Origin of the sequence: Chitinophaga terrae (ex Kim and Jung 2007) (assembly GCF_900107795.1) — a bacterium.
Taxonomy (GTDB): domain Bacteria; phylum Bacteroidota; class Bacteroidia; order Chitinophagales; family Chitinophagaceae; genus Chitinophaga; species Chitinophaga terrae.
On record NZ_FNRL01000028.1, the window covers coordinates 1 to 57,024 of the forward strand.

Below are 57,024 nucleotides of genomic sequence, written 5' to 3' on the forward strand. Positions count from 1 at the left end.
ATCTGGAAGCAATGGAAAACCATCCGTAACCGGTACCGTAATCTTATAAAACTTGGCTTATCAAAGTATTACGCAAGGATGTGGAGCAAAACGAGTATAGGTTACAGCCGTGCGGCTCGTAGTCCGATACTATGCAGAACCCTCACCAACGCATACTTTAGGAAAGAAGGCTATGTCGGATTTTACGAACGCTATTATCTGAAAACAGAAAGTCAGATTAAATTATTCTAACAAACCGCCGTATACCAGACCGGTACGTACGGTGGTGTGAGAGGACAGTGAGGGAAATAATCCCTCACTTCCTACTCGATTTGTAGTAAATAATCTATTGTTTGATTCCCATCTTCTTTGCAATATCTGCCGGAATCGCTTTTTTATTCACCATAATGCTGGTGGTTTTATAAGCGAAGTAAGGGAGGGAAACATAGAAGTAACCCTGTCCGAAGTTCGAGGTACCCCATGAGTTTTTAACCCGGAAATATTTGTTGCCGTTCTGATCTTTTACCAGGCCAACGATGTGCATACCGTGGTCGTCGCCGGTGGTGAAGTTATCGAAACCTTCCTGGCGGAGTTCAGGAGTGATGGTTTTTTCTTTAACCGGCTCCAGGAAAATGTTCTTTCTTTCTTCAGCGCTCATATCTTCCCAGTTTTTATCCGGAACAACGGCCAGGCCTTCTTTAAAGTTGAAGGTTTTTTCGCTTACATCGGCTGCCCAGGCAACGGTATAGCCGTTCAGGATGGCATTTTCAGCGATATTATTGAAATCGTTCAACGGCACATTGTATACTTTTTCCCAGTTCCAGTTGTCTGGTACTTCCAGCACGAACTGAGAATAGTAAGGATGGTGAGTGAAAGAAGAGATCAGTACGTAGTCGTCGGCGTTCAGGCCAAGTTCTTTGGCAAAAGATTGCGGAGTATAGGTTTTGCCATTGTACTGGAAGCTCTGAGGGGCGTCGCCCATATAAGCGTTCAGGATACCATCGAACGCTTTGGTCCAGTTAGGATTGATATGATCAGGCGAGTTGGCGATCTTGTTTACAAAGGTTTCCAGCAGGCCTTCCATTTCAGCATGGTTATATACTTTGTCTTTATTGCCATCGTATACGCTTTGTGGAACGAGGCCGTATTCGCGCAGGCAGAGCAGGTCGTCGGGGAATCCGCCGCCTTCGCCGAAGTTGGCTTTACCGTGCATGCGAACAAAGTTGGCCGCTTTCAGCGGGTACATTTTGCGAACAACGTACATTTCGCTGAGGTTCAGGCCTTTATACTTGTTGTTACGAAGTAATTCCGATTCAAAAAATGACAAGCCGGAAAAAGACCAGCAGGTACCTGTACGTCCCTGGTTTTGTACATCGCCGGCATCCAGGTTTTTCAGTACGGTGAATTGATATTTGCTGCCCTCCTGGTTGGTATTGGTTTGTGCATAAGCGGCAACACTGCAAAACATGGCCGCACACATTATCCATTTCTTCATACGTCTGTAACTGATTGGTTTTTTTAACAAAGTGCCAAATTTAAGGAATGGACTATTACCAGCAGTAGAAAAGATGGATGAGTGGATTGGCTGCGTAATCAGGCGCCGGAGAACTGATCCCGGGTGATCTCCCATTTCCAGAGATCTTCGCCGTCTTTATTTTTGACGGCTCCTACAAACTTCATCCCTACCTTTTGCAGGATCTTTATAGAAGCATTGTATTCTTCCTCTGTATGGGCGATAACGCTTTTTACATAAGAGTGTCCAAAGGCAAAACGGATCAACCCTTCGGCCATTTCTGTGCCCAGGCCCTGCTCCCGGTAGTCGTGGGAAATTTCATATCCCATTTCCACAACGCCATCGGCAGAAGGCCGGCCTTTAAATCCCCCTGCGCCAATTAAAGTTTTATCGTTCCTGTGAACAACCAAATAAAAGAACCAACCCAATAATGTTGGGTCGTTCCTGAGTTTATCGTATGCTACTAACACCATTTCAGGGTACTCGGTCCAGGTGTCCGGAATAGTAATTCCAAGCAAGTCGGCCAGGTGATCGTTGCTTTGTAGCAGCAATTCAAAATACTCTAATGAGCACGGCAACAATTGTAGTCGAGGTGTTTGGATCATTGTTGAAAACTAGTAAACAGTTTTTTTAATTGCAACAGTAAAATTGAAATAATGATAGGCATATGATATTCGTGACATCATACACCTATCAACGTGTCAATATTCTTTCTTAGTGAGCTTCCAGCCAGTTGTTGCCTATGCCTATTTCGGCTTCTACAGGCACCGCCAGCGGCAATGCTTTACGCATCAGATCGAGGATAAGGGGTTTGATAATTTCGACTTCAGAACGGTGTGCATCAAACACCAATTCGTCATGTACCTGCAACAGCATACGTGATTTGAACCGGTGTTGTTTGAATGCTTTGTGAATGTCGATCATCGCCAGTTTGATCATATCGGCGGCAGTGCCCTGGATAGGCATGTTGATCGCATTTCGTTCTGCAAATCCGCGAACTACAGCATTGGAAGAATTGATGTCTCTCAGCCATCTTTTTCTTCCTAATAAGGTTTGTACATACCCGTTTTCCTGGGCAAATTTTTTCTGGTTATCCATGTATTGCTGGATAGCAGGGTATTGGTTAAAATAGTTGTCTATCAGTGTTTTTGCTTCTCCCCTTGCAATACCCAGGTTTTCAGATAACCCAAAGGCGCTTACGCCGTAGATAATACCGAAGTTCACGCTCTTGGCATTACGGCGCATTTCGGGCGTAACGTCAGCTAATGCGACGTTATAAACCTTGGCAGCCGTTGCCGCGTGGATATCTATTCCCTGCCTGAATGCATCGATCATCTCTTTATCTTCACTGATCGCCGCAATGATCCTTAATTCGATCTGTGAATAGTCGGCAGACAGTAAAACGTATTCGTCGTTCCTTGGTATAAACGCTTTCCGGATCTCCCTGCCTCTTTCTGTTCTGATAGGAATGTTCTGGAGATTAGGATTATTGGAGCTCAAACGGCCGGTTACGGCTACTGCCTGGTTATAGCTGGTATGCACCCTGCCGGTACGTTTGTTGATCAGTAACGGTAACGTATCTACGTAGGTAGATTTGAGCTTGCTAAGTTCCCTGAAGATGAGAATGTCTTCTACGATCTTATGTTTGGAAGAAAGTTTTTGCAACACATCTTCACCCGTAGCATATTGCCCTGTACGGGTTTTCTTTGCTTTAGGGTCTAATTGCAGTTTTTCGAACAGGACTTCACCCAATTGTTTTGGAGACGCCAGTTTGAAGCGGACCCCTGCCTGCTCGTAAACGCTTTCTTCTGCCCTTTTTATTTCTGATTCCAGCTCGCGTGAATAGTCGGCAAGGGCGAGGGTATCGATGGCGATACCTTCATACTCCATGTCTGTAAGCACTTTCACGAGAGGGTTCTCTATATCATAGAAAACTTTTTCCACTTTTTTTTCAGGCAGCTGGGAAATGAATTTTTCTTTCAGCTGTAAAGTTATGTCGGCATCTTCTGCCGCGTATTCTGCTATTTTTTCTATCTCCACATCCCTCATATTTCCCTGTCCCTTTCCTTTCTTTCCTATAAGGTTTTCGATGGGAATAGGTTCATATTGCAGGTACTGGGCGCTTAATACATCCATGCTTCTGCGGCCTTCCGGCTCTATCAGGTAATGAGCCAGCATGGTATCGAATAAAGGAGCGGTTACCTCTACACCGTACCATTTCAGGATCAGCATATCGTATTTGAGATTTTGTCCTACGAGTACAATGCTGTTATGCTGGAAAAGCGGGATGAACTCTTCAAGGATCGCTTTCGCGGCATCGAAGTTGTCTGGCATCGGGATATAATAAGCTTCTCCTTTTTTGAAAGAAAAGCTCATGCCTACGATATTGGCTTCGTTAGCATCTGTGCCGGTAGTTTCTGTATCAAAGGCTACTTCCTTTTGAGAGAGCATGTCCTGCAACAATGCCGCTCTTTTTTCGGCCGTATCTATTACCAGGTAGTTATGCGGAGTGTTGTAGATGTTCTTATCTGCCAGGAGTACGTTGGTGGCGGTAACTTCTGTAATGGTTACACTGTCTTCGGTTACCTCAACGGCGCCAAAAAGGTCGGTTTGTACGACCTGAGCCCGTGGGGCGGCCGGCGTGTTGCTTCCTCCGCCAAAATCATCTCCCAAAATCCTTTTGCCAAGGGTTTTAAACTCCAGTTCTGTGAAGATCTCGCTAAGCTTAGACTTGTCGTATTCTTTTACGCAGAAGTCTTCTTCATGGAAGGTTACAGGAACGTTAGTGATGATAGTGGCCAGTTCTTTTGACAGCAGTGCGTTTTCGCGGCCGGCTTTGATCTTTTCACCCATTTTACCGCCGATGGTGTCGGCGTTGTCCAATACATTTTCGAGTGAATGGTACTGCGACAACAGTTTCATGGCGGTTTTTTCCCCGATCCCGGCAATGCCCGGGATGTTATCTACGGCATCGCCCATCAGGCCGAGGATATCTATCACCTGGTGAACATCCTTTATCTGCCATTTTTCACATACTTCTTTAGGGCCGAGGATCTCTTCCTTGTTGCCCATGTATGGAGGTTTGTAAATGAAAACATTTTCTTTTACAAGCTGGCCATAGTCTTTGTCGGGAGTTACCATGTAAACGGTGTACCCGGCGCTGGCGGCCTGCCAGGCGAGAGTGCCTATCACGTCGTCGGCCTCGTAACCATCCAGTTCAACAACCGGGATATTAAAACCTTCGATGATCCGTTTGATATCGGGGAGCGCGTCCAGGAGGTCTTCCGGGGCGTCGTCCCTGTTGGCTTTATAATCAGTATACGTGGTATGACGTTCTGTTGGCGCGTGCGTGTCGAAAGCGACGGCCATGTGAGTGGGCTTTTCTTTATTGAGGAGATCCAGTAAAGTTGTGGTAAACCCGAACTGGGCATTGGTGTTTTTTCCGCCGCTGGTGAGGCGTGGATTTCTGATCAGCGCATAGTATGCGCGATAGATCAGCGCCATTGCATCCAGTAAAAATAATTTCTTTTCCATCGCTAAACCTACAAGAATTAATTTGAATGTGCAAAATTAAGATAGTACTTCGAGGATGTACCTTTGAATAAGAAAAAATAAGAAAATAATGAATAAAATCTATCATTTATCTACCTGTGGCACCTGTAAAAAGATCCTGGAGGAAATAAAGGCCAAAGACAGGGGTTTTGAGCTGCAGGACATAAAGAAAGAGAAAATAACGCCTGAGCAGCTGGATGAGATGAAAGCCCTGGCGGGTAGTTATGAAGCCTTATTTAGCCGGCGCTCGCAGCAATACAGACCGATGGGATTGCATGAAAAGGAACTGACAGAAAATGATTACCGGTCGCTGATCCTGCAGGAGTACTCCTTCCTGAAACGACCTGTTGCCATCGTCGGCGACCGGATCTACATAGGAGCGGAAGTAAGACAGGCGTAGTTTCACGCAAAGACGCCAAGAGAGCAAAAGAGGCAAAGGAATTTACTAAGAAACATAAGAAAGCAAAGGGATTGAAGATTATGCTTAATAAGATATTCTTCAATCCCTTTGCTTTCTTAAAAATCCGCTTTGGTTAAAAGATCTTTGCCTCTTTTGCTCTCTTGGCGTCTTTGCGTGAAAGCTCATCGATGAAGGAGCGGACTACTTTCTTGTATTGGTCCATATCGTTTTCCCTGAAGGAATGGAAGTTGAATTTACCCGCTTTTTCCAGTGTTGTTTTCAGATCAAATCCTTCCTGGGGAAGTGAATAGAAATATCCTTTTTCCATCAGGTAGTTGCCGAGGTATTCCTGTTCTGTTTGCCCCGGCGTAGGAACCAGGATGCCTTTTTTGTTCAGCCGTGCAAGATCCATGAGGGTAGTATAGCCTGAGCGACTCAGCACAATATCGGAAGCCAGAATGGCCTCGTTTAAAGCGGCTGCATTCAGGTGGTTCACCTGTTCTACTCCCGGTGCAATGGTTTTGGTTTCAGGGCTGCCGGGCAATCCCCGTACGATCAGGGCTTTGATCTGCAGTGATTTTATCTGGGTTGTAATGATATTTTCCAGGTTGGTGCGCTGTGGCTCGGGTCCGGAGATCAATACCAGGAGATCATATTTTTTAGGGACGTCAGGTTTATTGATGAATCGGCTTAAACAACCAATGTAGGAAGTGTTATTCGGCAGTTTGGAAGGATGGGCCAATTCACCTGATAAGTTATCCTCTCCTTTAAAATCGGGGATCCAGCAGGCGCTGTATTTGTTAATGAAATGGTAATTTATTTTTTGAAGGGTCCTTTCAGACCAGCCGCCGAAAGGCGTTTTGATCAGGAGTTGGTGTGTGATGAAAACGCAGGGAATATCTTTGTGATATAACCCGAAACGATTATCTGAAATGACTGCATCGATCTGATAATCAGCTACTATCTTCTTCAGCCATTGCTGTTCGTTGGTTACAGCTTTAATGATCTTAGGGATCTGCTGAATGATTTTGAGACCGAAGAATTTGCCTTTTTGAGCATACTGGATGCGGTATCCGGGCAGCGGGAAGATGGTTATTTCCGGGAATTCCTGTTGTAACAATGCGGCGTGTTTGCCTTCTGCTGCAATAAATACCTGGCAACCTGCGTTTTGCATTTCATGAATCAACGGAATGTCCCTGGTGGCATGTCCGAGTCCCCAGTCTAGAGGAACAAAAAGAATTTTTTTTTCGGCGAGAATTGTGGACAAATAATTTGATATTTTTTACGAATTTAGCTTAAATTACAAAAGAGCATTGTTAAGAAAAGGTGAACTCTTAGAAAGGAAATTACAAACAGCAAGTATGAAAAGAATAAAGTGGATCGCTATCATTCTGATTTGTGGAAGTCTGATGACGGAGGGGTGTAAAGTATTCAAAAAAAATGATTGCGGCTGCCCTACTTTGAACAAAAAAAGAATGCACTAGAACCATTTGTTTGATTAGTAGCAACGACTAAAACTTAGCAGCGAACTGGAACAATTTTGCCTTATCTTGTTGAACTATCCTTAGATACCTGGCCAAACAATATTTCGGGGAACAGTCAAATTTTTTTTCATGAAACCTGTAGATAGAGATTTACTAATCCTGCTACATGAAGATAGGTACACGGAGCAGCAGATACAATCTGCAGTTCGACAGATCAGCGAAATGCTTTCGTTGATTGAAACGATGGATTATCTCTGTGCAGTTATGGAAGTTATGGATTGTAACAAAAGCAGAATTACCAGCAAAAGATCAGTGCTGGAGAAAGCAATTTCACGTAAGTCGCATAAGCCATTCGAATTTATTATTCACAAGAACTAGTACTGTTAAATACTAGAATTCCCGTTATAGTAGCTTTGACCCGCTCTGCGTCACTCAGTTTTTGCTTTTTTATAAATTCTCGTTGTAAGTTTGCCATCAAACAAACCCATTAAAGTGATGGCCGAATTTTCACACCTGCAGGACTTTTTGCATCCTGTTTCAAAAGCTGTGTTAAACGACGACCAGGAATATGATCCATTCCAGGTTGGTAGTATTATTGATGTTTACGAAATAGATCACCTGCCTGATCTGGATGCCGCAAATATTATTTTGCTGGGTGTGGGAGAAGAGAGAGGAGGACATTCAGGTAAAACCAACACCAATGGCCCGGATGCCGTTCGCCGGGAACTCTACAAACTATATAACTGGCATAAAGACATAAAGCTGGCCGACCTGGGCAACCTTCTGCCCGGAGCCCAGTTATCCGATGCCTATGCAGCCATGAAATCCATATTGGCTGAGCTGATAGGCGCTAATAAAACCGTTATCATACTCGGAGGGTCGCACGACCTCACCTACGCGCAATATAAAGCGTATGCCTCCCTGGAATTGATCGTAGAAGCAACCGTTGCCGACGCGCTCATAGATCTGAAGGAAAACGCCCGTGTGAGAAGCGACCGGTTCTTAATGGATATTCTTACCGAACAGCCAAATTACCTGCGGCACTATAATCACCTTGGCTTCCAAAGTTATTTCGTACATCCGAAGATGTTGGAAACCCTGGATAAACTGCGTTTCGACTGTTTCAGGCTGGGAAGAATAAGAGAGAATATTGAAGAAGCAGAGCCGGTGCTCCGGCATTCGGACCTCTTCAGCCTCGATATCAATATTATTAAACATACCGACGCCCCGGCCAATCTCCTCTCCCCTAACGGTTTTTCGGGAGAGGAAGCATGCGCCCTCGCCCGGTACGCAGGCATGAGCAGCCGCCTGTCTACCTTCGGCATTTATGGCTACCAGCCGGAAAACGATGTTGCCAACCTCACCGCCAGGCAGATCTCACAAATGATCTGGTATTTTATGGATGGAAGAGCTGTAAAAGGAAAAGAAGCGGACCTGGAAGACAGAGATGCATTCTGGGAATTCCATATAGCCTTTTCCGATATAGAAACCGTGTTCCTGAAAAGCAAGAAAACAGGCAGATGGTGGATGCAACTGCCGGACCAGGAGTTTGTGCCCTGCGCGTACAACGACTACCTGATGGCAAGCAACAACGAAATGCCCGAACGATGGCTGCGCCACCAGGAACGGATGTAGTTTCACGCAAAGGCGCTAAGAGGGCAAAGAGGCAAAGTAGTTTGGATTGAAGCGAATTTTAAGAAGCAAAGGGAGTGAAGAATATGTTATAAATAACACGATCTTCACTCCCTTTGCTTTCTTATTCCCTTAAAAATATCTTATGTTTCTTTGCCTTCTTAGCGCCTCTGCGTGATATTAAATGCTGAGCAGGGTGGTTAGGCGTTGTTTTAAAAAGGCGGCTTTATTGTCGGTGGAGATCATCTCGTCGTCCAGTCCTTCCATTGTTCGTTTATGCATTTTTTCTACCCGCTCATCTATCTTCTTAAAATATTCCTCCTTTTTTTCTTCCCAGGCGGCTTGTTCCTGCTCCAGCTGCTGTTGTTGCGGTTTATCGAGATTCGTGTACAGTTGCTGGAGAGTGTTTGTTAGCAGGCTGTCGAGCTGTTTATAGTAGTTCAAAGCACAGTCGTACATGTTGGTACTGCTACCAAGACATTCCTGGTATTGCTGTTCCAGGGAGTCCAGCGAGGCCTGCGACGTTTGCGAATAGGCGGCGCCGGAACCCAATAATAGTAAGGTAAGTAAGAAGAGGTTTCGCATAGGTACGTTCAGTATCCTGCAAATATATGAAAAAATAAACATTTGAAAATTTAATAATTAGTTGTCCTGTTTAACACCGATAGATCCCTGGCAACTTTCAGGCTTTGGTGCGTTTAACCATGCCCGTAGAGCGTCGATCCGCTGCTCTGTTAATTCTTTAAGGTATATCGCTTCGCACATCGGGTATACGCTGCCATAGCTTTTGGCATCGTTAGGATACATTGCTTTTAACTGGGCGTCGCGGAATTGTACCCATATCCTTTGCGCTTCCTTCATTTTTTGTATGAAAGCCTTGTTACCCGCATAATCTTTTAAAATGAGCTGGTAAATCTCGTTCAGCTGCTTATCGGCCTCCCGGTATTCCTTCTTAGCGCGGGTATTCATTTCGCTTTGCGTCTGGGAAAAAGACATCAAACTACTACAGAGTAGTAACACTAAAAGAACAGGTTTCATTGTAAAAAAATAATTGGTGAATGTTCAAAGCTGAAAGCCAGGTTTCGATTTCCGGGCTAAAAGATAATGAGATTTTACAAAAACAGGGCAAAATATGTGATGAATAAAAGCCCGTCTCTATTACCAGAGGCGGGCTTTTAAATTCAGAGAGAAGATTGAACTAGATCACTACAAGTTCATAAAAATCTCCCGGTGTAAAATATTGTTTGGCCAGTTGCTGCAGCTCTTCAGAAGTGATAGACTTGATCACCTGCACGTTGTTATAGAAATAGTTTTCATCTAAATCGTTCAGGATCAGGTTTTTCCATCTCTGTATCACCTGGAACGCCCCATCCAGGTCGCCCAGCATAGAACCGATCATATAGTTCTTCACCAGGCTCAGTTCTTCCTGCGGAACTGCTTCGTTCTGCAACAGCGAGAGTTCTTTGTAGATCTCTTCTATTGTCGCTTCACAAACATCTCTTCCGGCTTCTGTCTGGATATTGATGGCGCTAGTTTGCCTGAAATTATATAACTGGGAATAGATGCCGTAGGTATATCCTTTTTCTTCCCTGATATTGCTCATCAGCCTGGAGCCGAAGTAGCCGCCCAGGATGGTGTTCAGCACCAGCATTTTAGGGAAATCAGGATGGTAGCGGTTAGGGAAATGTCTTGCAACCCTCACGGCGCCTTGTACCCCGTTTTCGTCGTTAAACACCCTGAATTTCTTCTCTTCCGCCGGTTGAATCGGCAGGTCGAGCTTCACCAGGTTAGACTCCCCATTCCATTGGGAGGAGCCAAAATACTGGTTCAGCAATGCGGCGAGGTTGTGCGGGATTTTACCGGCTACAAATATTTTGCAGTTATTATAAGTGTAATGTTTCTTGTAGAATGCTTTCAAACCTTCCGTTTGTAATGCATCATAAGCGCTCATAGAGCTTACGCGGCCATAAGGATGAAAATCTCCGAACAGGTATTTGTCGATAAAACGATTGGCTACAAAATCGCATTTCTGCAGGTTTACAGCCAGTTTTTGCTTCATATTCTGCTGGTAGATGCCCAACTCCTCTTCAGGGAATACCGGGTCCAGGATCACATCCTGCAACACCGGCAACAGGTGCTCGAACTGCTTGGTCAGGCAGTGCAGTGTATATGTGGCGTTTTCATGGTAGGCGTTCCTGTTCAGGTATGCGCCATAATAATCGATATGCTCGTTGATCTCTTTCGCGTTATACTTGCCGGTTCCCGATTTCATCAGGAAGTTGGTGGCCGCTGCTTCCAGCACTTCGCTTTCGTACCAGCTACCGGCAGGGAATATCAATTCGAGTTGTAAGGTATCCTGTTCGTCAGACTTTACCATGTAAACCGGGATACCGTTATCCAGCGTAAATTTTTCGTAAGGTCTTAATACTATCTCAAAATCCACCGCATCTTTAATCGGAGGAGGAATCGTTCTGTTCATAGTGCTCAATTTTAACCATCCTGGCTGCTATAGCCTTGCATTAATTGGCAGCGGCGTAATAGTAAATAGTGTTAGAATTCTTTTCGTCGAAAAGTATCTTGGCTTCGTTGTGAATATCTTCGACGGTTACCTTTTCGTAGTTGCCGAACTCCTTGTTCATAAGGGCAGCATCCCCCAGCAACTCGTAAAAGGCCAGGTTATTTGCACGGCTCAGCAAGCTCATATCTTCAAATGCCAGCATGCTTTCTACCCGGTTCTTAACTTTTTGCAGCTCACGTTCTGAAATGCCTTCGTTCTGAAGTTTGTTGATCTCCTCCTGTATGGCATTTTCAGCATCCTTCATCTTAACGCCCTTTACCAGCTTGCCTTCTATCGTAAGCAGGCCTGCGTCAAGGGAGCCGAAATGATAGCAGTCGATATTGCTGAAAAGCTTCTTCTCTTTTACCAGCGCCTGGTGCAGGCGGGACGATGCTCCCCCGCCCAGGATATCGGAGATCAGGTCTGCCGAATAATACCTGGAATCGGTACGTGCATACATATGGTAGCATTTGTACAATGCGTCCAGCGGAACATTCGCCTTTACTTCCAGCTTATGGGGAGCCGTTTGCGCCGGTTCCTGCGGCAGTTTGCGATTGTATTTCTCGCCAGACGGGATATCGCCAAACCACTTCTCAGCCAACGCTTTCACCTGGTCTACCGTTACATTGCCGGCTACCGAAAGAATAGCATTAACAGGGCGGTAATGCTTGAAGAAGAATGCTTTCACATCTTCCAGTTTCGCATTCTCGATATGCGATAACTCTTTACCAATGGTCATCCAGCGATACGGATGGCTTTTATAAGCCAGTTCCCGCATCTTATGCCAGACATCCCCGTAAGGTTTATTGATATAATGTTCCTTGAACTCTTCGGAAACCACTTTACGTTGTACGTCCAGGCTTTTTTCATCGAAGGCCAGCGATAACATCCTGTCGCTCTCCAGCCAGAAACCAGTTTCAATATTTTCTGCAGGGAGCTGAATATAATAGTTGGTAAGATCGCTGGTTGTGTAGGCGTTGTTCTCTCCTCCTGCCATTTGAAGCGGCTCATCGTAAACGGGGATGTTCACAGAACCGCCAAACATCAGGTGCTCAAACAAATGCGCAAAGCCGGTTTTCTCCGGATTTTCATCTCTCGCACCAACATCATACAACACGTTGATCACAGCCATTGGTGTGGTATGATCTTCATGAACGATCACTCTAAGTCCGTTCGCCAGGGTAAATTTATTGTAATGAATCATATCCGTTTATTACTCAATATACTATAAAATAGGGCGAAAATTACGAAGAAAGTATTATTCCAGATATAACTCCTGCTTGTTATAGTTGATAGTGAGGGTGAAGTGCTTCCAGACATCGTAGCCTATAGAGCCTGCAATTTCAGTGAACACGCCCAGGTCGTCGATGTCTTTACAGTAGCTGACAGGAACCTGTTTAATGCTGCGGCCGCCCAGTTCCAACTCCGGAACAGAACTGTTGATGTAATACAGGATCTTTACCAGGTCCTGTACCGGGTCTGTATTGATGGTAGGAAGAATGGTGTTCAATTTGTTCTTGTCGACATACGGCCAGTTAAATAAAATCCCATAGTCGCCACCGGTAGTGATGTGGTAATGGCCCGGTAGCCTGCGCCCGTCTGTTAACTGGATGGATGCGTCTATAACCGGGGTAGTATAGTTCAGCTGGAAGTGCAATAGCCGGCCGGTGTTGCCTATAGGCGTTTTGCCGGGTTTATACAATACCAGCTGCTGCCTGCGGTAATCGATCTTTACAATGTATGGCTTTAATAAAGCGATTCCGATAATGCCATCTACGTCGCCCAGGTTGCTCAGGTTTTCCAGGTATACTTTTACGTATGGCATTCTCAACTCCCTGATATATAAAGCGTTGATGGTAGTGCTGCCTGTCTTTACCATGGAATTGTTGGTACCGGTCATAAAAACCTCCCCGCTTTTCCTGAGTTTCAGTCTTTCGGCTGTGGGAGCATGCAGGATGGTCACTTCTGCCCCTGTATCGAAAATAAAGTGCAGGGTGTCTGTACTTCCGGAAACCAGCACAGGAATAATTAATTGTTTATCAATAAGTTGAAACGGGATCGTCGCTATTGGCTTTCCGTCATCCGGCTCTGTTTTGCGTTGTGCGTTTACAGTAGCAACCAAAGAGAAAAACGCGATAGCAACCCATAATAAGCGCCACATGACACAAATAACGTCAAAGTATACTTTTTATTGGTAATTTTTTGATCAGGAGGTCGTTATCCCTGCTGATGAGGCAAACGGCCTTCGTGCCTATATTTTTTAAAAGTTCCCTGAACAACTGGAGATTGTTGCCCAGGTTATTGTTAATGGCAACTATGATATCCCCTTTTTTGAATCCTGCTTTTTCGGCCGGCGATCCTTTGATCACGTCCGTCACTTCTACCCGGCCATCGATCAGGTAGATGATAAGCCCGGTGTAGGAATAATCGAACATGTCCCTGAAGTGGGTATTCGGCATCAGGTAAATTTCCTTCCTGGAATAGTTCAGGGTAATATTAAAACGCCTTAGCAAATCGTTGCCTATCATCCCTCCAAGAAAAGGATAGGCGGTCACGTTACTTTTATCATCGAAGATGTAGGTTGGTACATTCCTGAAGGTATAGTTGCCTATACGAAATTCGGGGATCGTGGTCAGCGACATGCTCATTTTGCCCCCGAGCCCCTGGGCTTCTGTCTGGATGATCTTTTTTGTTTTTCTTCTTCTGCGCTTTTCCTGTAACACGCTGCTATCGTTCACAAACTGGCTGGAAAGCAACAGGCACATACCGGCCCCGGTATCGAAATAATACCGGTTCGTGATCGTTCTGACTGCATTCCTCATAGGCGCCGATATCAGGGGGATCTGCGTCAGGGAAGGTCTTAACAGCAAGCCGCCTTTAGGATAGGGAAAGTTTCCTTTGGGGTACACGATGATCTCTTCTGTGTCATAGTCGACAGTTACAACATACCTCGCCAGGAAACTGAAGCCGATAATTCCATCTACCTGGATCCCATAAACCTGGCTGATCAGTTCATAATCATTTATATGAAAATCCAGGCTATCTACTCTCAACCCGGGTAAGACCAGTGAATGGTTATGTGCATAGAATACAGGTTTTGAACCTGCCAGCCCCCTGATGATCTTGTCGGATGGTTTGATGGCCAGCCCTAACCGCCGGCAGGTCGTGGTATCAAGCGAGATGCCTGCACTGCCGGTGTCCAGAATGAATTGCAGGGTATCTGGAAATTTATCCAACAGGGCCTGAACGATCACTACCCCGCCGTAGTATTGTTTAAAATGGAACCGGGTGATAGGCGTTAAAACGGAAGTATCGGCTGCAAACGTGGAAGCGGCTGCGCTCGCGCTGGCAGGTTGAGAGGCGAGCATTATCAGCAGCAGTGTATGAAAAAGCGCTCTATACATAGAATTGGGGGACACAGGTATGTGACATATATAAATTTAGTATAAAAAGTCATGGGTAATAAATATTTTTATTAGGTGTGGATATAAACTGAAATACTACCTTTGTTCAAGTTTTTCAGGAATTGAAATATAGCTAAATGGAACTGCAGGATTTATATAAAAAGGCTCAAAATTTCGAGTTTCTGACAGCAGAGGAAGGTGTATACCTGTTTGAAAATGCGCCGCTGGCAGAATTGATGGAGATAGCCAATGAGTTAAGGAAACAACAGGTGCCTCATGGCAAGGTTACCTGGCAGATAGACAGGAACGTTAACACAACCAATGTTTGTACTGCCAATTGTAAGTTTTGCAATTTCTACAGGGTTCCCGGCCATCCGGAGGCTTATATCACCCCGATTGAAGAGTACAAGCGCAAGATAGACGAGACGCTGAAATATGGCGGCGACCAGTTGCTCTTGCAGGGCGGGCACCATCCGGAGTTGGGATTAAGTTTTTATGTAGACCTGTTTAAACAGTTAAAACAACTTTACCCGAATTTACGTCTTCATACTTTAGGCCCCCCTGAAGTGGCGCATATCACCAAGCTGGAAAAAAGCACGCATATCGAGGTTTTAAAGGCCCTGAAGGAGGCCGGTATGGATAGCTTGCCGGGCGCCGGAGCTGAGATCCTGAACGACCGGGTGCGCAGGTTGATCTCCAAAGGAAAATGCGGAGCGAAAGAATGGCTGGATGTAATGAGGGCTGCCCATAAGCTGAATATAGCCTCTTCTGCTACCATGATGTTCGGGCATGTGGAAACAGTGCTGGAAAGGTTTGAACACCTTGTAGACATCAGGCAGGTGCAGAGCGAAAAGCCGGAAGGACATTATGGCTTTACAGCGTTCATCCCATGGACTTTCCAGGATGTGGACACGTTATTATTGAAGATCCGCGGGGTACATAATATGACTACCGCCGAAGAATATATCAGGATGATCGCCCTTAGCCGTATCATGTTGCCGAATATCAAGAATATCCAGGCGTCGTGGTTAACAGTAGGTAAGCAGGTTGCGCAGCTTTGTTTGCATGCAGGGGCTAACGACTTCGGATCTATCATGATCGAGGAAAACGTGGTAAGTGCGGCAGGCGCTCCACACAGGTTCACCTATCGCACCATGCAGGAAGCGATCCGCGAAGCAGGATTCGAACCGCAACTGCGTACGCAGCTGTATCAATTCCGTGAATTGCCTGAGTTTATTGAAGAACAGGTAATTAATTATTAAACATATTAACAATGATTAGAAGGTGCTGATATTCAAAATATCAGCACTTTTTTTATGCTCTTAATAAACTGTTAAAACTATCATGTGCCTGTTACAATTGGCCTTCTTTTACGTCTAACAGATACAAACAAAAAAACTAAAGGAGGGTGTATATGAAAAAGCTTGGTTTAATCATGGCAGGATTTGCGATCATGGCCATGGCTGCGTGTTCGAGCACCAAAGTAACGTCTTCTTGGCGTGCAAATGATGCCCAGCAGCTGCAGAAAGAGAATAAAATCATGGTAATGGCACTTGTACCTCAAAAAGACCGGACACTCAGAAGTCAAATGGAAAATAATATGGTAACAGAGCTGAGGAGAAAAGGCTATAATGCTGTTTCAGCGTTACAAACTTATGGACCACAGGACATGGGTAAAATGACGGAAAAACAGGTTGTAAAACAATTGCAGGGCAGTGACGTAAGCCAGGTGTTAACGATCGTACTCTTAGACAGGGGTAAAGAAAGGAACTTCGTTCCAAACTACGGACCTTATGGTTACGGCGGTTTCTGGCCTTATTACTCTATGTGGTATTCCAGGATGTACACTCCGGGATATTATACTGTTAACACCAAATATCAATGGGAAGGTAACCTGTATGACCTGAAAAGCGGTCAGCTGCTGTATTCTGTACAGTCGCAATCCTTTGATCCGCCAACCACAGAAAGAATGGCCATTTTGTATGGGCAGCAGGTGGTAAGGGATATGACCAAACAGCAATTGCTCACGCAACGATAGGAATTTCGAGGTAAACGGTAAAGTTGACGACGAAGCATAAGATTATTAACAATCTTATGCTTCTTTTTTTTACTTTGGCACCTTTGCCAGAAAAGACCCTTTACCATTCAGATATGCTTAATATAACTGTGAACGAAGATGTACAGCTAAAACAATTGGAAGATAAGGATGCCCCTTTATTGTACCAGCAGATAGACGTTTCCCGCAAACACCTGCGGAAATTCCTTCCCTGGGTAGACTACAATACGAACCCGGAACATTCGCTGCGGTTTATACAAATGATGGGCCGCAAGGCGGAAGACCAGGAGGCAATTGCTTTCGGGATCTGGTATAAGGGGGCGTTGTGTGGAGTGATAGACCTGCATGGCTGGGATCATACCCTACAGATGGCGGAGATTGGCTATTGGCTGGGAACTGCGTTCCAGGGGAAAGGTATTGCCACGGCGGCTGCAAAGGCGTTAGTTTCCTTTGCGTTTGATCACCTGAAGTTGAATAAAATTGAGATAAGGTTTGTACTGCAGAACCAGAGAAGCGGGCAAATCCCCATACGCCTGGGATTCGCCCGCGAAGGTATCTTGCGTCATAGCGCTAAACTGCATGGGCAGTATGCCGATATGGTGGTCATGGGCATACTGAAAAGCGACTGGAAGTATTAGGCCAGGTCGCAGATCTTTACTGCCTGTTGCAGCGAAGCAAGTTGACCTTTTTTATCTTTGGACGAAGGGACGAATTCCTGTGCCACGTAACCTTTGTAGCCGGTTTCGTAAATCGCTTTCATAATAGCAGGGTAATTCAGTTCCTGGCTATTATCGATTTCGTGGCGGCCAGGCACTCCCCCGGTATGGTAATGCGCGAAATACTGGTGATAATCACGGATGTGATGAATAATGTCGCCGTCCATGATCTGCATGTGATAGATGTCGTACAGGAGTTTAAAGTTATCTGATGCGATATGTTTGCAGAGCTCTACTCCCCAGGCGGTGTGATCGCATTGATAATCAGGGTGGTTTACCCGGCTGTTGAGCAATTCCATCACCAGGTTCACCTTTTTCTTCTCAGCATATCCGATCACCCTGTGAATACCCCTGGCGCAGTTTTTAAGGCCCTGCATATCGTCCATGCCGTTCCGGTTGCCGGAGAAGCAGATCAGGTTAGTAAATCCGGCTGCTGCGGTGGCGTCGATCAGTTCTTTAAAATAGTCTACCATTTTATCATGATTGGCCACATTGTTAAAGCCATTGGTGATACCGAAATCTTTGTTGTTGCTCGATACCATGGCGCAGTGCATGTTATATTTCTTCAGTATTTTAAAGTCGTGTGGCGATACCAGGTCGATAGATGGTATTCCTATCTGTTTGGCGGCTACGCAGAGCTCTTCCAAAGGCATATCGTAACACCAGGCGCAAACAGAGTGATTGATCTTTCCTTTCAATGCTTCTCCGGTTGCCAGATCATGGGCAGCAATTCTGTCTGAAAGAGAAGATAACGCGGTGGTGGCCAAAGCCGCAGAAGCTACTTTTTTTATCATATTCCTCCTGGAATTTTCCTGGTTCATAAAAAGATTTGTGTTTGTATTTATAGGAATTAACGAGGTTAAGATAAATGAAATAATTTTCTGGTACAAGCGTAGGCCTGCAAGCGGGCAAAAACGGGGTAAATATGGTTATAAAACCATCAGGAAGGCATTCCAGCGGGAAATCGGGAACTATTGGTAACTTTGGTAAGTAATTTGATTAAATAAGGAAAAAAGAGGCGATGGAAATGGATAAAAAGTATACCCCTGCGCTATGGGTCTGCATATTGATGGACCTCTTAGGATGCGCCAGTTACGCAATACCAGTTTTAGGAGAGATCGGCGACCTTGTTTGGGCTCCCATATCAGCGATTATTTTTTACAGGATGTTTGGAGGCACCATAGGTAAATTCGGAAGCTTCTTCAACTTTATAGAGGAATTGTTTCCCGGAACCGACTTTATTCCGACGTTTACCCTTTCGTGGATGCTGAAGCGGGTAACCGAGGGTAGGTTGGTTGCACGCAAAGCGGCATAAGGGAAGCAAAGGCGCAAAAGATTTTTTTAAGAAGCAAAGGGAGCGAAGATTATGTAACATAACATAGTCTTCGCTCCCTTTGCTTCTTAAAGTTCGCTTCAATTAAAAATCCTTTGCGCCTTTGCTTCCCTTATGCCGCTTTGCGTGCAACCCTAAAAACGCCTCATGCCGCCTCCCCTGCCGCCCGGACCGCCGGGGCCGAACATCATCCTGCCTTCGCGTCCGCCCCGGGGTGTAGGAGCCGCAAATTTGTTCAGGAAGTAGGTAAAGCTAACCATGAAATATTGTTGCAGAACATTGTTCTGTGTATCTATAATGTAGTTGTCTGCAACGGTTCTGCTCACGCTGATATACTGCCTTAAAATATCAAATGCCTGCACTTTTATCATCGCATCTTTCTTCTTCGTGATATACTTGGAAATATTCGCATTCCACATAGTAGAAGTAAGGTTATAACCAGGCGTTCTTCCCCTGTTCATTGTGCAGGTAATATCTGTACCTATCATGAAGCTGAGCGGAAGATTGAAATTGATATCAGCATTGATATTGTAGTCGAAATAATTGGTGAGCCCTATGTTGCCTGTAGATATCGTGTTGTTGCTTCTCGAGTAGTTTACGCTTCCTCCAACGCCTGCATCAAACAGTTCCTTATAGAAGTAGCTCAGGTTGGCGGATTGCGTGATGGTCAGGCGATTCGTGTAGTTAATCTTTCCGCTGGTTACGTTCACATCCCTGTTGTAAGAAGCATACGACATAGTGTTCAGGTTCTGGCCCGGCGTTTTGGACAGTGGCCATGAGTTACTAACCCTGGCGTCTACACTAAAATAGCCGTTAACGTTGATAGGCTTCACTGTCTGACGGCCGCTTTTCGGATCAAGAGTGATCGAATTAACGATCTTGTTTGTACCGAAACTGCCGCTTACCTGGGTCATAATACTGCGATAGTTGTCGGGGTTCACCACATGATAGTGAAGCGATATCCTGTTGTCGTAGGATGGCTTCAGGTCAGGGTTCCCGAGCTGTATATACAAGGGGTTGCTGTTATCCGGTACCGGTGCAAGCTGCTGTACGGTTGGCTGCGTCGTGTTGCCGTTATAGTTAATGCTTAAACGTTTATTTCTAGAGAAAGCATAGTTGAAATTCGCCTGTGGAGCGAAGTTCAGGGTATGCTGGGTAATAGTGGTATCCTTTTGTTTTAAATACGAATAATTGACATTATTGAGGTTGTTATAAATCAGGTTTACACCGAATGAGTAATCGTATTTCAGTTTAACAGTGCGGATATTGATGCCTCCCCTATGATTGAATGTAGTATTGGTAAACACGTTGCTCAATGAATCATTGAAAGCATCGTATTCTCCTTTCACATCGTTGAAATCGTAAGTATATTTATTGTTGTTGTTTTCGCTCCGGGTGATGCCATAGTTCAACTCCAGGTAATTATCGCGCCACAGTGGTTCTGTGTATGTAAGGTTGGCCCTTATGCTGCTGTTCGTGCTGTTGACGGTGTTGCGCTGGTTAAACATGCTTATGCTATCCGGGTTATAAAACGTATAGCTGGAGCGGTTAATATTCTCCTGGTCATTTTCCGACCTGTTGAAATTAATGCTAAGGCTCATGGAACGGCCTCTTTTATTGAATCTCTTCCTTAACAACAGGTTTCCGCCGTAGTTGATCGACTGGCCGGTTCCGTCGTTGATCGTTGTTCCTTTATTGAGTGTATCGCCCAGGTTGTTATAGCTGATATTATTGGTTTGGCTATGGCTATTTGCGTTGGTGATGCTCAGGTTGGGTTCAAAGATCAGGGAGTGCATAGAGTCGATATTATACTCTAACCGGCCCTGGAACCTGTTGTTGGCGTTGTCGCTCAATGAGCCGCCGTTGTTATTGTTCACGATGAAACTGTCGCCGACAAATGTTTGTTTGCGGCTGTTGCTTTCTGTGGATGTTTTGGTATCGTTGAAGAAATAGCTTCCTGTAAAAGTTGCCTTTTTACCGATCTGATCACTGAAATTCAATCCTGTATTCCAGTTCCTGGTAATACCTCCGCCTCCGCCACCTCCACCGAGGTTGGAGATCATGCCCCTGGCGCCTCTCATGCCTCCGCCGCCTCCGGCGCTGGCAAACGAGATCTGGTCTTGCATGGAGTATCCCAGGTTATTGACGTTATTGCCTCCTCCAAGTAAAGAGATCTGTTTCGTATCCCTGAACACGTTCAGGCTCAGGTTGGCGGCAAACCTGTCGTCTGTTCCATAACCGGCTGTTGCACGTCCGAATATTCCTTTTTTCTTATCTTTTTTGATGGTGATGTTGATGGTCTTTTCTGTCTGCCCGTCGTCGATGCCTGTAAACTGTGCCTGGTCCGACTTCCTGTCGATCACCTGTACTTTATCAATGATGTTTGCCGGCAGGTTCTTGGTTGCAAGTTTAGGGTCGCCGCCAAAAAAAGGTTTGCCATCAACCAATACTTTTGTAACGTTTTCGCCATGCGCGGTAATGGCGCCGTCCCTGTCTACCGTTACCCCGGGCAATTTCTTTAACAAGTCTTCAACTACAGCATTTTCGCGGGTTTTAAATGCATCTGCATTAAATTCAACGGTATCTTTTTTAACAACAACCGGGGGTTTTTCTTCGAGGATCTCGACAGTACTGAGCGTAACGCCTTTCGTTTCCATGGTTATGTTACCCAGTGCAAGTTCTTTATGGTCGGCATCTACCGTTAGTGGTCTGTTAACGGGTTTGAATCCAAGGAAGCTGATGTACAGCCGATAGGCGCCAAAAGGTACGGCAGCCAGTTCAAAATTTCCCTTGGTATCGGTTAAGGTTGTCAGTGCTACGGTGCTATCTTTCGCATTCAGCAAAACAATGGTTGCTGAAGGCATTGCTTCTTTGGTTGCTTTATCAGTTAACTGGCCTTTAATCTTTCCTTGTTGGCTCTGAGCCTGGGCGTGTAAAATGCCCAGACCCAGTACCAGCAAGACTTGTATAAGTTTCTTCATAAACGAGATTACGGGGAAATTGAAAGTTAGGGTGAAATTCGGCATTTATTGTTGCCGTTCACGTAATTTCTCCATTTGTTCCCTCCTGATCTCTCTCATCTTTTCCTGGCTGATCTTTTCCGCATCTGCAGGGATTCCCAGGTCTTCCGTTATCGGTTTCAGATCTACGCTTTTGGCGGTGAATGCTCTTCTTCCTCCTTCTGCAGCCAATACCACAGCATTGTTTTCAGGCAGCAGGCCGTTGATGGGCGAAAAGCTGAAAGGCAGATCTGTGGTATACCAAACAGTGTAGGTATCATCTTTTAACTGGATGGTAGCCTTTTTGCATTCGTAGCCCGCTATTTTCTTTGTCTTGTCAGACGACTTGCTATTGGAAGTATAGATGAAATCTTCTTCTGTGTAGTAAGTCTTCTTATCATCGCCGAAGGTGCTGAACACATGGTCGTATTTTTTATTGGCCAGGTCAACGTACTGGGCATTGCCGCCAGGGCCCATTCCCATTCTTCCGCCAGGTCCGCCCTGCCCTCCAGGTCCGCGGCCCCAGCGACGGGTTGTATCTCCGCCCGGGCGTTGTCTTCTCTGGCCGCCGAAATCCGGGCGTTCAGTTACCAACTTTCCTTTACCATCGTTGAAGGTGAAGGTTTGATTGAGGGTGATCACATCCGACATTGCGGGAGCATTGTCGTCGTTTCCGCCACGGTTAAAGCCTCTCATCCTGTCAGGATCCATTCTTGCAGTTACTTCATATGTGATGACTCCAGACTTTTGCGCAAAAACCGGGCTGGTAGCCGATATAAATAAGCTGGCAGCTAAGAATAAACGAAAATTTCTGTTCATGGTTTTCTTTGTTTAGGATACAAAAGTCACAGTTCCAGCCTTCTTTTTGGGTTAAAAACTTTTATTTACTGTTATTTACTGTTAAGTGAGTTAATCTTCCTTATCTACTGTTAATTACTGTTAAGGAGTTATCTTGTTTTAGCCGTGGAATAAATAGTTTTGCGGGAATAGAACTAACAACATGCGAAAAAGAATCAGAAATATACTCATTCTCATGTGCATCTGTATTCTGGGCATATTTCTGTTTCAGGGATATTGGTTGTATAACTCATATTTATTCAGGGAAGAGCAGTTTAAGAAAGAGATAAATGAAACCCTGAGATCAGCGATCGCCAGCAACCTGTCGTCGGATGTACGCAGGTATTTCCGTTTCCTGGGAAGCAGGGATAGCAGCGTAACCAAAAGGGTCGAAGAATATAAAAACCGTCGCCGGATCGAAGTGCACAGACGAGGAGAGGAACACTTTGGTCCGCCTCCCCCTCTGCCGCCCGATTTTAAGGACGGATCCGGCCGTTATTATGCAGATACCCTGGCCAGGCAGATTACAGAATATTTGATTACCAATCATTTGCATGCAGATAGCACCAACCTCGCCAAGCTGGATTCTACCTTTAAACTGGAGCTGGCCAACAGGCAGATCAACACGCCTTATGTTCTTGATACCTTTTACATGGATGTAAGAGGTTTCGACAGGGAAAGTTTCAGGGATAGCCTGCGCAAAAGAAGCCCCCGTCAGACCGCCAAATTCGCTTTCAATCCTGCCAGCAATCTTTTTGTACAGGCTACATTCGAGTCGCCCCTGCAGTTCATCCTGCAGAAGATGATATGGACCCTGCTCTCGTCTGTTGTCTTGCTGACACTTACTACCATCAGCTTCATTTACATGCTGAGAACCATCCTGAAACAAAAGAGATTGTCGGAGGTGAAGAACGACTTCATCAACAATATGACACATGAGCTGAAAACTCCCATAGCCACTGTTTCAGCGGCGGTGGAAGCATTACAGAATTTCAATGCACTGAGCGATCAGCGGAAAACGCAGACCTACCTGGATATTTCGAAGAACGAACTGCAACGGTTATCGGACCTGGTAGAAAAGGTGCTGCACATTGCGGCAGAGGAAAAAGAAGATGTTGAACTGTTCAGGGAAGAAGCAGACCTGAACGAGATCATCGACAACATACTATCCAACCACCAGTTAAAGGCCAGTAAACTGATCCAGGTGCGGTACGATAACAACCTGGCGGGCAAATTGGTGCTTATAGACAAAGTGCACCTGGGCAATGCGATCAACAACCTGGTGGATAACGCGATAAAATATTCCAAAGAACCGGTACAGCTTTATGTTCAAACCAGCCTGGAAAATGGTATATTGAAGATAAAAGTGAAAGACAATGGTATCGGGATTCCGAAGGTCTATCATCATAACATCTTCGACAAGTTTTTCAGGGTACCGACGGGCGACCTGCATAATGTGAAAGGGTTTGGACTGGGATTGAGTTATGTGCAGAAGATCGTTACCATGCACGGAGGAAGCATCCATGTGCATAGCGAACCTGATAAAGGCAGCGAGTTCACTATTATTATTCCATCAGCATAACAAGAAAACAAGATCATGGCAAAAGTATTACTGATAGAGGATGAAGTACAGTTAGGTCAGATTGTAAAAGACAGCCTTGAAATGAGGGGCTTTGAAATGTTATATGCTGCAGATGGCCGTGAAGGGTTGAAGTTATTCCAGCAGGAGCGCCCGGATGTAGTGGTGCTGGATATCATGATGCCGAACATGGATGGGTTTACCGTTACCTCCGAGATCCGGAAGCAGGACAAAATAACGCCGATCATCTTCCTTACAGCCAAATCGCAGACCACCGATGTGGTGAAAGGGTTTGAGCTGGGAGGCAACGACTACCTGAAAAAGCCTTTCAGCATGGATGAACTGATCGTGCGTATCACCGCGTTGCTGAAGCGGTTTAAAGACGCCCCGGCTTCGGCGGCAGAGCCGGAAGAAGGAGCGGTTTCAATTGGTCAGTATTCCTTCAATTATACCAAACAAACGCTTACCCGGAATAACGTTGTTGAGTTCCTCTCGCACCGGGAAGCCGCAATTCTCAAGCGGTTATACGATAACAAGAACGATATAATGGAAAGAAAGGCCATACTGATAGATCTCTGGGGAGACGATAACTTTTTCAATGCAAGAAGTATGGACGTTTTTATTACAAAGCTGCGTCGTTACCTGAAAGACGACAGCCGGGTGCAGATCGTTAATATCCGGGGAGTGGGTTATAAGCTGATCTTCTAGGACCTTCTCCCTCCCTTCTAAATAAGCGCTGTACGGGCGTTCCCGGGTTTAATGCCCTTCCCCCATACTTCCTTTCCTGATATAAGTTATTTCTGTAATAAAGCTGTTAGGGAGAGCACTAAGATTTTCCCTTAAAGGCTTATCTTTGTCGTTTATGGAACAGTTAGTACAGCAAATAGCAGCCTACAAAGACGAAATAGCGGCTTTTACACCCGCAGGTGCGGCGGACCTTGAACAGTACCGCATAAAATTCCTTGGAACAAAAGGTATTGTGAAGGCCCTTTTCGGGGAGATGAAACAGGTACCTAATGACCGTAAGAAAGAATTCGGACAGATATTAAACGAGTTTAAACAACTGGCAGAAGCGAAGTACGAGCAGTTCAGCGAATTAAAGGACAATGCTTCGGCCAGCGACAGCCATATAGACTATACTTTACCCGCCGAACCTCATCGTTTGGGTACCCGGCATCCAATAAGCCAGGTACGCAATAAGATCATCAGGATCTTTGAACGCCTGGGCTTTACCATTGCAGAGGGCCCGGAGATAGAGGACGACTGGCATAACTTCACTGCATTGAACTTACCGGAAAATCACCCGGCCAGGGACATGCAGGATACTTTCTTTATCAGCAAGAACCCGGATTGGTTATTACGTACCCAAACCTCTTCGGCGCAGGTGCGTGTAATGGAAGCAGGCAAACTACCTATCCGCATCATCAGCCCGGGAAGGGTTTACAGGAACGAGACTATTTCTGCCCGTGCACACTGTTTCTTCCACCAGGTAGAAGGGCTGTATATTGACGAAAACGTTTCCTTTGCCGACCTGAAACAGACCTTATATCACTTCGTGAAAGAGATGTTCGGCGAGAATACAGGCATACGTTTCCGTCCTTCCTACTTCCCTTTTACAGAACCAAGCGCCGAGATGGATATTGTATGTTTCATCTGCGGAGGAACGGGGTGCAATGTTTGTAAACAAACCGGATGGGTAGAGATCTTAGGGTGCGGAATGGTGCACCCGAAGGTGCTGGCCAATTGCGGAATAGACCCTGAAAAATACACAGGTTTTGCGTTCGGGATGGGAATTGAACGTATTACTATGTTGAAATACCAGATAAAAGACCTCCGGTTGTTCTCGGAAAACGATGTCCGTTTCCTTGAGCAGTTCGAAGGGACTATATAATTGTAGCAAACGGGGTTACTGTCAGCGGTAACCCCGTATTTTTTCCGAACTCCTGTTTGCATAATGGAAACATTAACGATCGCCGTATGCGGGGCTGGCACCATGGGTGCAGGTATAGCCCAGATTGCCGCTTATAGCGGGTTTAAAACCGTTTTATTCGATATTCAGCAGGAAGGGTTAGAAAGGGCTAAAGCACAGATAGAAAAAAGCCTCACGGCCGCAGTGGAGAAAGGAAAGCTGAACTTCACAGAAAAGCAGGACACCCTGCAGCGACTGCATTATAGCAGCGAGATTGACGATTGCGTTGCGGATGTGGTGATAGAAGCCATAGCAGAGCAATTAGAGGCAAAAGTCGCCTTATTCCGGCAGCTATCGGCCATCAATAAAGAAACCACCATTTTTGCTACCAATACCTCTTCCCTTAGCATAGAAGCAATTGCCAAAGAGGTTGATCATCCTTCCAGGGTGGCGGGAATGCACTTTTTTAACCCCGCTCATTTAATGAAACTGGTAGAAGTGGTGAGCACTCCCCTAACTGCTCCCGAAGTAGCGGATACCATCTATGAACTGGCGTTGCAATTGGGTAAAGTGCCGGTAAGGGTGAAAGATTCCCCGGGTTTTATAGTAAACAGGGTTGCCCGCCTATACTACCTGGAGGCGTTGCGTATTGCAGAAGAAAAAATCGCTGATTTCAGTGATATTGACCAGTTGCTGGAAGCCGCCGGTTTTAAAATGGGACCTTTCGCGTTAATGGACTTGATAGGTAACGATATTAACCTGGCAGTTTCCCGTTCCTTATACGAAGCATTCGACCATGCACCCCGCTTTAAACCGAGTATCCTGCAGGAACAGCGGGTAAAGGACGGGAAGTTGGGTCGCAAAACCGGCTTAGGTTTTTATAGGTACGAACAATAGATTGGTTTTGCCTAAATTTGGGCACTCATAGAAAAAGAACAATAGTCTTCATGATTTTAGTAACCGGAGGTACAGGTTTTTTAGGTAGTTATTTGATTCGGGCCCTGGTAGCGGAAGGAAAGCCTGTTAGAGCACTGTATCGAAATCAACCATCAAACCGGTTGCAGGATATTTCTGACAAAATTGAATGGGTAAAGGGAGATATACTTGATGTTTGTGCGCTGGAAGATGCCATGAACGGGGTTACCCAGGTATATCACTGCGCTGCGGTGGTATCTTTCCAGGCAGGGGCTAAAGACCGCCTGATGAAGATCAACGTTGAAGGAACCGCCAACGTGGTGAACCTGGCGCTGGATGCCGGCGTAAAAAAGCTGTTGTACGTCAGTTCTGTTGCCGCTATCGGCCGCGCTAAAGAGAATGCGCCGGTAACAGAAGATTGTGAGTGGCAGGAAAGCGGGAACAACTCCTGGTATGCGATAAGCAAGTACCAGGGAGAGATGGAAGTATGGAGAGGAGTTGCCGAAGGGCTTGATGCGGTGATCGTTAACCCGTCTATTATTCTTGGCGCCGGATTTTGGAACGATGGATCCGGAGCATTGCTGAAAAACGCCTGGAAAGAATTCCCTTATTATACCACCGGTGTAAACGGGTTTGTGGATGTGGAAGATGTAGTGAAAGCGATGATATTGCTGATGGATAGCAGTATCGAGGGAGAGCGTTTTATCCTCTCTGCCGAGAATTGGGATTACCAGCGGCTCTTCACTACCATGGCGCATGCCCTTGGCAAAAAACCGCCTCATATTGCCGTAAAACCATGGATGGCTGAAGTGGTATGGAGGATGGAGAAGGTGAAAGGGATGATCACCGGCAAGCATCCGCTTGTAACAAAGGAAACGGCAAGAACAGCCCAGCTGAAAGTCTACTATGAAAACGACAAGGTGCTGAAAGCGCTTCCTGATTTCCGGTTTAAACCCCTCGAAACAACGATAAAAGAAATTTCAGCCAGTTTCCTGGAAGAACTATCCCTACAATAAAAGACCGGCTATACCGGCGGCAAGCAGATCTTTGGTGAAGCTGTCGACATTCTTATCCATCCAGACCTTTGGTTTCTCGCCAGGTATCACGGCTGCCAGCAGTTTATTATTTTTCTCTGAATAGAACTCGTAACAGATATTCTCGTAGCTGTTCACTTTCCCGAAGTGATTATGGGCAGTAATGCGGTAAGCGGAAGTACTATTGTTAGCGGCTTGGGTTCTTTCCCGTAATATTCCTACTGCTTTGTTGTTGTTAAGCTCCAGGTAGTGAGCGGCCTTGATGATCATTTCCCATTTGTAAGGGTTGTCGGCGCCTGTGTTGGTGATCCGGTAGTACCTGACAGGAACATTAGGCGCCAGCGTATTGAAATATTTAGGCAAAACCTGGCTGGAAAAGGCCACGCCGTTAGCGCTCATGCTTTCGATGCTGATGCGGGCGTTATTGCCTTCTATACGGAAATAAAACGGGTCTTTGGGCGATTTGATGAAAGTAGAACCGAGCAGTCCATTCGTTTTTGGGGTTGTCTTAAAAGGGCCGAAAGAGATCGTTCTGGCAGTAAGCCAACCATCGTTGATAGTTACCGGCCATTGCTGGTCGTTGCTATAGAGATCGGAAGAGGTAGTTGTGCTTTTAGTGGTACTGCAACTCCATAGCAGCATTGGTAAAACAATGAAAAACAGATATTTCATTACATGATGGTTTTAATGTAAGGCAACAGCCGGCTGTTGCCTTACTGCTTTATTATTTGCCAAGGTCTTTTACCTTTTCCCATATCTCGGGGATCCTTTTGATCCAGGCAATTTCTTTTCTTTTAACCCTGGCATCTTCCGCCGGGTATCCGAAGTAAACTTTACCGCCTTCCAGGGAAGATGGCACCCCGCTTTGCGCTAATACTACCGCTCCTTTACCGATGGTAAGGTCTTTATTGACGCCTACTTGTCCCCAGAGGATAACGTTGTCTTCGATCCTGGCTTTTCCGGCAATTCCAACCTGCGCTGCGATCAAACAGTTTCTGCCAACAACGGTGCCATGACCTATATGGATCATGTTATCCAATTTGGTGCCTTTTCCTATGATGGTGTCTCCGCTTACCCCTTTATCGATGGTGCAACCCGCTCCTATTTCCACGAAATCTTCGATGATCACTCTTCCGCAGCTTTCCAGTTTATCATAGATCACTTCCCGCTCTGCCCTCTTCTTGAAATAGAAAGCATCGGCTCCGAGAACTGCGCCGGCGTGAATGATCACGTTATCGCCTATCTCGCTATGATCGTAGATGGTAACGTTAGGATGGATAATGCAGTTACGCCCGATCTTTACATGGTTACCGATGAATACATTCGGTTGGATAATGGTGTTTTCACCTATAACGGCTGTGTCGCTGATCGGCTTGGATGAAGGTTCAAAAGGACGATACTTTTTGACCAGTTTCACATAAGCGCTGAAAGGATCTTCCAGTACCAGGAGCGCCTTGCCTTCCGGAACATCTACCTTCTTGTTGATGATGATAATGGTTGCGGCAGAATTCAAACTGGCGCTATAGTATTTTTCAAAGTCGACAAAGGAGATATCTCCCGGCGTTACCTTGTGTATTTCATTGATACCAGTTGCCATCAATTGGCTGTTACCAACTAGTTCAGCACCTATGTATGCTGCGATGTCGGTTACCGCAACAGGTTTTTCGAACTTCATATTAGCGATGAATTATTGAACAATATTTGAGCGGAACAAAGGTAGCAAATGAATGGTTGCAACAATCAAAATATAGAGGAAGGAGGAAGGTGATTTAGAAAATCGGACTGTTGTTATCCACAATTATTTTAGTTGTGTGAATAAAAATTTTTGTAAATTTTTTCTTTTGTGATGAAATTCTTTTTAATATTGTGTAGGGAATTTTGTTTCCCTGTACTTACTAACCCATTCACATAATAAGAAAGTCTGATTGTAAACGCGGTCAGACTTTTTTTATTGCCCTTGAAATCCGCATGAACAGGGCATTTCAGCCGATCACGTTTTTTCTTCAACCAGTTGTCAAGGCCTGTTGATATAAAAAATCTTCTCTTTTTAGGGTGATCAATCCAAAGCTGACCAAAACCGATTTTCTCCTTTTTGAGGAAAAAAGAGCTCGTTTTTTTAGTTTTTTAATAAGTACGGTGGAGAAAATTTTCTCCACCGCAGATTTTTGTCGGCTTACTGAGCCGGTTGGTTATTAAATAGCTTTGCTAAAGAGGTGTGATTGAGGAAGCTGGCGCCATAACCTTGCATCGAAAGCCATGCAAATATTCCGGATAAAGGGTTTTCCTTTTGGGGTTACAACCAGCTTGTGAGGAAGTACTTTTACCAGTTCATCCTTTTCTGGTTCCTGCAATCTTTGCAACCCTTCCACGATGGCATCGCACTGCGTATCTGCCTTCTGCCACTGCGTTTCAAAGTTGCACATCAGGTTATGTATATGCCTGCGAAGCAGCAGGTCTTCGGTATTGAGGATATGCCCCTTAACCAATGGAAACTCGCCTTTATTCACCTTTTCCTGGTAGGCATGCACCTGTTTTTCGTTTTGAACATATGCATACCAGTTGTCGCCGATCGCCGATGCTCCCAAACCTACCAGAAGTGAGGTATGCGAAACCGTATAACCCATGAAATTCCTGTGCAATGTTCCTGCTTCAAACGCTTCATGCAACTCTTCACCGGGCAAAGCAAAATGATCCATCCCTATTTCTGTATAACCATTCAGGTAGAAAAGAGACTTCCCCAGTTCATAGAGTTTTCTCTTCTCCTCTTCCTGCGGAAGATCGGCTTCCGTATACCTCCGCTGCCCCGTTCCTTTGATCCATGGAACGTGTGCATAGCTGTAAAATGAGATCCTGTCGGGGCGTAATTTTACCACCTCGCTGATGGTTTCCCGCATGCCTCTCGGGGTTTGCAACGGCAGGCCGTAGATCAGGTCAAAATTGATGGAAGTAAACCCTATACGCCTTGCATTTTCAACCACGGCTGCTACCATCTCAACCGGCTGTATCCTGTTAATGACCTCCTGGACACGGCTGTCGAAATCCTGGATCCCTAAACTGATCCTCCTGAACCCCAGGTCAAATAATGTTTGAAGGTGAGCTGCGGTCGTATTGCCGGGATGACCTTCAACACTCAGCGATGCATCCGGCAAAATAACGGCGCTGTTATATATCCCCTTCAGCAGCTTGCCAAGGTTTGCAGCGCTGAAGAAGGTAGGCGTACCTCCTCCCAGGTGGATCTCTTTTATCCTCGGTTTGTTTCCAAACACAGCCAGGTACATTTTCCATTCTTTCAACAGCGTATCAATGTACGGTTCTTCCACCTGGTGGTTGACAGTGATATACTTATTGCATCCGCAATAGGTACATAGCTTTTCGCAGAACGGAAGATGAATGTATAAGCTGATCCCTTCCTTGTCATTGGTTTCCGTAAATGATCTTTTCAACAGCATCTTCCATCCTTCAGCATCAAAACTTCCTTCATCCCAATAGGGAACGGTAGGATAACTGGTATACCGGGGCGCCGCAACATTATATTTACTGATTAAGCTCATGGTAGTTAAGGTTTATGACAACAATTGGAAATAACGTTTTCTGTTCCTGCATGCATCAGAGGGCTGATATATGGAATGCCCAGGTTCAACCCCCGAAGCAAAAGCAGCACCCCCATAGTCGCAATCACTACAGGAATTAACTGCCGCATTTTGTTCCTTACTGAGATACTGAACAGGTGACTGAACCATGCTACTCCTGCCATCGCAGGAACGGTGCCTGCGCCAAACATAGCCATGAAGAGCATCCCTTTGGTAACGCTGCCTGCAGATACCGCACCTGCTATGGCCAGGTACACTAACCCGCATGGCAGGAGTCCGTTCAGAAAGCCGATAACCAGCAATGTGTTGAGTCGCTGTTGTCGCAGTAAGGTACCCAGGTGCTGTTTGATGACATTGCTAAATATTGGAGGAAGGCGTTTGCTGATCTTCCATCGCAGGCCTGTATACCTTAAAACTACTGCCAGCAATAAGGTCAGCCCCAGGGCAATGGAGAGCCCCTGCTGCAAACCTCCCAGGTAAAACTGTTTGCCTACCCAGCCAAAAACAGCACCCAGCAGTGCATATGCCGCTATCCTTCCCGCATTGTAAAGAAGTATCCCCATCAGCTTGCGGAATCCTGAAAGGTGCTGTACAGGGAGCGATAGGGCAATAGGCCCGCACATACCAACGCAGTGAAAACTTCCTGTAAATCCGAGTACAAATGCCGCTATCATCTTCTTCTAGTTAACAGTGATCATTTCTTCCATATAAAATGGCCGGTCATTCATCGTCCATTGAACTATTACCTTGTACAAGCCCTTTGTAAAGAGTTGTTTATCCAGCTGTTGTTCTCCGGCTGCTGCTATCTTTAACGGAACATTGATGTCTTTACCCGCATCGGAAGGGCGGTAAAACTTCAGCTCCCCGTTAACCCCGGGGTTCCTCATCTCAGCGGGAAAGGTGAGTACAATAGCCGCATCAGACTGAGAAATACCCAGGGGCGCGGATAACCCCGAAGCATTCCGTTTGCCGTCTATAACCTGCTGGTATCTCAGCTCCTCCTTGTAGTAGTCCGGCGTCACCATATCTATCCTGGTGCGCAGGCTTTTGGCGACCAGCGTAAGCATGCCTGCTGCAAACAATACAAAAACGATAATGATCTTATATCCCCAGTTCATATACCATAGTTTAAATGATTTCATTTATTGCACCGGTCCTAAAAATGTTGTGCTTAGCAACGAGATACGTTTATTCTTATCATCATAGATCCCGATGTGGACAGTGGATTTACGTTGATGCAGCGCCGTTTTCGGCAACACAACAAAGAAAGTTCCTTCCCCCTGCCCTCCTGCTTTAACATGGATGACGGAGCTGCCTATCATGCTAATCACTCCGCCGGCTTCTTCAACTTTGAGCCGGAGAGGGATATCGTGCGCTGTTTTATTTACCAGTTTAATCCTGTAGAGGTTAGAAAGACTGTCGGGGCCCTGTTCCTGGTACAATATTCCCGGAGCGCGCATCACTGTGCCGCTAACCGGTTTCCTGCTGACGAGCATCGAAACAATGGCAGCCAGTAACAGTACCAGCACTGTGCTGTAAACTTTCAGGCGCGGTGTAAAACGCAGCTTTTCCCCCGTGGCTATATTATTTTCTGACGCATAGCGGATAAGGCCTTTAGGACGCCCGGTTTTTTCCATCATAAAATTGCAGGCATCTATACAGGCCGTGCAGTTGATACATTCCAGCTGGGTGCCGTTGCGTATATCTATACCTGTAGGACAAACTTTAACGCATTGGTTGCAATCGATGCAATCGCCCAGGTCTGTTTGTTGGCCCTTCCTGAATTTACCGCGAGGCTCTCCTCTCCGGTAGTCGTAGGCTACCAGGATGCTGTTTCTATCCAGTAATACGCCCTGCAAACGGCCATAAGGACAAACAATGGTGCAGATCTGCTCGCGCATGAAGGCGAATACGCCGTAAAAAACACCTGAGAAAACGAGTATGGCAATGAACCCGCCCAGGTGCTGTGAAAGCGGATCGGTTATAATGGCTTTCAGCTGGCCGGCTCCAATGATATATGCCAGGAAGATATTGGCAATTAAAAAAGATAAGGCATAGAAGATGACATGTTTGGCGGTTTTCCTGATAATTTTATCGGTAGTCCAGGGAGCCTGGTTGAGTAAGCGCTGCCTGGCTGCGTCGCCTTCTATAAGGTATTCTATTCGCCTGAACAGCATTTCCATGAATATGGTCTGAGGGCACATCCACCCGCAGAAAAGTCTGCCAACGGCCATTGTAAACACTACGATGAAAACTATAAAAGCAAGCATCGCCAACCCGAAGATGAAGAAATCCTGGGGCCAGAAAATAGCGCCGAACAATATAAAGCGCCCTTCCACTACATTGAGCAGGAATAAAGGCCTGCCATTTATAGATATAAACGGCAGGCAACAAAAAACACTAAAATAGAATAGGCTTACAACGCTACGGATATTGGTCCAGCGACCTTTAGGTTGCTGGGCGTATACCCATTTACGCTTGCCTTGTTTATCAACGGTGGCTATAGAGTCCCTGAATGTGCTATCGGTCATGGCTATTCTTTTTGTCCTTGCGGTTCTTTCGGGTTAGGAGGATTAGATCCGTGAATGGATTTAACATAGCTGGCGATCTGGGCCAGTTGTTTCGGAGAAAAATCTTCCTGCCAGGCCTTCATTCCCTTTTCTGCAACGCCATATTTGATGGTCTTGAATATCTCGTTTATTTTACCGCCATGCAGCCAGTAATCGTCTGTCAGGTTAGGTCCAACAACGCCCTGTCCCTGTGGTCCATGACAAGGGGCGCAACTTGCCGCGAAGATCTTCTGGCCTGCTGCCAGGTCTGCCGGCTCCGTTAACAGGGTTACATTGTTTTCATCGATATTGTTAGCCGCTTTTTTAAGGTATTCTTCTTTGGCTATTGCCGCTTTTTCTTCGGCGGCGGCCAGCTCTTCGAGCTGGTTCGGGGCGGCATGCGATACTTCTGTACGCCAGGTATAAACGATCCCGAAAGCAATGGTGAAGAGGAATCCCCATTTCCACCAGGGAGGGGTTGGGTTATTCAGTTCCCTGATACCATCGTAGTTGTGACCCATGTCCGCTTCTTCTTCGGAAGCCGCATCCAGCGACTGCGTTTTGTTTATCTTCTCAAACCAGTTGACCCTGGCTTTGCCGATACTGATCGCTTTGGCTTTTTTCCTGCTTTTTATGCCTACCAGGAAGCGAAGCACGAAAAGTAAGCAGATCACTACCAGCAGTTCAACACCCAGTACAGACAGCAGGAGGTAGTAGGAAACGGGGGAAAGGGTAGAGAAAACGCCCTGCGCGTTAGCGCTGTGGCTAAGAAGCGTAAGGCCTATGATAGCTGCTACGGCGGCTACTTTTTCTGCATCTTTCTTCATCCGCTCCCGGAAAATATCTATGGCTCCGATTACCGCATTTCCAAGAACAATGATTACTATGGCCAATCCTATTATTGCTGTCAGCAGCACCACAGCAACGGGATCAAATGCCTCTTTTACAGGAGTTGCCGCTGCCTGCGCATACGCTCCGGCGCCCAACAGCAGGTTGCTCGTCAATAACAGGAGAATTGTCTTTTTCATGTTAGTCTTTTCTTTTTACAGGGAATGAGTCGTCGCGCTCCAAGGGAATTTTGCTGATCTGGTCTACCATCTCTTTATCGGCTTTAAAAGCCCAGAAAGCGGCGCCTACAAAGAACACAGAGAAAAGGATCAGCGATGCCATCGGGTAGATGCTGATGCCGGATATTGATTCCAAATAGTTGATGAATTTCATGGCAGTATGTTTTTAGTCCTGGAATGCCCCTCCGGGTTCTGTGGCTGTTGGCGCAGCTGCAGGTTTAGGAGTTGCTTTAATGTCTTTACCGATACGTTGCAGGTAGGCGATCAGTGCTACGATCTCCCTATCCGGTTTGATCGGAAGTTTGTCTTTTTGCAGGGATGCTGTGATCTCCTGCGCCTGTTTATCCATATCAGCAATTGCCTGTTTTTCATAACCATCGGGGTATGGAACTCCCAGCTTCCTCATCACGTTGATCATCGCCGGGGTTTTGCCTTTGTCTACCCGGTCCTCAAACAGCCAGGGATAAGAGGGCATTATAGAACCCGGCGACATTGAAGTGGGATCCAGCATATGGTTATAGTGCCAGGAGTCAGGGTACTTGCCTCCAATACGGGCCAGGTCGGGACCTGTACGTTTGGAACCCCATTGGAAAGGATGGTCGTACACAAATTCGCCGGCTTTTGAGTATTCGCCATACCGCGCAACTTCATCCCTGAATGGGCGGATCATCTGGGAGTGACAGGTATAACAGCCTTCCCGCAGGTAAATATCTCTTCCGTGCAGCTCGAGCGGGGTATATGGTTTCACGCTGCTGATAGTCGGAATATTGCTTCTTACAAGGAATGTAGGCATCAGTTCCAGCAAGCCGCCAATGGCCACTACAACCAGGCTGAATACCAACAGTTGTATGGGCCTGCGTTCGATCCAGTTATGCCAGTGCGCTTTCCCGTGAGTGGTTATCACTTTAGGCATCGGTGCAGCTTCCGCAGCTTCGTTGGCTACAAAACTTCCTTTCCTGATAGTTTTGCGCAGGTTAACAACCATTAAAACAAGCCCGGAAACGTATAACAGTCCGCCTACGGCGCGTAAAGCATACATGGGAACTATCGTGGTCACTGTTTCCATGAACTGGTATTTCAACTGCCCTTCTTCTGTAAATTGTTTCCACATCATGCTTTGGGTAAATGCCGCCCAGTACAATGGGATTACATAGAAGATGATACCGAGCGTACCAATCCAGAAGTGCGTATTGGCCCATTTGCGGGAATATAAAGAAGTGTTGAAAAGCCGCGGGATCAGCCAGTATAGAATACCGAAGGTCAGGAACCCGTTCCAGCCCAGCGCGCCAACATGTACGTGGGCGATTGTCCAATCGGTATAGTGGCTGATCGCGTTTACGTTTTTAAGGGAAAGCATGGGACCTTCGAAGGTTGCCATACCGTAGCAGGTAAGCGCTACAACGAAGAATTTCAGGATGGCATCTTCTCTTACCCTATCCCATGCCCCGCGCAGGGTGAGCAAACCATTGAGCATACCGCCCCAGGATGGGGCGATCAGCATAATGCTGAAAGCCGTTCCCAGTGTTTGCGCCCATTCAGGCAGGGCTGTATACAGCAGGTGGTGAGGGCCTGCCCAGATATATATGAAAATAAGGGACCAGAAGTGGATAATAGACCAGCGATAGGAATATACAGGCCTGTTAGCCGCTTTAGGCACGAAGTAGTACATCAGCCCCAGGTATGGCGTGGTCAGGAAAAAAGCTACAGCATTGTGGCCGTACCACCATTGCACTAATGCGTCCTGTACGCCCGCATACCAGCTGTAGCTTTTGAATAGGGATAATGGGAATTCAAAGGAATTAATTATATGTAGCATTGCGATCGCTACCCAGGTACCTATATAGAACCAGATAGCTACATACAGATGCGTTTCTCTACGGTGGAGGATCGTACCCAGCATATTGGCGCCAAATGCAAGCCAGATAAGCGTAATAGCAATATCGAAAGGCCATTCCAGTTCTGCATATTCTTTACCGGTAGTATATCCGAGGAATAAGGTAAGCGCGCCGCCGGCAATAATGGCCTGCCAGCCCCAGAAGTGTATTTTGCTTAAAAGATCGCTGAACATGCGCGTTTTGCACAGGCGTTGCAGGGAGTAATAAACACCCATGAAGATACCATTACCAACAAAGGCGAAAATAACGGCATTGGTGTGTATAGGTCTTAAACGCCCAAAAGTAACAGCTGCAAAACCCATGTTAAGTCCGGGAACTACCAGCTCCAACGCGGCCCATAGCCCGGCCAGCATGCCAATAAACCCCCAGAAGATCGTAGCATAGGCAAACCATTTCACGGTACGGTTATCATAATAGAATTTCTCGAGTGACATTGTCGGTATTTAAAAGGTTATCAGATTTCGTTTAATCGTTTTCGTTATTACATTTTTCATCGAACAGGATACGATGCGCAGGTGAGAAGTCGTCTTCGAACTGCCCTGATTTTACCGACCAGATAAAGGCGATAAGAAATCCTAAAGCCACCAGCAGACTTACACACAGTAAGATGATTATAACATCCATAGTTGATCATTTAACCAGTAATAACCTCGTTGTTTCAAGTGCCTGCAGTGCGTGTACTTCGTTTGCCTTAAAAGTGAACACGTCGCCTGCTTCCAGCACTGTTATTTCATCGTTGAGCATAAACGCTGTTTTGCCTTCCAGCACCAGTATCAGTGCATGCGTGGATGAAGTATGTGGTGGAACCTGGTGACCTTGCTGAATGATCAGAAGGGTTGCATCAAAACGTTTCGTTTTGAATAAAGCACAACTCTTTATTTTCTCGTTTCCTTCCGCCAGTAGGACGTTTATGCTTTTCATTTACTTTGTATCTGAAGTAATAAATGCTACATTTTCAGGCATGCCCCGCCCGCTTCGTATAACCGGCCTTTTTTATACCGGTTACACGATTCATTTCAATTACGGGCTTGTTTTGAGGCTTGCTTAGACTTTTACTCTTGTGTATTTGTGTGTTGATAGCAAAGTTAGATCTATGCTATCCCCGGTGCAATGACTTTACTCAATCCGGAATATGATATTTATCAGGGAATTGCTGAAACTCAGACCGGTTAAGCTTTTTGCCATACCATTCACTTAAGCTGAAGGTGATAAGTATGATACTTATTGAACTTGAGGGCATGAGTATAGCAGCAATAAGCGGCGATAAAATACCTTGTACCGCGAAGTACAAACCAATGATATTATAGACAAGGGATAAGATGAAACTAAGCAGGATAATGCGCTTGTTTGCCTTGCAAAGATTAATGAAACTCAACAACATTGGGAGTTGCTGCGCATCCATGATACCATCACTGGCGGGAGTGAAACTATTGCTGTCTTCTGCCAGGGAAATGCCTATGTTGCTTTGCTTCAAAGCTCCTGCGTCATTCAGTCCATCTCCTATCATCATCACTTTTTCTCCTTTCTGCTGCAGCATTTTAATATATGCCAGTTTATCGGCCGGCTGCTGCTCAAAATGCAGGGCGGCATTATGTCCCATCAGTTTTCTGAGCCGGGCTGCGGTATAGCTGTTATCGCCCGACAATACAGATAGCCGGTAATGGTCCTGCAATTGAGCCATCATTTGCCGTAGCCCTCTCCTATAGCTGTTCCGGATAGTGAACAACCCTGTTAGTTTATCGTTCATCGCTACATATACTATGCTGCCGGCCTGTTCTTCCTTTTTATGCGCGCCTGTAAAAGCAGCATTCCCCAACCTGATAAAAGTATTGTCAACTACGCCGCATACGCCCTCGCCGGGAAAGCTCTTAAAATCTTTTACTTCCATTGCGGCAGGTATCCCGCAATATTGCAGAATGGCGTTGCTCAGCGGATGGGTAGACTGCCTGGCCAGCGCGGCTATCTTCATTTCTTCAACAGGCGTAAGCGTACCGCCGTAATATATTACGGAACTCCCTGCTTTGCCTGTCAGCGTACCGGTTTTGTCGAAAACGATGTGCGTGGTATCGGCCATATTTTCTATCGCCTGCGCATTACGCAGGTAGAGTTTATGACGGCTCAGGATGCGCAGGATGTGCCCATTGGTAAAAGAAGATGCCAGTAATAATGCGCAGGGGCAGGCAATGATCAGGATAGCAGTAACGGCAGACCATATACGCGAAGGATCATGGTATCCCCAATAGGCGGCGGTTAACCCGGCAATGAGGAAAACGACCCAGGTAAAATACCTGCTTAACAGGTGTACAAAGGAATAGCTTTCTTCTTTTTTCTCCTTCAGTTCATCCCTGTTCCACAAGCTGGTCAGGTAGCTTTGGGCCACTTCTTTGATAGTCAGGATCTCAAGGTTCCCATCCAGTTGCCTGCCGCCCGCGTACACGATCTCTCCAATTGTTTTGCTTACAGGAGCCGACTCGCCGGTTACGAAACTATAATCTATCAATGCCCTGCCTTTTACTATGATCCCATCTGCAGGGATCAGTTCATTATTATGAATAAGGATAGTGTCTCCCGTTTTCAGGTCAGGCAGGGAGGTGGGTACTTCCTGTTCATCTTTTAAAACTGTAACGGCTATGGGAAAATAGGCGGTGTAATCGCGGTCAAACGACAGCCCTTTATAGGTTTTATCCTGGAGCAGGCGGCCTATGAGCATGAAGAATACAATGCCGGTCATAGAGTCGAAGTATCCCGGCGCGCCGTGAAAGATTTCTATCATGCTGCGTACAAAGGTTACCCACACGGCTAATACGATCGGCACATCTATATTCAGGAAACCATGTTTTAGTCCAGCCCAGGCGGACCTGTAAAAAGCCTGCGCGCTGTATAACAATACCGGCAAGGCCAACGCCAGGTTCAGGTACCTGAATAACCTGTTCAGATCGCCCTGCAAAAGATCTTTCGAATCGAAATACTCGGGGAAGCTCAATAGCATTATATTTCCGAAGGCGAAGCCGGCAACGCCGAGCTGGTAAACCAGTTGTTTGCCGGCCCGCGGTTTCCTGTTCTTCAGGTCCTGCAAACTGATGTAGGGTTCATAGCCCACAGCTGTGAGCACTTCTGCTACCCTTCTTAAAGGAATAAGCCGGTGGTCGAAAATGACCAGCGCCTCTTTCTTGCTAAAGTTAACGGTTACACGCTGGATGCCTTCTTCCAGCTTATGCAGGTTCTCAAGCAGCCACAAACAGGAGCTGCAGTGGATCTGCGGAATATAAAAGGTTATATGGATAGACGAATCGTCTTTGAATGAGATCAGCTGCTGTTGCATTTTTTCGTCGTCCAGGAAAGCGAACTTATCTTTCCTGGCGGCTATGCGTTGATTAATGCCTGGTTTGTCGTTCAGGTTGTAGTATTCACAAAGTCCGCTTTGGTTCAGGATCTCAAAAACGGTTTTGCATCCCATGCAGCAGAAATGTTTGTCCTGGATCCGGATACCGGCTTCCGTACAGGTTTCGCCGCAATGGTAGCAGGTAGTATAAGTGATGGCAGAAGAAGGAATGTTCATTAGTCGATAGTTCTGTTATTGATATCAGCGTGGGAGATCACGGTGGTTTGTCCGGGCAAAGTTGCCGGGTACAGGATGTTCTGTTCTATGTATATCCATTGCTGAATGAGGAGTTCTGTTGCTATCATATCGCCTATGCACAGCTTGTATTCAGCGCTCCAGTGCTGTTGGATCTGGTAATTAGCTGAAACCTGCCTGAGTTTCTGCAGGAGAAGCAATATTTTCTGAAAGGCCTGCTGAATGCTGTCGTACGCGCCTGGCTGAAGGGTCTTTTGGCCTTTGTTGAGGATGGAGGCATTCCTGATCACCGGGAACAGAACGGAGGTTTCTTTGCGGATCAACTGGTTGGTTTCGGCCTGCATCTTCCCGAAAAGCAAATGCTGGAGGTCAGCGGCCTGTGGCGCTTTCCCGTCTTCCTGTTTTTCCAGGTTAAAATAGGCCATTACCTGTTCTATCAGTTGCTGGATGGGGGCATGGAATTTATTAGCAATTACATTGCACAGGAGGCCCGGCGTCAGTTCATGGTAATTGATAATGGAATGAGCAAACATGCGGTGGTATTTTTGTATGATACAAAAGTACCTGAGAGGTTAGAGGCCACGAATGACATGGATCAAATGAGAATATGATATTTATCAGTCCTGGAGGTTGGCGGTTCTGATAATTTCGGGGATATCCAGCAGGCGTATCTTTTTACCTTCCAGCTCTATCATACCATCTTTTTTGAATTCAGACAGCAGGCGGATAGCGGATTCGGTAGCAGTACCTACCAGGTTGGCGATCTCTTCTCTGGACAACCGAACGCCCAGGGTTTGTTCGTCGGGTTCCAGCCCATAGGTTTCTTTTATGAACAGCAGGGTTTCGGCCAATCGTTCCCGTACCGGTTTCTGGGCCAGATGGGTGATTTTAAGTTCTGCTTTCCTGAGTTCACTGGATAAGATCCTCATCATTTCGAACGAGAGAGAGGCGTCTTTCTTTAAGATATTGAGAAACAGATCTTTAGGAATGAAGCAGATAGAGGAGTCTTCCAGGGCGGTAGCTGTGGCAGTATATCTTTCATTGCTGAGAAGGGCTTTATACCCCATGATATCGCCGGCTTTTACGAGGCGGATAATCTGTTCCCGGCCATCGTCGCCACTGTGAGATAGCTTAATTTTACCGTCGTTAATGCAGTATACGCCAAAGGGGTAAGCTCCTTCATGGAATATCACCTGTCCTTTCCTGTATACAGAGCATACTTTTGCATCCGAAATCTCATCGAGATTACAGGGTTCCGCTTTGCAGAAAATCGACATAAAGCGATCCTTGCAATGTTGGCATGATGGATTGTGGAACGGTGTAGCCATATCAATTTGCAAAAGTACTAATTTACGTCGCCTTAACCAAAGCAAAAGTCCCGTGACCTTTAATTATTATATTATTTATAAACCATACGAAGTTTTAACCCGGTTTACGCCTGAAGGGAACAAAGCCTGCCTGGCCGATTATTTCAAATTGCCGAAGGATGTTTACCCGGTTGGGCGTTTAGACTATGACAGCGAGGGATTGTTATTGCTGACGAATGACAAGGCATTGAACAGCCTGCTCCTGCAACCCAGGCATGCCCATGAACGGGAGTATTGGGTGCAGGTAGATGGCGCTGTAACCACCGGGGCGGTGCAGCAACTGGAAAAAGGCGTAGATATCAATGTTGATGGCCAGATGTATCATACCCAGCGCTGCAAGGCCCGAATATTGGAGGAGGAGCCTCCGCTCCCGCCCCGTTTCCCTCCTATCCGGTTCCGGAAAACCATCCCGGCGCCCTGGATCAGTCTTACCCTGAAGGAAGGAAAGAACAGGCAGGTAAGGAAAATGACGGCAGCAGTAGGCTTCCCGACGTTGAGGCTTGTCCGTTATAGAATAGAGCAGCTGACAATAGCAGGAATGGAATCGGGAGAGCTGAAACAACTGGACAGGACAACTGTTTATAAAGGTTTACGGTTATAAATGCCGCAATTCGGCTTATAATCCGTAAATTCCTAAATTTTAACTAGGTTTGTCACCTACAAATATCAATTATGCTGAAATCAATGACCGGCTTCGGAAGGGCTGAATTTACAAGAGGAGAAACAAGTGTTGTGGTTGAAATTAAATCGTTGAACGGAAAGCAGTTTGAGGTGAATCTGAAGTTTTCTCCATTGTTAAGACCATACGAATTTGAGATTCGTAATCTGATGCAACAGGTATTACAGCGAGGAACCTTGGATGCTACCATCAACATCCGTCAGAATGGCGCTACCCGCCCGGTTGTGATCAACACAGATCTTGCAAAATATTATTACCAGTCGATCACCATGCTGGCTAACCAGCTGGAACTGCCACAGGGCGATATGTTGAATGTGTTGATGAAACTGCCGGAAGTGGTGACCCCTGCTACTGAGCAAATCACCGAAGAAGAGTGGAAGGATGTGGCCAGTACCCTGAAAGAAGCGCTGATAGACCTGGATACACACAGGATTGACGAAGGCCAGATGCTGGAGTCGGACCTGAAACAACGGATCAATAACATTGATGAATACCTGAATAAGGTCCGTGAACTGGATCCATTGCGTAAAGACCGTATACGCCAACGCCTGGAAGGCCTGTTGGCAGAATATGTGGGTAAAGAAAATGTGGACACCAACCGTTTGGAACAGGAACTTATATTCTATTTAGAGAAATTAGATATATCTGAAGAACTTTCCCGGCTGGAAAACCACCTGCGCTACTTTAGAGAGATACTGAAAGATGAGGATGCTGCAAAAGGTAAAAAACTGGGATTCGTGTTGCAGGAAATTGGCCGCGAGATCAATACTACAGGGTCTAAAGCCAATGACGCAGGGATCCAGCAGTGGGTTGTGCTGATGAAAGATGAATTGGAGAAAGCCAAAGAACAAGTATTAAACGTTTTATAGTAAGGCGTAAACCATATGAAGCAATTCTTTCTGGCGGCAGCAGGACTATTATTCTTTGTTGCAGCTTGCAAGCCACCTAAACTGGATGTCTACGAGAAAAACCTTGAGATACCAGGCCATGAATGGTCGAGTGACTACAAACCCTCTTTTGAGATCAAGATACAGCCAGAGGATACCGCCTGGCTTTATAATATTTATGTGAACGTTCGTCACACTGATGCCTATCCGTACAGCAATATCTGGCTGCTCATAGGCACCCGGTACCCGGGCGACAGCATACCCAAGGAACAGAGAGTGGAATTGCCGCTGGCAGATGTGACGGGTAAGTGGTCGGGTTCCGGGGTGGACGATATATTTGAGCACAGGATCTTTATCCAGCAACGGGCAACATTTAATATACCAGGTACATACAAATTTACCTTTGAACAAAACATGAGGCAAAATCCGCTCCCTTATGTAATGAATGTTGGCCTGCGGATAGAGAAAGCTGGCAAAAGGCCATGATGAAAAAAATTGTCTATAAAATGCAGGAAGGGAAATCCGTTTCCCTTGTTTATTTTTTAGTACTGGCATATACGATAGCCGCCCTGGTATGGTGGGGCATTTTGTTGTTCCGTCAAAGCCAGCAGGTGAAAGCTTTTGAGGTGCAGAACCTGAACCTGCGGATAGACAGTACAGCCAGGCCGGTGGAGTTTCAGCTGGAACTGCAGCGGATAGATAAGGAAGAACATATGCGTTCTTTCAAATACCTGGGAGAAGGGATCACCTTTTTAGCGATCATCCTCTTAGGGGCCTTATTTGTTTTCAGGGCGGTGTGGAAGTATATGAAACTTTCGAGGCAGCAGCAGAATTTCATGATGGCGGTGACCCATGAGCTGAAATCGCCAATTGCAGCCGCGAAACTGAACCTGGAAACGATACGGAAACATGAAGGGCTGGACCCCGAGAAGCGTCTGAAGCTGATCAACAACACCATAAAGGAAACCAACCGGCTGGACCAGTTATGTAACAACATCCTGCTGGCAGCCCAGCTGGAAACACATAAATACCAGTTGTTCAAGGAGCCTTTGGATTTCTCAGCCCTTATCTGCAGCTGCGTGAAAGAAATGGAGAACCGGATCAATACACACCGGATCGTCGGCGAACTTCAGCCTGATATATGGATGGAAGGAGATAAACTAACCTTGCAGATCATACTCAGTAACTTAGTGGAGAACGCAACGAAGTACGCCCCCAAGAATAGCACTATATTTGTGAAGCTGTTTGTAAACCAGCAACAAGAGCTAAAGTTGCAGGTTATTGATGAAGGTCCCGGTATCCCGGACGATGAAAAAAACCGGATCTTTATGAAGTTTTACCGAATTGGTAACGAAAATACCCGCAAATCAAAAGGTTCCGGATTAGGGTTGTTCCTTACAGCTAAAATCGTAGAACAACACCACGGGTATATAGCAGTGGAAGACAATAAACCTACTGGTAGCTGTTTCGAGATCACCTGGACAGAATTTTCCGTTCAAACGGCGTAAATTAGCTAAGAGATTGACAAAACCCCTTAAACCGGGTTCGCTCTAAAAATTCAAAAGAAAACACATGAAGGAAGCGACAAAGGCATCAATACTACTGGTTGAAGATGAAGAAAACCTCCAGGAGGCGCTGAAGCTGAACCTGGAGCTGGAAGGATATGAAGTAACAGCTGTAGACAACGGAACGGCAGCCCTGAAAGCCGTTAAAAACGAATATTTTGACCTGATCATACTTGATATCATGTTGCCGGAAATGGACGGTATCGCCGTGTGTGAGAACATCCGTATCCAGAACAATGAAATACCTATCCTGTTCCTGAGCGCAAAAAACAGCAGCGCCGACAGGGTACTGGGATTGAAAAAAGGCGGAGATGACTACATGACCAAGCCTTTCAACCTGGAAGAACTGCTGTTGAGGGTCGAAAAGTTAATCGTCAAGAATAAGAAGATACAGGATAAAGACAGTGTTCCGAATGTTTACCGTTTTGGCAACAATGTTATAGACTTTGCCGCACAGGAATGTGTAGGTAAAGATGGCAAACATTATGAGCTGAGCAAGAAAGAAGCGATGCTCCTGAAGCTGCTGATCGAAAACAAAGGCGAAGTGGTTACCAGGGAAAAGATCCTGCAGGTAGTATGGGGGTACAACGTTTACCCTACCACCAGGACCATCGATAACTTTATCCTGAACTTCCGGAAATACTTCGAAGAAGATAGCCGTAACTCGAGGTACTTCCACTCCGTTCGCGGAGTCGGCTACAAATTCACCGAAGGATAGTCTCACGCAAAGGCGCAGAGAGGGGCAAAGGGGCATAAGATATTTTTAAGGATAGTAAGAAAGCAAAGGGATTTTTTACCGGAGCGAATTTTAAGAAAGCAAAGGATACGAAGATTGTGTTATAAAAATCAATCCTCGTATCCTTTGCTTTCTTATTATCCTTTTATCCTTAAAAATATCTTATGCCCCTTTGCCCCTCTCTGCGCCTTTGCGTGAAATTCACCAGATTTCAGCTTATTCTATCCAGTTGCCTGAAAATTCCTGCCTCATATAAAGTCTCTCTTTCCATTGGCTATTATTTCCCCGATATTTATTCTTCCTAATTGCAAGATCGATCACTCTTTCTGTAAAACTTACATGTGGCACATTATTATACGGAAATAGTTTTTGTTGCGGGATGGCCCTATTGGTTGTTTTTCTTGTTAAGCCTAATTGCCTTATTTACTTTTTTCACATTAAGGGAAAGAAAGATCCGTAAAGCTGCAGAGAATAAAATAACCAAGCACCAATCCCTGATCAACCTGGAGTTACATGCTTTTCAGGCGCAACTGGACCCGCATTTTATTTTTAATAGCCTCAACGCTATTCATCATTATATTCTGACGACCAGTACAGATATGGCTTCCTTATACCTCACCCGGTTTTCCCGGTTAATGAGAATAATGATCAGTAATTTTAACAAAGAATGGATTACCTTGAGGGAGGAACTGGATGCGTTAGAACTTTATATACAGTTAGAGCAACTGAGATTCGATGAGCAGTTTAAATATCAAATACAGGTAAGACCGGAAGTCAACCAACAATTAACGTTTATACCCCCATTAATCATTCAACCTTATGTACAATATGCAATATGGCATCGGTTGCTATTAAGGCCGGAAAAAAGCGGTGGACAATTAACCATTACAATAGGCAAGGATAAAGACCGGTTGTTTATTCAACTGGAAGACAATGGTGTTATGATCAGCGAAATGCTGGACAGCACCGGAGAACGACAGGCAACAGGCGTGGATATAGCCTCAGAACGTTTATACATGATGAGTGAGAAATACCAGATGAAAGCCAGCATAAAGGCCCTCCAGGTACACGACAACTCCCACTCTCCTACAACTAACCGATTGATTATTAGCATGCAACACGTAGGTGCCCGCCAATCTCTGGCTGGTTAACCGAAGACACTTGAAACACCTTAATTTCTTGATCGTATGCGAGCCATTATCGTAGATGATGAGAAACATAGTCGGGATGCCCTTCAGTCAATGCTCGCCAAATATTGTCCTCATGTGACTGTTCAGGCTTTATGTTGCAATGGTGAAGAAGCGCTGCAAGCTATTCATCAATTAACCCCCGAAATTGTTTTTCTCGATGTTGAAATGCCTGTTCTGGACGGTTTCCAGGTGTTGGAAGCCTGCCGGCAACCCCAATTTGCAGTAATTTTTATCACCGCTTATGATCAATACGCCCTGCAGGCTATTCATCATAGCGCACTGGACTACCTGCTGAAACCGATCGACGCCCAGGAACTACAGTCGGCTGTTGACAAAGCCGGGCGGCTGCCAGTGACTGAAACGGCGAGAATGGTCAATAAGCTGCTCTCTTTTTTAGCGCAGGAAGACAGGAAAGCGTTGCCGACCGCACAAGGGTTGAAGATCATAGCTGCCCGCAATATCATTTATTGCAAAGCTGTTGGTAATCATACCAGGATCTTCCTTCAGCCACCCGAAACCCAGGTTACTATTAAGGCCAGGATGCCTGAGCTGATCGGCTGGTTGAGAGACAGAGGTTTTATGCAGGTACACACAGATTTCGTGGTCAACCTTTCCCTGATGGAAAAGTATATTAAGGGAGATGGAGGCGCAATTGTGATGTGCAACGGGGATAGTGTTCCGCTGTCGAGAGACCGGAAACAGGACTTCCTGCTCCGGGTAGAGCACCTATAAGCGTTTGATGGCTGCGCAGCTGATCCAGCCGCTCTTTCCATCAGCCAGTTCTATCTTGCAGTATTCGTTGGTGGCATCGGTTACATGTACCTTGACCCCTTCTCCTACTTCGAATATATCCCTGCTGGTTTCATCAGGAGCCGATTTAACCTTGTGCTGGGCCATGATAACGCCGGTGCTATGGTCGTTTGCCGACAGGTAAGTACTGATGGCAACAGAGAGGTACAGCAACGTCAGCACTGCAGTTACATAGTTGGCTATAGCGATGTATGTGCTGCTCCGGCCAGGCAGGAAACGCGTTAACGCCACGCCTGCGATGAATAACCAGAAAAATATGATCACGCCTGTGGCCCAGCCATTTGGCGTGTGCAGCAAGCGTAAATTCTGCCACCATTGCTGGAAGAATACCAACGGCAGTTCTCCAACAAAACCATCTACCTTCTGGTTGGCAATATCGAGGTTATGTTTTACTGATTGGTTATTGGGAGATTGTTGTAATGCTTTTTCGTAGTTGTAAACCGCCATACCGGTTTTACCCGCCTTGTACCAGGCGTTGCCGGCGTTGAAATAGAGAGAAGTCTGGTGATACCCTTCGTCTATCAGCTGTTGATATGTTCTGGCAGCTTCAGTGAATTTGCTCTGATTGAAAAGATTATTTGCCTCCTCAAACCGTTTTTGAGGCGTTTGAGCGGATATTGTTGTGAAACCTGTAAACAACATCACCAATGCAAAAAGAATCGATTTTAGCATGCCTGTATATTAATTACTTTAATTTTTTAATGCTTCCTCCAGGTTGGAGATAATGGTAACAGCCTGTTCGTAGGTACCCTGCATACGGCGGTTGTCCTGGCCGGGGGCGTATAGCGCAACTTCGCAGTTGTCTATCAGTTCAAACAGGTCTTTGGTATTACTGCCGTTGATGCTGCGTTGACCTAGTTTATCCTGTACCAGCTGCTTGCTGAGGTCTGCCATCGGGATCTTTAGTTTAGAGCTTAGATAACCCCATACAGCCCTTGAGGTTTCTTCATAGAAAGCCTTGTCCTTACCTTCTTTCAGGTACCGCGCAGCCAGTTCAAGACGTTTTAAAGCCACCTTGTTGGCGTACCTGTGTTTTAATACGGCTGCATTGGTGGTTTTATAGTCTTTCCTGCGTTTGTAAAGGAAAAGTCCTGCCAGTACCAAAACAGGTATTAAGAGCAGTATATAGAACCAGGGGCTTAAAATGAACCAGGTATGGTTGCGGGTCCAGTTAAGTACGCCCGTTTCGTTTTTCACCAGTTCGTTTTTGCCTACGCTGAAGTCCTGTTTTTCCTGCTTTGTTTGCTTGCCTTGTTCAATGTGAATGGTAAATGGTTCGGACTTGATAGTCTTATACGCATTGGCAACGGGATCGAAGTATGAAAACTCGACGGCCGGAATTGTATGGTCGCCTGCTTCTTTAGGCATCAACACGTATTCGAAGGTCCGGCTTCCCTGGAGCGGGTTGCTGTTCTTTTCGATATCGTCGGTCACTTTAGGGTCGAATTTTTCGAAACCGCTTGGTACGTCGATCTTCGGCGAGTTGAGCAGGTTTACATTACCGCGGCCGCTGATAGATACTTTGAGTGTCAGCGCTTCATCAGTGGTTAATTTCGTTTTGTCGACATTGGCCGTCATGTTAAAGCTGCCGACAGCCCCGTTGTAGCTTTCCGGCCTGCCTTCTACCGGCACCGGCTTAACATGTATGCTGATCGGATTGCTCTGGATCTTGTAGGGAACATCCTGGTAGGTAACTTCCGGCCTGTTAAAGAAATCGTCGAAGAACGGATCACGGAATGCAGGATCATTGAAGAAATCTTCGAACGGGTCTCTTCCCCTGCTGCCTCTTTGCTTATTGTTCACAATAGAGATCAGCCGAACCTGGTTATCTACTTCCACGGGGTCCAGTTCCAGCGTGCCTGATTGCAACGGGAACAGTAAAGTTTTGCGGATCGTGAATACTTTATATTGAACGCCGTTTACCCTTTCCTCTGTTGCCTGGGGAGGGTTAGGCAGTTCTATATCTTTAGCAGAAAACCCTTTGAACGCAGGTACTTTTGTAACACTGGAGTTTGTCGGGAGCCTTGTATAGAGTTTGTAAGTGGCGGTTAACTGCTCGCCTTCGTAAAGGTTGGTTTTATCAACATCTACCTTGAGGAAGATATTTTTCCTGAGTTTTTCGTTCAGGTCTTCTCCCTTTTTCAATACCCCTTCCGGCAGATCATCTCCCCCGCCTGAAGAGCGGCCATGAGAAGGATTGCCGGCGTATGGATTGGAAGGCTGGGCCTGGGAAGGAGCAGAACCTTTTCTTACTTCAATGAGCACAGGATTTGATTTTACCATATTCCCGTTCACCCGCGCCTGGGCGCCGGCGATGGTGAAGCTGCCAACATGCTTTGGTTGCAGCAGGTAGATCAGCGCCACATACTCCGAACGTTTGCCGTTGAAGATAGATTGTCCCTGCATTTGGGATGGCCCTTGTACAACTTCAAAATCTTTAAAGCTGGGAGGAGTGAAACTGGAAACATTCTGACCGTTTTCCAGCATAAACTGGATCTGGAATGTTTCATCCATAGTAACACTGTTGCTACTCACGGTGGTCGTAAAACGAAATTCCTGAGCAGCTGCAGTAACAACAAATCCTAAGCAAAACAGAATGGAGTAAACGCACTTCCTTATGCAAAATCTGTACATCATAAATTATGTCAACAAATTTAACCAAACCCTTATCTACAGCGTAATAGCGGCCGTTAAAAGTTAGTTAAAACATTCCGGAAATTTCGAATTTATTGGTTTATGAATTTGTTATAAAAATTCTTGTTAAAAGGCTTAAAGATCCCCCAATATCGGGCGTAACAGGATTTCTTCCACCACTGTTTGCGGCGCCATCTGGTAGGCCGACCATACAACGCTGGCAATATCTTCAGGGGGCATCAACCTTTCCGGAGGACCGCTGAACCCTTCCCAGGACGCTGTTAACGTAGGCCCGGGATTTACTGAAGTTACCTTGATCTGCAGGTTTTTCAATTCTTCCCGCAGGTTTTTGCTGAAGCCTAACAGTGCATGTTTCGTAATACTATATGAGCCGCCGTTAGGGTAAGATTTAAGACTGGCGGTGGAGCACATATTGAAAATATGTCCTTTTTGCTGAGCAATCATAACAGGAAGCAGCGCACGGGTCAGGTAATAAGCGCTGTACACATTTACGGCCATCAACTTTTCCAGCAGCCCGTCTTCTTCCTGGTGAATAGCGCCTGGAGTATAGATGCCGGCGTTATTTACGAGTATATCGATAGTGGAAAAATTATTTTTAACAGTATCTGCAAATGCCAATACTTCTTCCTTATTCCCCATGTCTACTGCTATTGCCAGCACTTTAACAGCTGGATTCTTCGCTTGTACCGCAGCCTGTGTTTCTGCCAGGGTAGCAGCATTTCTAGCACAAATAGCCACATTAAAACCTTCCAGCGCCAGCTTTTCTGCTATTGCTTTACCAATTCCTTTACTGGCGCCTGTAATTACTGCATTCATAGAACGTATATCGATTAAAGACAGTAAAATAAGGAATTTACCGTTAACAGACCCTATTACAGCCCCGTATTTCGTAACTTTGCGCGATCATGAAGTATAAACATCTTTTCTTTGATCTGGATCATACACTCTGGGACTTTGAAAAAAATGAACAGGAAACTTTGCTGGAGCTCTATAAAGCTCATAACCTGGAACAACGCGGAGTACCAACATTCGAGTCTTTCTCTGTTTCCTATGTAGCACATAACGAACGCTTATGGGAACGTTTCCGCAAAGGTTTTATAACCCGTAATGACCTGAGGGACAAACGTTTCCGGCTAACGCTGTTAGACTTCAAGATCGGTGACGAAAAGCTCACCCAGCAGCTTTCGGATTCATTCCTGGAAATATTGCCTTATAAAAAAGCTTTATTCCCTGAAGCGAAAGAAACGCTGGAATACCTGGCAGATAAAGGATACCCTATTCATATGATCACTAACGGTTTTGAAGAAACGCAGTTATTGAAAATGCGGAATTCGGGGATCGAGCATTTCTTTACCCATATCATAACTTCGGAGTTGGCGGGAAGCCTCAAGCCTTATCCACAGATCTTCGAATTTGCGATCAGCAGGGCAGGTACGCATGCAATGGAAAGCATAATGATTGGTGATGCAATGGAACTGGATATCAAAGGGGCGCATGGAGTGGGAATGGACCAGGTTTACTTTAATCCTGCCAAACCGCCTTCAGACTTCAAGCCTACTTATGTTATCAATCATCTGAAAGAACTGAAAGCGATCTTATAAAATAAAAAAGGGAAGATCATCTTCCCTTTTTTATTTATATAAAAATATTAGCTTTTCTTTCCTTTCTTAGCCAGGCTGGCGGCTTTAGAGGGTTGCTGGCAGCAACTTTTAGTGCCAGACTTGTCTTTCTTGCAGCAGGCAGCGGCGCCGCACTCTTTCTTTGGTGCAGCAGCGGATTTTTCTTTCTTCTCCTGGGCCCAGGCAAAACCAGTTAAGAGTAAAAAGGCCAATGAGCCTGTCAATACTTTTCTGATCATTTCAGGTAATTAAAGTTTAGCGATTACGCTTACACCGCCTTTCACTACTTCTTCCAGTTGTACGGCTACTTCTGTACCGATAGGCAGGTAAAGGTCTACACGGGAACCAAATTTAATGAATCCCATTTCTTCATTCTGCTTTACTTCCATACCTGGTTTCAGGTAGTTTACGATCCTGCGGGCCAATGCGCCTGCTATCTGGCGTACCAGGATATCGGCTTTTGCATTCCCGATCACTACAGAATATCTTTCATTTTCGGTAGAAGACTTAGGGTGCCATGCTACCAGGTATTTTCCAGGGTGATATTGCGATAATTTCACCTGTCCGCCAATGGGATTGCGGTTTACGTGTACGTTAGCAGGGCTCATAAAGATTGAAACCTGCAAACGTTTATCCTTGAAGTATTCCGGTTCATAAACTTCTTCAATCACCACTACCTTACCGTCGCATGGCGAAGTCACCAGGGAGTCGCCGGTAGTGAACTGGCGGGCAGGAATACGGAAAAAAGATACGATGAACAGGAAGAAGACCAGGGATATAATGGCTACCGTCCAGCAAAGTCCCGGCATTTCACCGAACCAATAACATACTGCGCCGTTGATTAACGCCAATACCAGGAATACAAGGGAAATGGTGGCAAATCCTTCTCTATGGATCTTCATTGTGTTTTTAAATTATTGATTTATTAAAATGTCCCCGCAAAGGTACTTTAATTCAAAAAAATTAACATGCGAAATTCTGTTTACGAAATCATAAAGAATTGCACATAGATCCAGGCAAATGGCGCAGCCAGCAAAAGAGAGTCGAACCGGTCGAGGAAACCGCCGTGCCCGGGCATAATGTTACCTGAATCTTTTACCCCTGCCATTCTTTTCAGTTTAGATTCGATCAGGTCGCCCAGGGTACCGAAAACCGCTGCTATACAGGCCAGCGCGATCCAGTGCCGGAGTGAAAGATATCCTGAACCCCAGAAATGACCATACACCGCCGCCGCAGCTACAGCCAGGATCATCCCTCCCACTGTTCCTTCAATGGTTTTCTTGGGAGAGATATTGGGTGCAAATGGCGTTTTTCCTATCAGGGAACCTACAATATAGGCCATTGTATCGTTGATCCAGATGAAAATGATCAGCAACAAAGGGATAAGCCATCCCGGCGCTGTACCGAAACCGCCCGGAGTGTATTGAATTTCAATTGCATGCAACCGCAGGTAGATGAGCAGGCCAAAAGGAATGATGGCATACAGGATGCCGATCGCCGAATAACCGATATTCTTCAGGTAAAAATCCTTGCTCAGCAATATCTCCCCTATTGGCATTACCAGGAGGAAGATCACGGCTGCCCACCAGCCGATGAGGCCGGTAGGCAACTGGGCGAACTGGAAATTGTTGCCGGTAAACGTTAAAAGAATAGCCCCCCCTGCAAGGGTAGCGCCCCATTTATGCCAGGAAGAGATATTGGCATAATCGGGATCAATATTTCTTATCAGTTTAAAATATTCCTGTAAGGCAAAGCAGCCTATAAGGAAGAACAGCAGGAAAAAAGTGAATTCAGTGTATAAAATACCCCCCAGCATCACTGCTACGAACACCAGCGCAGAAGCCGTGCGGGTAAAGAATGTTTTCATGAGAGTTAATATGTATTATAAAAGCTGTTTACTCTGCAATATTAGGATCACCGGTCGGCAAGTCCTGGTGGTTTTGAATAAGCGACTTGGCGGTAGCTTCATTACTTTGATGCACATATAATTCGACCTGTCCTGGCAAGGTGATATTGTAAGAAGAGGATTGCCTGTTCAACAAAACTGTTTCCACTCCGTGGTCTATCAACATTCCTTTTACTACTTCTGCTTCGAAAGGGCTGTTGCTCGCAAAAACTTTGATCCAATCTTTTTCCATTATTTATAGATTTAATGTGAAACGTTTTTATGTTATTTAGTCTTCTCTTCTTTTGGCGTGATCAGCTGGTAAGGAGCTGATCTCTTTTTCAAAGCCCACAAAAGGCCAATAGCCACCGGGATACTCAACACTGCCAGGTACCAGGCTACCGGCGTGGCTTGCATAGGATCATCCTTCACTATACCATGCTGGAATAAATATAACCATATTACCTGCATGCCGTTGTTAAGGATATGTGCAAAAATGGCCAGCCACAGGCTGCCGCTCACAAGGTAGATAGCACCAATAATGAAGCCAAGCGCAATACGGGGAATAAAGGCCAGGGCATCGCCATGGATAGCGCTGAAAAGGATGGCGGTTATAAATATGCTTAGCCATGGCTTGCGGGTTGTTTCGGTAATAAGACGTTGCATCACACCCCTGAAGAACAGTTCCTCCCCGATTGCCGGTATAATTGCTACTAAGAACAGGTTGATGAAAAGATCCGCAATGGAAGGCATCTTTAGCATAACTCCCAATAGTTGTTCGGCTGTTTTCTCCAGGTTCCTCAGCTCCTGGGGAATAGGCAGCGATTCGTTCCACTGGCCTAACCAGCCTACGGCAGGCAAACAACCATACATAACAAGCAAAGCCAATATGACCTGTAAAAATGAGGGCATAGTTTTAAGCCCCAGGTACCGCATTGGGTAAGGCTGCCAAAAGTAAGCGAAAATAGCCGCCGGCACAAAGAATGCGACTATTGTATAGAATAATTGCGTAATTTTCAGATAGCCGACAAGGTTAGGATTGGTAAATACTTTACTTTGCATTTCTTCCAGGCTCATGCCAACCGCCATAGGAGAGATCACTTGCAGCGCGAAAATGTACACAGCAAAGAAACCGAAGAAGAAACCGATGAAGGTAATTATCTGTAAGAAGGTTGGCGATTGCCGCAGGTAGCCTGTCATAAATAGTTACTGTCTTAATTTTGCGTAAATTTACAGAGCGAAATCCGGTTGCAGTAACAGCTATCTGTTAAAACTACCCTCATTTTTAGACAACTGTATTGCGATTTATCTGGCTCGTAAAATTAATAGTATATAAAATATTATAAAAATAACTATTGCGATTTTTAGCGTTGGTTACTCTTAAATTATGGTGAAGATAGGAAATATTGAATTGGGCGAATTCCCTTTGCTGCTGGCGCCCATGGAAGATGTAAGCGACCCGCCTTTCAGGGCTGTATGCAAAGACAATGGCGCAGACCTCATGTATACAGAATTTATTTCTTCTGAGGGATTGATACGCGACGCCATCAAAAGCCGTAAAAAACTGGACATATTCGACTATGAACGGCCGATAGGTATCCAGATATTTGGCGGGGATGAAGAGTCTTTGTCCCTGGCTGCACAGATTGTAGAAGCAACAAACCCTGATCTCCTGGATATAAATTTTGGTTGTCCTGTTAAAAAAGTAGCCTGTAAAGGAGCCGGAGCCGGCATTTTAAAGGATATTCCCAAAATGGTGAAGCTTACAGCGGCGGTGGTAAAAGCCACGAAGCTGCCGGTAACCATTAAAACCCGCCTCGGATGGGATGAAGAAACCAAGAATATAGAGGATGTTGCGGAACGATTGCAGGATGTGGGCATAAAGGCGCTGACCATTCATGGCCGTACCCGTACCCAGATGTACAAGGGAAATGCTGACTGGACACTTATAGGAAAAGTTAAAAATAACCCGCGTATTCAAATACCTATATTCGGTAACGGGGATATATGTACGCCGGAACAGGCAGTAGCAGCGAGGGCTAAGTATGGGGTGGACGGTATTATGATCGGCAGAGCGGCCATAGGCTATCCCTGGATCTTTAATGAAATAAAGCATTTTATGAAGACGGGCGAACATTTACCTTTACCAACTGTTTTGGAAAGAGTGGAGGTTTGTAAAAAACATCTCCGTCAGTCAGTGGCCTGGAAAGGTGAAGTGGTTGGCATCCTGGAAATGCGCAGGCATTACACAAATTACCTCAAAGGACTGCCGCACATTAAAGATTATAGACAGCAATTAGTAACTTGCAATACATTAGCGGAAATAGAGGACGTTTTAGACAAGGTAGTATTACAATACAATGATCACATATTCGAAAGATCGGCCCCTGCTTATGATTTTCTGCCTTCCAGCAATGAAATGACTGGTTGTAACGTTTACGGATAGACGGATAACCCCAAAAGTGTAATAAAATAATAAATTACTTTCACATGACCACAATTAAAAATCTGAGAAATGAAGTCTGGAAAGACTTACAGATTAAAAACAAATCTGCTTTGCGTAAGAAATACGCCGTTTCAAATATGGGCCGGGTGATCAGTTATCATGAAAGTATCGAAGATGGTAAGCTGCTCACGGGTTCTACCGTGGAAGGCTACACGGTTTTAAACGTAAAACCGGCCGACAGCTACCAATCTCTCTACCTGCACCGTGAGGTTGCCAAGCTTTTTAACAAAAAGCCCGGTAGAGCTCACAAATACGTTATCCACCTGGATTACGACAAAAAGAACAATAAGGCTTCCAACCTGAAATGGGCAACCAAGGAAGAAATGGAGGAACATCAGCAAAACAGTCCTGCAAAACTGGCTTACAAAGAAAAACAACGTAACCGGTTAAAAGGCCTGAAACTGAATGTTACCAAAGTGAAGAGTATCAAACGACTGCTCAACAAACCAGGTAAGAAAACCATGAAACAGATCGCCGAACAATTCGATATCAGCGAAATGCAGCTGTATCGTATTAAAAGCGGGGAAAACTGGGGACACGTAACTCTG

At 45.7% G+C, this 57,024-nt stretch carries 56 protein-coding genes and 1 pseudogene (1 of these 57 only partly in view); 22 read left to right on the forward strand and 35 right to left on the reverse strand.

Annotated features, from left to right (window positions below; all coding sequences use genetic code 11):
- A pseudogene (locus BLV62_RS28650) lies at positions 1-231 on the forward strand (hypothetical protein); the annotation flags it as partial.
- A gap of 94 nt (positions 232-325) precedes the next feature.
- On the opposite strand, the gene BLV62_RS22795 reads toward BLV62_RS28650, so the two are convergent.
- From BLV62_RS22795 to polA, 3 genes are all read right to left on the reverse strand, one after another.
- Entirely contained in the window at positions 326-1,474 is a 1,149-nt protein-coding gene (locus BLV62_RS22795; RefSeq protein WP_089764620.1) for a C1 family peptidase, read from the reverse strand.
- Between the two features lie 98 nt (positions 1,475-1,572).
- On the reverse strand, positions 1,573-2,097 hold the full coding sequence (locus BLV62_RS22800; RefSeq protein WP_089764621.1) for a GNAT family N-acetyltransferase: 525 nt from the start codon (positions 2,095-2,097) through the stop codon (positions 1,573-1,575).
- Between the two features lie 109 nt (positions 2,098-2,206).
- Positions 2,207-5,026 (reverse strand): DNA polymerase I, encoded by a 2,820-nt coding sequence (gene polA, locus BLV62_RS22805; protein WP_089764623.1) that lies wholly within the window; start codon positions 5,024-5,026, stop codon positions 2,207-2,209.
- Positions 5,027-5,114: 88 nt separating this feature from the next.
- On the opposite strand from polA, the gene BLV62_RS22810 reads away from it, so the two are divergent.
- Positions 5,115-5,444 carry an arsenate reductase family protein gene (locus BLV62_RS22810; protein ID WP_089764625.1) on the forward strand — a complete coding sequence of 110 codons (330 nt, stop codon included), beginning with the start codon at positions 5,115-5,117 and terminating at the stop codon, positions 5,442-5,444.
- A gap of 133 nt (positions 5,445-5,577) precedes the next feature.
- Here the strand turns inward: BLV62_RS22810 and BLV62_RS22815 are convergent, their stop codons facing one another.
- The gene (locus tag BLV62_RS22815; protein WP_139170360.1) at positions 5,578-6,711 is read right to left on the reverse strand and encodes a glycosyltransferase; all 1,134 of its coding nucleotides are present in this window, start codon (positions 6,709-6,711) and stop codon (positions 5,578-5,580) included.
- 712 nt (positions 6,712-7,423) lie between these two features.
- On the opposite strand from BLV62_RS22815, the gene BLV62_RS22825 reads away from it, so the two are divergent.
- A complete protein-coding gene (locus BLV62_RS22825) occupies positions 7,424-8,563 on the forward strand; it encodes a formimidoylglutamase (protein ID WP_089764629.1) in 1,140 nt (379 codons plus the stop codon).
- 177 nt (positions 8,564-8,740) lie between these two features.
- Here the strand turns inward: BLV62_RS22825 and BLV62_RS22830 are convergent, their stop codons facing one another.
- From BLV62_RS22830 to BLV62_RS22855, 6 genes are all read right to left on the reverse strand, one after another.
- Positions 8,741-9,145, reverse strand: a complete 405-nt coding sequence (locus BLV62_RS22830) for a lysozyme inhibitor LprI family protein (RefSeq protein ID WP_168927961.1) — start codon at positions 9,143-9,145, stop codon at positions 8,741-8,743.
- A gap of 57 nt (positions 9,146-9,202) precedes the next feature.
- Positions 9,203-9,598, reverse strand: a complete 396-nt coding sequence (locus BLV62_RS22835) for a lysozyme inhibitor LprI family protein (RefSeq protein ID WP_089764633.1) — start codon at positions 9,596-9,598, stop codon at positions 9,203-9,205.
- A 160-nt stretch (positions 9,599-9,758) separates the two neighbouring features.
- Positions 9,759-11,039, reverse strand: coding sequence for a M16 family metallopeptidase (locus tag BLV62_RS22840; RefSeq protein ID WP_089764635.1), 1,281 nt, complete (start codon positions 11,037-11,039; stop codon positions 9,759-9,761).
- A gap of 40 nt (positions 11,040-11,079) precedes the next feature.
- Positions 11,080-12,321 (reverse strand): M16 family metallopeptidase, encoded by a 1,242-nt coding sequence (locus BLV62_RS22845; RefSeq protein ID WP_089764636.1) that lies wholly within the window; start codon positions 12,319-12,321, stop codon positions 11,080-11,082.
- A gap of 54 nt (positions 12,322-12,375) precedes the next feature.
- On the reverse strand, positions 12,376-13,278 hold the full coding sequence (locus BLV62_RS22850; RefSeq protein ID WP_089764638.1) for an aspartyl protease family protein: 903 nt from the start codon (positions 13,276-13,278) through the stop codon (positions 12,376-12,378).
- Positions 13,279-13,291: 13 nt separating this feature from the next.
- Positions 13,292-14,521 carry an aspartyl protease family protein gene (locus BLV62_RS22855; protein WP_225889689.1) on the reverse strand — a complete coding sequence of 410 codons (1,230 nt, stop codon included), beginning with the start codon at positions 14,519-14,521 and terminating at the stop codon, positions 13,292-13,294.
- Positions 14,522-14,658: 137 nt separating this feature from the next.
- On the opposite strand from BLV62_RS22855, the gene mqnC reads away from it, so the two are divergent.
- The 3 genes from mqnC to BLV62_RS22870 all read left to right on the forward strand — a co-directional run bounded on the left by mqnC (position 14,659) and on the right by BLV62_RS22870 (position 17,215).
- The gene (mqnC, locus tag BLV62_RS22860) at positions 14,659-15,783 is read left to right on the forward strand and encodes a cyclic dehypoxanthinyl futalosine synthase (protein WP_089764639.1); all 1,125 of its coding nucleotides are present in this window, start codon (positions 14,659-14,661) and stop codon (positions 15,781-15,783) included.
- Between the two features lie 152 nt (positions 15,784-15,935).
- On the forward strand, positions 15,936-16,559 hold the full coding sequence (locus BLV62_RS22865) for a hypothetical protein (protein ID WP_139170361.1): 624 nt from the start codon (positions 15,936-15,938) through the stop codon (positions 16,557-16,559).
- Positions 16,560-16,672: 113 nt separating this feature from the next.
- Positions 16,673-17,215 (forward strand): GNAT family N-acetyltransferase, encoded by a 543-nt coding sequence (locus BLV62_RS22870; protein WP_168927962.1) that lies wholly within the window; start codon positions 16,673-16,675, stop codon positions 17,213-17,215.
- On the opposite strand, the gene BLV62_RS22875 is transcribed toward BLV62_RS22870, so the two are convergent.
- The gene (locus BLV62_RS22875) at positions 17,212-18,114 is read right to left on the reverse strand and encodes a hydroxypyruvate isomerase family protein (protein ID WP_089764644.1); all 903 of its coding nucleotides are present in this window, start codon (positions 18,112-18,114) and stop codon (positions 17,212-17,214) included. The two genes, BLV62_RS22870 and BLV62_RS22875, sit on opposite strands and share 4 nt — an antisense overlap.
- Before the next feature lie 200 nt (positions 18,115-18,314).
- Between BLV62_RS22875 and BLV62_RS22880 the strand changes: the two genes are divergently transcribed.
- Entirely contained in the window at positions 18,315-18,608 is a 294-nt protein-coding gene (locus BLV62_RS22880) for a hypothetical protein (protein WP_168927963.1), read from the forward strand.
- A gap of 152 nt (positions 18,609-18,760) precedes the next feature.
- On the opposite strand, the gene BLV62_RS22885 is transcribed toward BLV62_RS22880, so the two are convergent.
- Complete coding sequence (locus BLV62_RS22885; protein WP_168927964.1) at positions 18,761-21,607, reverse strand: outer membrane beta-barrel protein; 2,847 nt, start codon at positions 21,605-21,607, stop codon at positions 18,761-18,763.
- Positions 21,608-21,652: 45 nt separating this feature from the next.
- Complete coding sequence (locus tag BLV62_RS22890) at positions 21,653-22,444, reverse strand: GLPGLI family protein (protein ID WP_089764648.1); 792 nt, start codon at positions 22,442-22,444, stop codon at positions 21,653-21,655.
- A gap of 214 nt (positions 22,445-22,658) precedes the next feature.
- Between BLV62_RS22890 and BLV62_RS22895 the strand changes: the two genes are divergently transcribed.
- The 5 genes from BLV62_RS22895 (at position 22,659) to BLV62_RS22915 (ending at position 27,881) form a co-directional block, all read left to right on the forward strand.
- Positions 22,659-24,044, forward strand: coding sequence for a sensor histidine kinase (locus tag BLV62_RS22895; RefSeq protein WP_168927965.1), 1,386 nt, complete (start codon positions 22,659-22,661; stop codon positions 24,042-24,044).
- A 15-nt stretch (positions 24,045-24,059) separates the two neighbouring features.
- Positions 24,060-24,749, forward strand: coding sequence for a response regulator transcription factor (locus BLV62_RS22900; protein ID WP_089764651.1), 690 nt, complete (start codon positions 24,060-24,062; stop codon positions 24,747-24,749).
- A gap of 154 nt (positions 24,750-24,903) precedes the next feature.
- The gene (gene pheS / locus BLV62_RS22905; protein WP_089764653.1) at positions 24,904-25,932 is read left to right on the forward strand and encodes a phenylalanine--tRNA ligase subunit alpha; all 1,029 of its coding nucleotides are present in this window, start codon (positions 24,904-24,906) and stop codon (positions 25,930-25,932) included.
- A gap of 63 nt (positions 25,933-25,995) precedes the next feature.
- Positions 25,996-26,847 carry a 3-hydroxyacyl-CoA dehydrogenase NAD-binding domain-containing protein gene (locus BLV62_RS22910; protein WP_089764655.1) on the forward strand — a complete coding sequence of 284 codons (852 nt, stop codon included), beginning with the start codon at positions 25,996-25,998 and terminating at the stop codon, positions 26,845-26,847.
- Between the two features lie 50 nt (positions 26,848-26,897).
- Positions 26,898-27,881, forward strand: coding sequence for an NAD-dependent epimerase/dehydratase family protein (locus BLV62_RS22915; RefSeq protein WP_089764656.1), 984 nt, complete (start codon positions 26,898-26,900; stop codon positions 27,879-27,881).
- Here BLV62_RS22915 and BLV62_RS22920 read toward each other — a convergent pair.
- The 14 genes from BLV62_RS22920 to BLV62_RS22990 all read right to left on the reverse strand — a co-directional run bounded on the left by BLV62_RS22920 (position 27,873) and on the right by BLV62_RS22990 (position 41,854).
- Positions 27,873-28,571: a hypothetical protein gene (locus tag BLV62_RS22920; protein WP_089764658.1), complete on the reverse strand. Its 699-nt coding sequence runs from the start codon at positions 28,569-28,571 to the stop codon at positions 27,873-27,875. The two genes, BLV62_RS22915 and BLV62_RS22920, sit on opposite strands and share 9 nt — an antisense overlap.
- A 52-nt stretch (positions 28,572-28,623) precedes the next feature.
- Positions 28,624-29,574: a UDP-3-O-(3-hydroxymyristoyl)glucosamine N-acyltransferase gene (locus BLV62_RS22925; protein WP_089764660.1), complete on the reverse strand. Its 951-nt coding sequence runs from the start codon at positions 29,572-29,574 to the stop codon at positions 28,624-28,626.
- Positions 29,575-30,091: 517 nt separating this feature from the next.
- Positions 30,092-31,450 (reverse strand): oxygen-independent coproporphyrinogen III oxidase, encoded by a 1,359-nt coding sequence (gene hemN, locus BLV62_RS22935; RefSeq protein WP_089764663.1) that lies wholly within the window; start codon positions 31,448-31,450, stop codon positions 30,092-30,094.
- 5 nt (positions 31,451-31,455) lie between these two features.
- Positions 31,456-32,163 carry a sulfite exporter TauE/SafE family protein gene (locus BLV62_RS22940; RefSeq protein WP_089764665.1) on the reverse strand — a complete coding sequence of 236 codons (708 nt, stop codon included), beginning with the start codon at positions 32,161-32,163 and terminating at the stop codon, positions 31,456-31,458.
- 6 nt (positions 32,164-32,169) lie between these two features.
- Positions 32,170-32,631 (reverse strand): FixH family protein, encoded by a 462-nt coding sequence (locus BLV62_RS22945; RefSeq protein WP_089764667.1) that lies wholly within the window; start codon positions 32,629-32,631, stop codon positions 32,170-32,172.
- Entirely contained in the window at positions 32,632-34,020 is a 1,389-nt protein-coding gene (gene ccoG / locus BLV62_RS22950) for a cytochrome c oxidase accessory protein CcoG (protein WP_089764669.1), read from the reverse strand. It abuts the gene before it with no gap.
- A 2-nt stretch (positions 34,021-34,022) separates the two neighbouring features.
- On the reverse strand, positions 34,023-35,066 hold the full coding sequence (locus tag BLV62_RS22955; protein WP_089764671.1) for a cbb3-type cytochrome c oxidase N-terminal domain-containing protein: 1,044 nt from the start codon (positions 35,064-35,066) through the stop codon (positions 34,023-34,025).
- Between the two features lies 1 nt (position 35,067).
- Complete coding sequence (locus tag BLV62_RS22960) at positions 35,068-35,259, reverse strand: CcoQ/FixQ family Cbb3-type cytochrome c oxidase assembly chaperone (RefSeq protein WP_089764673.1); 192 nt, start codon at positions 35,257-35,259, stop codon at positions 35,068-35,070.
- 12 nt (positions 35,260-35,271) lie between these two features.
- Positions 35,272-37,434: a cytochrome-c oxidase, cbb3-type subunit I gene (gene ccoN, locus BLV62_RS22965; protein WP_089764675.1), complete on the reverse strand. Its 2,163-nt coding sequence runs from the start codon at positions 37,432-37,434 to the stop codon at positions 35,272-35,274.
- A 31-nt stretch (positions 37,435-37,465) separates the two neighbouring features.
- Positions 37,466-37,624, reverse strand: coding sequence for a cbb3-type cytochrome oxidase assembly protein CcoS (gene ccoS / locus BLV62_RS22970; RefSeq protein ID WP_089764676.1), 159 nt, complete (start codon positions 37,622-37,624; stop codon positions 37,466-37,468).
- 6 nt (positions 37,625-37,630) lie between these two features.
- On the reverse strand, positions 37,631-37,921 hold the full coding sequence (locus BLV62_RS22975) for a cupin domain-containing protein (RefSeq protein ID WP_089764678.1): 291 nt from the start codon (positions 37,919-37,921) through the stop codon (positions 37,631-37,633).
- Between the two features lie 199 nt (positions 37,922-38,120).
- Entirely contained in the window at positions 38,121-40,559 is a 2,439-nt protein-coding gene (locus tag BLV62_RS22980) for a heavy metal translocating P-type ATPase (RefSeq protein ID WP_225889690.1), read from the reverse strand.
- Entirely contained in the window at positions 40,559-41,110 is a 552-nt protein-coding gene (locus BLV62_RS22985; RefSeq protein ID WP_089764680.1) for a hypothetical protein, read from the reverse strand. Before BLV62_RS22985 ends, BLV62_RS22980 begins: the two co-directional genes overlap by 1 nt.
- An 84-nt stretch (positions 41,111-41,194) precedes the next feature.
- Complete coding sequence (locus BLV62_RS22990) at positions 41,195-41,854, reverse strand: Crp/Fnr family transcriptional regulator (RefSeq protein ID WP_225889691.1); 660 nt, start codon at positions 41,852-41,854, stop codon at positions 41,195-41,197.
- Positions 41,855-41,957: 103 nt separating this feature from the next.
- Between BLV62_RS22990 and BLV62_RS22995 the strand changes: the two genes are divergently transcribed.
- The 7 genes from BLV62_RS22995 to BLV62_RS23025 all read left to right on the forward strand — a co-directional run bounded on the left by BLV62_RS22995 (position 41,958) and on the right by BLV62_RS23025 (position 47,733).
- Positions 41,958-42,545: a pseudouridine synthase gene (locus BLV62_RS22995; protein ID WP_089764683.1), complete on the forward strand. Its 588-nt coding sequence runs from the start codon at positions 41,958-41,960 to the stop codon at positions 42,543-42,545.
- Positions 42,546-42,616: 71 nt separating this feature from the next.
- A complete protein-coding gene (locus BLV62_RS23000) occupies positions 42,617-43,492 on the forward strand; it encodes a YicC/YloC family endoribonuclease (protein ID WP_089764685.1) in 876 nt (291 codons plus the stop codon).
- Between the two features lie 15 nt (positions 43,493-43,507).
- The gene (locus BLV62_RS23005; protein WP_089764687.1) at positions 43,508-43,996 is read left to right on the forward strand and encodes a gliding motility lipoprotein GldH; all 489 of its coding nucleotides are present in this window, start codon (positions 43,508-43,510) and stop codon (positions 43,994-43,996) included.
- On the forward strand, positions 43,993-45,018 hold the full coding sequence (locus BLV62_RS23010) for a sensor histidine kinase (RefSeq protein ID WP_089764689.1): 1,026 nt from the start codon (positions 43,993-43,995) through the stop codon (positions 45,016-45,018). Before BLV62_RS23005 ends, BLV62_RS23010 begins: the two co-directional genes overlap by 4 nt.
- Positions 45,019-45,082: 64 nt before the next feature.
- Positions 45,083-45,793 (forward strand): response regulator transcription factor, encoded by a 711-nt coding sequence (locus BLV62_RS23015; protein ID WP_089764691.1) that lies wholly within the window; start codon positions 45,083-45,085, stop codon positions 45,791-45,793.
- A 419-nt stretch (positions 45,794-46,212) separates the two neighbouring features.
- Complete coding sequence (locus BLV62_RS23020; RefSeq protein WP_168927967.1) at positions 46,213-46,962, forward strand: sensor histidine kinase; 750 nt, start codon at positions 46,213-46,215, stop codon at positions 46,960-46,962.
- Between the two features lie 36 nt (positions 46,963-46,998).
- Positions 46,999-47,733, forward strand: a complete 735-nt coding sequence (locus BLV62_RS23025) for a LytR/AlgR family response regulator transcription factor (protein ID WP_089764694.1) — start codon at positions 46,999-47,001, stop codon at positions 47,731-47,733.
- Here BLV62_RS23025 and BLV62_RS23030 read toward each other — a convergent pair.
- The 3 genes from BLV62_RS23030 to BLV62_RS23040 form a co-directional block, all read right to left on the reverse strand.
- A complete protein-coding gene (locus BLV62_RS23030; RefSeq protein WP_139170362.1) occupies positions 47,728-48,483 on the reverse strand; it encodes a tetratricopeptide repeat protein in 756 nt (251 codons plus the stop codon). The two genes, BLV62_RS23025 and BLV62_RS23030, sit on opposite strands and share 6 nt — an antisense overlap.
- A gap of 18 nt (positions 48,484-48,501) precedes the next feature.
- Positions 48,502-50,448 (reverse strand): BatD family protein, encoded by a 1,947-nt coding sequence (locus BLV62_RS23035; protein ID WP_089764697.1) that lies wholly within the window; start codon positions 50,446-50,448, stop codon positions 48,502-48,504.
- Between the two features lie 132 nt (positions 50,449-50,580).
- Positions 50,581-51,282, reverse strand: a complete 702-nt coding sequence (locus BLV62_RS23040) for an SDR family oxidoreductase (protein WP_089764699.1) — start codon at positions 51,280-51,282, stop codon at positions 50,581-50,583.
- Between the two features lie 89 nt (positions 51,283-51,371).
- On the opposite strand from BLV62_RS23040, the gene BLV62_RS23045 reads away from it, so the two are divergent.
- On the forward strand, positions 51,372-52,067 hold the full coding sequence (locus tag BLV62_RS23045; RefSeq protein ID WP_089764701.1) for a YjjG family noncanonical pyrimidine nucleotidase: 696 nt from the start codon (positions 51,372-51,374) through the stop codon (positions 52,065-52,067).
- Between the two features lie 47 nt (positions 52,068-52,114).
- Here BLV62_RS23045 and BLV62_RS23050 read toward each other — a convergent pair whose 3' ends face one another.
- The 5 genes from BLV62_RS23050 to BLV62_RS23070 form a co-directional block, all read right to left on the reverse strand.
- A complete protein-coding gene (locus BLV62_RS23050) occupies positions 52,115-52,324 on the reverse strand; it encodes a hypothetical protein (RefSeq protein WP_089764704.1) in 210 nt (69 codons plus the stop codon).
- Positions 52,325-52,333: 9 nt separating this feature from the next.
- Positions 52,334-52,987, reverse strand: a complete 654-nt coding sequence (locus BLV62_RS23055) for a phosphatidylserine decarboxylase family protein (protein WP_089764707.1) — start codon at positions 52,985-52,987, stop codon at positions 52,334-52,336.
- An 80-nt stretch (positions 52,988-53,067) separates the two neighbouring features.
- Positions 53,068-53,952, reverse strand: a complete 885-nt coding sequence (locus BLV62_RS23060) for a phosphatidate cytidylyltransferase (protein WP_168927969.1) — start codon at positions 53,950-53,952, stop codon at positions 53,068-53,070.
- 28 nt (positions 53,953-53,980) lie between these two features.
- Positions 53,981-54,223 carry a putative signal transducing protein gene (locus tag BLV62_RS23065; RefSeq protein ID WP_089764711.1) on the reverse strand — a complete coding sequence of 81 codons (243 nt, stop codon included), beginning with the start codon at positions 54,221-54,223 and terminating at the stop codon, positions 53,981-53,983.
- A gap of 32 nt (positions 54,224-54,255) precedes the next feature.
- Positions 54,256-55,170 (reverse strand): CPBP family intramembrane glutamic endopeptidase, encoded by a 915-nt coding sequence (locus BLV62_RS23070; protein ID WP_089764713.1) that lies wholly within the window; start codon positions 55,168-55,170, stop codon positions 54,256-54,258.
- A gap of 187 nt (positions 55,171-55,357) precedes the next feature.
- On the opposite strand from BLV62_RS23070, the gene dusB reads away from it, so the two are divergent.
- Both dusB and BLV62_RS23080 read left to right on the forward strand, forming a co-directional pair.
- On the forward strand, positions 55,358-56,416 hold the full coding sequence (dusB, locus tag BLV62_RS23075) for a tRNA dihydrouridine synthase DusB (protein WP_089764715.1): 1,059 nt from the start codon (positions 55,358-55,360) through the stop codon (positions 56,414-56,416).
- Between the two features lie 44 nt (positions 56,417-56,460).
- On the forward strand, positions 56,461-57,024 hold the 5' portion of the coding sequence (locus BLV62_RS23080; RefSeq protein ID WP_089764717.1) for an NUMOD4 domain-containing protein. 6 nt of this gene lie beyond the right edge of the window; 564 of the gene's 570 nt are visible here — the first part of the coding sequence; the start codon lies at positions 56,461-56,463; its stop codon lies off the right edge, out of view.

What these genes read in the sequence shown, in the direction of transcription:
- BLV62_RS22795 (WP_089764620.1), bottom strand. Translation starts at nt 1,474, where the DNA reads ATGAAGAAATGGATAATGTGTGCGGCCATGTTTTGCAGTGTTGCCGCT.
- BLV62_RS22800 (WP_089764621.1), bottom strand. Translation starts at nt 2,097, where the DNA reads ATGATCCAAACACCTCGACTACAATTGTTGCCGTGCTCATTAGAGTAT.
- polA (WP_089764623.1), bottom strand. Translation starts at nt 5,026, where the DNA reads ATGGAAAAGAAATTATTTTTACTGGATGCAATGGCGCTGATCTATCGC.
- BLV62_RS22810 (WP_089764625.1), top strand. Translation starts at nt 5,115, where the DNA reads ATGAATAAAATCTATCATTTATCTACCTGTGGCACCTGTAAAAAGATC.
- BLV62_RS22825 (WP_089764629.1), top strand. Translation starts at nt 7,424, where the DNA reads ATGGCCGAATTTTCACACCTGCAGGACTTTTTGCATCCTGTTTCAAAA.
- BLV62_RS22830 (WP_168927961.1), bottom strand. Translation starts at nt 9,145, where the DNA reads ATGCGAAACCTCTTCTTACTTACCTTACTATTATTGGGTTCCGGCGCC.
- BLV62_RS22835 (WP_089764633.1), bottom strand. Translation starts at nt 9,598, where the DNA reads ATGAAACCTGTTCTTTTAGTGTTACTACTCTGTAGTAGTTTGATGTCT.
- BLV62_RS22840 (WP_089764635.1), bottom strand. Translation starts at nt 11,039, where the DNA reads ATGAACAGAACGATTCCTCCTCCGATTAAAGATGCGGTGGATTTTGAG.
- BLV62_RS22845 (WP_089764636.1), bottom strand. Translation starts at nt 12,321, where the DNA reads ATGATTCATTACAATAAATTTACCCTGGCGAACGGACTTAGAGTGATC.
- BLV62_RS22850 (WP_089764638.1), bottom strand. Translation starts at nt 13,278, where the DNA reads ATGTGGCGCTTATTATGGGTTGCTATCGCGTTTTTCTCTTTGGTTGCT.
- BLV62_RS22855 (WP_225889689.1), bottom strand. Translation starts at nt 14,521, where the DNA reads ATGTATAGAGCGCTTTTTCATACACTGCTGCTGATAATGCTCGCCTCT.
- mqnC (WP_089764639.1), top strand. Translation starts at nt 14,659, where the DNA reads ATGGAACTGCAGGATTTATATAAAAAGGCTCAAAATTTCGAGTTTCTG.
- BLV62_RS22865 (WP_139170361.1), top strand. Translation starts at nt 15,936, where the DNA reads ATGAAAAAGCTTGGTTTAATCATGGCAGGATTTGCGATCATGGCCATG.
- BLV62_RS22870 (WP_168927962.1), top strand. Translation starts at nt 16,673, where the DNA reads ATGCTTAATATAACTGTGAACGAAGATGTACAGCTAAAACAATTGGAA.
- BLV62_RS22875 (WP_089764644.1), bottom strand. Translation starts at nt 18,114, where the DNA reads ATGAACCAGGAAAATTCCAGGAGGAATATGATAAAAAAAGTAGCTTCT.
- BLV62_RS22880 (WP_168927963.1), top strand. Translation starts at nt 18,315, where the DNA reads ATGGAAATGGATAAAAAGTATACCCCTGCGCTATGGGTCTGCATATTG.
- BLV62_RS22885 (WP_168927964.1), bottom strand. Translation starts at nt 21,607, where the DNA reads ATGAAGAAACTTATACAAGTCTTGCTGGTACTGGGTCTGGGCATTTTA.
- BLV62_RS22890 (WP_089764648.1), bottom strand. Translation starts at nt 22,444, where the DNA reads ATGAACAGAAATTTTCGTTTATTCTTAGCTGCCAGCTTATTTATATCG.
- BLV62_RS22895 (WP_168927965.1), top strand. Translation starts at nt 22,659, where the DNA reads ATGTGCATCTGTATTCTGGGCATATTTCTGTTTCAGGGATATTGGTTG.
- BLV62_RS22900 (WP_089764651.1), top strand. Translation starts at nt 24,060, where the DNA reads ATGGCAAAAGTATTACTGATAGAGGATGAAGTACAGTTAGGTCAGATT.
- pheS (WP_089764653.1), top strand. Translation starts at nt 24,904, where the DNA reads ATGGAACAGTTAGTACAGCAAATAGCAGCCTACAAAGACGAAATAGCG.
- BLV62_RS22910 (WP_089764655.1), top strand. Translation starts at nt 25,996, where the DNA reads ATGGAAACATTAACGATCGCCGTATGCGGGGCTGGCACCATGGGTGCA.
- BLV62_RS22915 (WP_089764656.1), top strand. Translation starts at nt 26,898, where the DNA reads ATGATTTTAGTAACCGGAGGTACAGGTTTTTTAGGTAGTTATTTGATT.
- BLV62_RS22920 (WP_089764658.1), bottom strand. Translation starts at nt 28,571, where the DNA reads ATGAAATATCTGTTTTTCATTGTTTTACCAATGCTGCTATGGAGTTGC.
- BLV62_RS22925 (WP_089764660.1), bottom strand. Translation starts at nt 29,574, where the DNA reads ATGAAGTTCGAAAAACCTGTTGCGGTAACCGACATCGCAGCATACATA.
- hemN (WP_089764663.1), bottom strand. Translation starts at nt 31,450, where the DNA reads ATGAGCTTAATCAGTAAATATAATGTTGCGGCGCCCCGGTATACCAGT.
- BLV62_RS22940 (WP_089764665.1), bottom strand. Translation starts at nt 32,163, where the DNA reads ATGATAGCGGCATTTGTACTCGGATTTACAGGAAGTTTTCACTGCGTT.
- BLV62_RS22945 (WP_089764667.1), bottom strand. Translation starts at nt 32,631, where the DNA reads ATGAAATCATTTAAACTATGGTATATGAACTGGGGATATAAGATCATT.
- ccoG (WP_089764669.1), bottom strand. Translation starts at nt 34,020, where the DNA reads ATGACCGATAGCACATTCAGGGACTCTATAGCCACCGTTGATAAACAA.
- BLV62_RS22955 (WP_089764671.1), bottom strand. Translation starts at nt 35,066, where the DNA reads ATGAAAAAGACAATTCTCCTGTTATTGACGAGCAACCTGCTGTTGGGC.
- BLV62_RS22960 (WP_089764673.1), bottom strand. Translation starts at nt 35,259, where the DNA reads ATGAAATTCATCAACTATTTGGAATCAATATCCGGCATCAGCATCTAC.
- ccoN (WP_089764675.1), bottom strand. Translation starts at nt 37,434, where the DNA reads ATGTCACTCGAGAAATTCTATTATGATAACCGTACCGTGAAATGGTTT.
- ccoS (WP_089764676.1), bottom strand. Translation starts at nt 37,624, where the DNA reads ATGGATGTTATAATCATCTTACTGTGTGTAAGTCTGCTGGTGGCTTTA.
- BLV62_RS22975 (WP_089764678.1), bottom strand. Translation starts at nt 37,921, where the DNA reads ATGAAAAGCATAAACGTCCTACTGGCGGAAGGAAACGAGAAAATAAAG.
- BLV62_RS22980 (WP_225889690.1), bottom strand. Translation starts at nt 40,559, where the DNA reads ATGAACATTCCTTCTTCTGCCATCACTTATACTACCTGCTACCATTGC.
- BLV62_RS22985 (WP_089764680.1), bottom strand. Translation starts at nt 41,110, where the DNA reads ATGTTTGCTCATTCCATTATCAATTACCATGAACTGACGCCGGGCCTC.
- BLV62_RS22990 (WP_225889691.1), bottom strand. Translation starts at nt 41,854, where the DNA reads ATGTCGATTTTCTGCAAAGCGGAACCCTGTAATCTCGATGAGATTTCG.
- BLV62_RS23000 (WP_089764685.1), top strand. Translation starts at nt 42,617, where the DNA reads ATGCTGAAATCAATGACCGGCTTCGGAAGGGCTGAATTTACAAGAGGA.
- BLV62_RS23005 (WP_089764687.1), top strand. Translation starts at nt 43,508, where the DNA reads ATGAAGCAATTCTTTCTGGCGGCAGCAGGACTATTATTCTTTGTTGCA.
- BLV62_RS23010 (WP_089764689.1), top strand. Translation starts at nt 43,993, where the DNA reads ATGATGAAAAAAATTGTCTATAAAATGCAGGAAGGGAAATCCGTTTCC.
- BLV62_RS23015 (WP_089764691.1), top strand. Translation starts at nt 45,083, where the DNA reads ATGAAGGAAGCGACAAAGGCATCAATACTACTGGTTGAAGATGAAGAA.
- BLV62_RS23025 (WP_089764694.1), top strand. Translation starts at nt 46,999, where the DNA reads ATGCGAGCCATTATCGTAGATGATGAGAAACATAGTCGGGATGCCCTT.
- BLV62_RS23030 (WP_139170362.1), bottom strand. Translation starts at nt 48,483, where the DNA reads ATGCTAAAATCGATTCTTTTTGCATTGGTGATGTTGTTTACAGGTTTC.
- BLV62_RS23035 (WP_089764697.1), bottom strand. Translation starts at nt 50,448, where the DNA reads ATGATGTACAGATTTTGCATAAGGAAGTGCGTTTACTCCATTCTGTTT.
- BLV62_RS23040 (WP_089764699.1), bottom strand. Translation starts at nt 51,282, where the DNA reads ATGAATGCAGTAATTACAGGCGCCAGTAAAGGAATTGGTAAAGCAATA.
- BLV62_RS23045 (WP_089764701.1), top strand. Translation starts at nt 51,372, where the DNA reads ATGAAGTATAAACATCTTTTCTTTGATCTGGATCATACACTCTGGGAC.
- BLV62_RS23050 (WP_089764704.1), bottom strand. Translation starts at nt 52,324, where the DNA reads ATGATCAGAAAAGTATTGACAGGCTCATTGGCCTTTTTACTCTTAACT.
- BLV62_RS23055 (WP_089764707.1), bottom strand. Translation starts at nt 52,987, where the DNA reads ATGAAGATCCATAGAGAAGGATTTGCCACCATTTCCCTTGTATTCCTG.
- BLV62_RS23060 (WP_168927969.1), bottom strand. Translation starts at nt 53,952, where the DNA reads ATGAAAACATTCTTTACCCGCACGGCTTCTGCGCTGGTGTTCGTAGCA.
- BLV62_RS23065 (WP_089764711.1), bottom strand. Translation starts at nt 54,223, where the DNA reads ATGGAAAAAGATTGGATCAAAGTTTTTGCGAGCAACAGCCCTTTCGAA.
- BLV62_RS23070 (WP_089764713.1), bottom strand. Translation starts at nt 55,170, where the DNA reads ATGACAGGCTACCTGCGGCAATCGCCAACCTTCTTACAGATAATTACC.
- dusB (WP_089764715.1), top strand. Translation starts at nt 55,358, where the DNA reads ATGGTGAAGATAGGAAATATTGAATTGGGCGAATTCCCTTTGCTGCTG.